We start from the raw sequence: 53,805 nt of genomic DNA on the forward strand, positions 1-53,805 counted from the left end.
CCCGGCCCCTGGCCGATGGACCACCTCCTCGACGCGGCCGCGGGGGCCCTCGTACGCGACCGGCTCACCGCCGCCGGCGTCGAGCTCGTCGCCGGCAGCCCCGCCGCCGCCTACACCCCCGCCACCCCCGACGCCCCGGGCACCCTCGCCCTCGCCGACGGCAGCGCCCTGCCCGCCGACACCCTGCTGCTGTGCACGGGCGTCCTGCCCGAGACCGGGCTGGCCCGCACCGCGGGACTGGCCGTGCGCACCGGCATCCTCGTCGACGACTGCATGCGCACCGACGACCCCGTCATCCACGCCCTCGGCGACTGCGCCGAACACCGCGGCAACCGCGGCGGATCCCTGGCCTCCGGCTGGGCCCAGGCCGAGGCCCTGGCCCGCCACCTCGCCTCCGGAGCCCGCGGCGTGGCCCCCGCCCGCCGCGTCCTGCGCCCCCGCATCGCGGGCCCCGGTCTGGTCGTCCTCGGCATGCCGGGCCGCGCCCCCTGCGAGGAGACGATCACCCTCAACGATCCGGCGAACGGCCGCTACGCGCGCCTTGAGCTGACCGGTGAACGCATCACCGCCGGCGTCCTGCTCGGCTTCGACCGCGCCATCGCCACCACGACCGAGCTGTACGTCCACGACGCGCCCGTCCCGCGCGACCGGCTCAGCCTGCTCCTGGGCCGCGCCCCCCGCCTGGCCAAGGCCGGCTCCGACGAGATCACGCCCGAAACCGTCATCTGCCTGTGCAACAACGTCACCCATCAGGACCTGACCCGGGCCTGGCACGCCGGGGCGCAAGGGCTCGCCGAGCTCGCCGAAGCCACCCGCGCGACCACCGGCTGCGGTGGCTGCGCCCGCCAGGTGGAGTCCGTCTGCACCGCCCTGGCCTCCACCACCGCTGCCACGACCGGCAGTTGACCCGGCGCGGAGGCCCTCACCCCGCAAAGGAAACCCGTATGACCACCCGCACCCTCGTCGTCATCGGACACGGAATGACCGGCCACCGCCTCGTCGAGGAGCTCCGCTCCCGCGACCGGCACGGAACCTGGCGGGTGGTGGTCCTCGGACAGGAGAGACACCCCGCCTACGACCGGGTCAGGCTCTCGTCCGCCCTCGACGGCAAGACCCCGGCCGAGCTGAGCCTGGTGAAGCCGGCCCTGTTCGACGACGCCCTGGTGGAGCTCCACACCTCCACCAGGGCCGTCGGCATTGACCGCGAGCACCGCACCGTCACCCTCGAGGACGGCGCCCCCGTCCCCTACGACGCACTCGTCCTGGCCACCGGATCCGTGCCCTTCGTCCCGCCCGTCCCCGGCCGCGAGCTGCCCGGCGCCTGCGTCTACCGCACCCTCGACGACCTCGACGCCATCCGTGAGGCCGCCGCCCGCACCACCACCGGAGTGGTGATCGGCGGCGGCCTCCTCGGGCTGGAGGCCGCCAACGGCCTGCGGCTGCTGGGGCTTTCCCCGCACGTCGTGGAGATGGCCCCGCGGCTGATGCCCGTCCAGGTCGACGAGGGCGGCGGACGGGTCCTGGACCGGCTCGTCACCGGGCTCGGCGTCACCACCCATCTGGGCGTGGCGACCAGCCACATCGAGGCGGGCGCCGACGGACGCGTGTCCCGCCTGGTCTTCGCGGACGGCACGGCCATCGAGACGGGTCTCGTGGTCTTCTCCGCCGGGGTGCGGCCCCAGGACTCCCTGGCCGGTCCGGCCGGCCTGCCGCGCGGCGAGCGGGGCGGCTTCCTCGTCGACGACCACTGCCGCACCCCGGACCCGTACGTCTGGGCCGTCGGCGAGTGCGCGGCCGTCGAGGGCCGCTGCTACGGCCTGGTGGCCCCCGGCTACCGGATGGCGGAGGCCGTCGTCTCCCAGCTGCTCGACGAGGGCCCGGCCCGCTTCCCGGGCGCCGACATGTCCACGAAGCTCAAGCTGATGGGCGTGGACGTCGCCTCCTTCGGCGACGCCCACGCGCAGACCCCGGGCGCGCTGGAATTCGTACGGGAATCCGCGGGCGGGGAGGTGTACGCCAAGCTCGTCCTCGACTCGGCGGGCGACAGCCTGCTCGGAGGGATCCTCGCCGGTGACGCGGCCGCCTACCCGCGGCTGCGGTCCCTGCTCGGCCGTGAACTGCCCGACTCCGCAGAGGCCTTGCTGGCGAGCGGGTAGCCGCCGTCCGGCCCCGGACCGCTGGGGGGTGTCCCGACCGGGGGACACCCCCCCAGCGGCTTTTCCGGCCACGCCACGGCGGGACGGCGGCACGGCGCGCCACGGTGGAAGGGCGGCACGGCGGGCAACGGCGAAGGCCCCTACCCGGCGGGGTAGGGGCCTTCGCCGTGCGCTGCGTGGAGCTGCCGGATCAGACTCCGGCGGTCTGTGACTCGCGCTCGGCGGCGGGCGCGGTCTGCGCCTTCTGCTCGGGCTTCTTCAGGCCCAGGGCGATCAGGCCGGTGATCACGATGCCGGCGGCGGCGATGAAGACCGCCTTCTGGATGCCGTCGGTGGTGGCGCTGCGCAGCGCCTCACCGGTCTGGCCCTCCAGGCCGGAGTTGGCGATGGCGACCAGGACGGCGAGGCCGACGGCGCCACCGATCTGCTGGGTGGTGGAGGCGACACCGGAGGCGATGCCCTGGTCCTCGGGGGCGACGCCGATGGCGGCGGCACCGAACATCAGGGTGTAGCCGGCGCCCTGGCCGAGGCCCATGATGATCAGGCCGGGGACGAGGGCCCAGTACGAGGCGTCGGTGGCCATGGTGATGCCGACGATCGCGGTGCCGATGACACCGATGACCATGGCGCCGACCATGATGGCGCGGATGCCGTGCTTGGTGGCGAGGCCACCGGCCGTCTGGGCGCCGATGGCGATGGCGACCATCGGGACGAGGAAGGCGACGCCGGTCTCCAGCGGGCTGTAGCCGTGGACGCCCTGGAAGTAGACGGTGAGGAAGTACAGCAGGGTGCCGAAGGTGGCCATGTAGAAGAAGGTCACGCCCACGGCGGTGGTGAGGTTGCGGTTCTTGAAGAGCGTCAGCGGCAGCAGCGGGTCCGAGGACTTCTTCTCGATGACGAAGAAGGCGATGAGCAGGACCACGCCGAGGGCGAGGGCGCTCAGGACCTCGGAGGAGGCCCAGCCGGACTCGGGACCCTGGACCAGGGCGAAGACGATCGCGGTGATGCCGACCGTGGAGGTCAGGGCGCCCAGCAGGTCGAAGCTGCGGCTGGTGTTGCGGGCGGCGTCCGGCTTGATCAGCGGGAAGGCGAGCAGTGCGGCGATGCCGGCCAGCGGCACGTTGACGTAGAAGACGGACTCCCAGCCGAGGGACTGGGTGAGCACGCCGCCGAGCAGCGAGCCGACGATCATGCCGCTACCACCGGCGGTGCCCCAGACGGCGAAGGCGCGGTTGCGCTCCTTGCCCTCGGCGAAGCTGGTGGAGACCAGGGTGAGGGTGGCCGGGAAGAGGAAGGCGCCGCCGATGCCCTGGATCGCGCGGGCGGCGATCAGCACCTCGGGGCTGCCGGCGAGGCCGCCGAGCAGGGAGGAGCCGGCGTAGAGGGCGAGGCCCAGGACGAACATGCGGCGCGGGCCGAACAGGTCGCAGGCACGGCCGCCGAGGAGCAGGAACCCGCCGAAGGCGACGGCGTAGGCGCTGACGACCCACTGCAGGGTCTGGGCGGAGAAGCCGAGTCCGCTGCCGATGTCGGGCAGGGCCACGTAGACGATGTTGTAGTCGATGGAGATGATCAGCTGGGCGAAGGCGAGCAGCGCCAGGGTGAGGCCGAGGTGCTTGCGCCGGCCTTCCTGGTTCTGGGTCGTTGACATGGTGTACAGCTCCCGGGGTCGGGTCGGGGGTCGATGTGTGGTGCCGGATGTGCGGTGCGGTGCGGTGGAGTGCGGTGGAGTCGGGTGCGCGTCCGCTCAGGAGGCCAGGTCGTGGGTCACCTGGTCGGCGAGCCGGCGGGCCAGTTCGAGGCGCTTGATCTTGGCGGTGGCCGTGCGCGGCAGCTCGCCGAGCTTCATCTGGATGGGGTCGGCCATCGTGGACTGGTCGGCGATGGCGCGCTTCCAGCGGCCCAGGTCCAGCGGCGCGTCGTCCTTGGTGCAGACGACCGGCACCGGCTCCTTCTCGGGGCCGGGCACGATGATGAGCTCGGTCAGCTCGGGCAGCCGGTGCAGGACGGTGTCCTCGACCTCCAGGGTGGAGTGGATGGTCGGGATCTGGTCGACCTCGCGGTCCAGCAGGTGCAGGCAGCCCCACTTGGTGCGGTAGCCGATGTCGCCGCCGCGCCACCACTCGCCGTCGAGCTGCTTCTCGAAGCGCTCGGCCTCGCCGTAGTAGGTCAGGGCGCGGCCCGCGGTCTGCACGTCGATGTAGCCGGGGTTGTCGTGGGAGACCGGCTTGCCGTTGCGGGACACCAGGCGGTACTTGGTGATGCCCGGCGTGGAGTAGCCCTGGCAGCGGCCGTCGGCCTTCATGACGGTCTTGCGGGTGTACGGGCGGCCGACCAGCGGGCCGCACTCGCTCTGGCCGTAGACCTGGAGGAAGACGGGGTTCTTGCGCTCCGAGGCCCGCAGGAACTTGTCCATCGTGCCCGGGTGGATGGCGTCGAAGGTCGAGTTGTAGAAGCGGACCGTCTTGAAGGGCTTGCGCGGGTCGTCGAGGATCGACTCGCACTCCAGGAAGGAGTTCGGGTGCGTCTCGAAGACGCCCGGACGGTACTTGACCATCGCGTCCGCGACCTTCGCCGGCTCGGCGTCGTCCAGGAAGACCATCGGCTTGTTGTTCAGCATCATGGACGCGATGCCCGGGTACATGCGCGAGTGGACGTAGGAGACGTGCATCAAGATGGGCTCGCGCTGCCGCAGCAGGCTGACGGGGATGTTCTGCCAGCGGTAGCGGGCACCGATCGAACGGGCCGAGTGCACCACGAGCTTGGGGATGCCGGTGGTGCCCGAGGTGTGGGTCATGATCGCGTGCGAGTCGGGGTGCAGCGTCACCGCCGTGCGCTCGGGGGCGCCGGCCAGGTCGGAGAGCGAGATCGCGCCCTCGACCGGCTCGGTGACCGAGATGACCCGCGCGGTGAGCTCGGCGAGCGGCGAGGCGGCCAGCGAGCCCGTGAGCTTCGCGGCGTCCGTCAGCAGCGTCGGGGAAGGCAGCCGCTGCAGCAGCGCGTTGATGGTCTCTCCGTCGAGGTGCGCGGAGAGCATCACCGGGACGGCGCCGATGCGGGCCGCGGCGCACGCGAAGAGGGTGATGTCGAAGTTGTTGGTCTTGTGGATGACGACGTGTTCGCTGGGCCGGATACCACTGGCCCACAGGCGGTTTGCCATCTCGGCGATCAGGTCGGCGAATTGGGCGACCGTCAGGACCTGGCCGACCTCGGGGAGGGCGTCCATGGTGCGGTCGAGCGTGATGGTGTTGGCGCCGAACTGGGCGGCAGCCTCCTCGGCCACCAGGCCGAGGTAGAGCGGCGTCTTGTTCTTGGGAATCCGGAGCATGTGTTCAAGTTCTCACCAAGAATGCCCCGGCCCAATGGCGGTTGTTTGACTGTGTCAGCTCGACGGAATCGAGCCATCCAAATGGCGTGAATCAACTGTGGTGTGTGCGAAAAAAGACCCGTAGCGGATGCTCCCGCTACGGGCCTTTCCGGTGCCGGTGCGTTGCTGTTCCTGCCGGTTGCAGAGGGTGTTGTTACTTGAGCCCCTGCTTGAGGGCCTCGGCGACCTGGAGGGTGCGGACGGTCTGGTAGCCGACCGCCTTGAGGTTGTCCTCGGTCACGTTCTGGGCGAGCAGCCCGGGGACCGCCTGGAGCCCGGACGTGGCGCTCACGCCGTACGGGTTTCCGTTGCTCGGCGCCACCATGATCGGGTCGGTGACGCCCGGGGGCACGATGATCGCGCCCCAGTGGTAGAAGACGTTCGACAGCGACAGGACGGTCGACTCCTGGCCGCCGTGCTGGGTGCCCGTGGACGTGAACGAGGACATGGCCTTGTTCTTCAGCCCGCCGCGGGCGTGCAGCTCGAAGGTCTGGTCGATGAAGTGCTTGAGCGGGCCGGCCATGGCGCCGTAGCGGCCCGGGGTGCCCCAGATGACCGCGTCGGCCCAGTCGAGGTCGTCCTGCGTGGCGACCTCGACCTCGCGGCTGCTGCCGCCGACGTGCTCCTGGAAGGCCTCGGTCCACTCGGTGAAGTTGGGTGCGATGGTGGCTTCCTGGATCTCGGCGACCCGGCGCAGACGGACCTGCGCGCCGGCCTTCTCCGCGGCCTCGGCGGCGGCCACCGCGAGCTTGTGGATGTTTCCGGTGGCCGAGTAGTAGACGATCGCGACGTTGGTCATCGGCTCTTCAATCTCTCTTGTCTTGTGGGATTCAGGGCTTCGCGCTTTCGCGGTCGGTTCCCGGCGGGTTGTCAATGGCATAACGCCAGGAACCGTCCGCGCCGCGGCGCACCACATCCGTGGCCGTGCCTTCGTGGAGAACGGAAGTTCCGTCCGGCTTGACGCCCTTGATCAGATAGTCACACAGCAGCAGCGCCAAGTCGTCGTATTCGTAGCAGTGGCGCACCGTCAATTTCATCGGAATGCCGAGGGACATGAAGCTGCGGGTCGCATCGCGCCTGCCCTCGCCCGTGACGACTTCGCCGGGGGTGAGAACGCGTACTGCCCCGGGCTCGAAGAGGCGGTCGATCGCCTCCAGGTCGCGGGCGTTGAAAGCGCGCAGGAACGCATTGGGAAGTTCGGCCGGTGCCGTGACGGGTGTGGTCATGGTGACTCCTGGGGAGGGGGGAAGGAGGTACCTGGCGGAGGCGGTGGAAGTGGAGCGCACACCGTGGGGGGAGTGGGGGGATCCGGCGGTGCGGGTGGAGGAGACGGCGCGCGGGTGGGGGCCCGCGGCTACTCGACGGCGATGCCGGTCGAGCCCTCGGGGCGTACCGGCTCGTCGGGCAGCCGGTCCAGCGTCATTCCGAAGTGCTTGTGGTAGGCCTCGAACACCTCGGTGTCGTCGGCCAGGTGCTCCACGGTGAACTCGCCGTGGACCCGCTTGGTCAGCGTGTGGCCCTTCAGCGTGATCCGGCCCTCGACCGTCGGCAGCGAGCAGAACACGTCCTGCATGAACGGCGAGTCCGGGCAGGTGCGGAACCACCACAGCGAAGGCCGGAACTCGCCCAGCTCACGCGCCCGGCCGTCGACCCGGTACATCGGCTCGCCGTCCAGGAACAGGTCGAACTCGCCCTGCTGCTCCGCTCCGAAGGCGAAGGCGCCCTGCGGGTCGTACTGCACCTCCTCGGTGCCCAGCAGCAGCGGCCGGCGCGCGTTGCGCCGGAAGCCCACGTCCACCAGGTACGCCGACCCCTCGACGGTCACGCGCAGCATCAGGTGGCCCAGTGGAGCGCCGAGGCCGCCCGGCCGGTGGACCCGCGCCGAGAGGATCTCCACCTGGAAGCCGAGCGCCTCCAGCAGCATCCCGAAGGCCGGGTTCACCTCGTAGCAGGCACCGCCGCGGCCCTGGTGCACGATCTTGTCGACGACCCGCTCGTCCAGGTGGATCTCCTGGCCGAGGTGGTAGTCGAGGTTCTCGAACGGCACGGTCAGCACGTGGCGTTCGGTCAGCTCGGCCAGCGTCGCCAGGTCGGCCTTCGCGGGGCGGGAGGCGCCGATCCGGGCCAGATAGGCCGTGGCGAGCCCGTTGTCGATCACCGGGCGTCCAGGGTCTTGACCACGGAGGCGACCTCGAGCGTACGGCGCGCCTGGAAGGCCGCGGCCTCAAGGTTCTCCTCCGGGACCTGGCCCGGGTTGCCGCCGACCACGGCGGAGGCGCCGTACGGGTTGCCGTTCTTCGGCTTGTACAGCACCGGGTCGGTCGAACCGGTGGAGACGATGAGCGAACCCCAGTGGGTGATCGCGTTGTGCAGCGCGAGGATCGCGGAGACCTGGCCGCCGTGGGCCGCCGAGCCGGACGCGAAGGCGGACACCGCCTTGTTCAGCAGCTTCCCCTCGATCGACAGCTTCGACGTGGAGTTGATGAAGTGCATCAGCTGCGGGGCGGCGAGACCGAAGTGCACCGGGGTGCCGATCAGGATGCCGTCCGCCCACTCCAGGTCCGCGAGGGTCACCACGGGGACGTCCTTGGTGGCGTTCTGGAAGTCCGAGGCGCCGTCGCGGCGCGCGGCCTCGCCGTTCGGGTCGATCTCGGCGACCCGCAGCAGGCGGACCTCCGCGCCCTCCTTCTCGGCCGCCGCGGCGGCGGCCTCGGCGAGCTTGTAGGTGGAGCCGGTGGACGAGTAGTAGATGACAGCGATGTTCGTCATGACGAGATGCACTCCCTTTCGACCGCCCCCGCTCGTTTCCGGTTTCGACTGCCGGGGCCTTTGAGTTGATCCTGTTCCGTGCCCGGCGCCCCATCGAGGGCGCCGGTCCTAGTCCGTCACGTACGCGGCACGTCGCCGGCGGCGGCCGGTCGACACCAGCAGCACCACGCAGCCGCCCAGCAGCGCGGACATGAACAGCCCCACGCCCCTGACCTCGCCGAACGCGAGCGGGATCTGTGCTCCCACCCCGCCGCCGATGTTGAGCGTGAACCCGTACAGGGCCGTCGCCATGACCCCGTGGGCCGTGCCCGAGATCGCGCCGATCTCCTGCACCACGGCAGGACCGATCGCCGCCAGGCCCAGCATGAACACGAACAGCGCCCCGGCCAGCCCGGCGGCCGTGCCGCCGAACAGCCCGGCGCCGCAGATCCCCGCCGCCGCCACGGCGAACGCCCCGGCCCCGCGCGGCCGCGCCGGGATCCGGCCCAGCAGCGGCGACAGCAGGACGCCCAGCACCAGCGCGGGAATCGCCGTGGCCCGCAGCGTCAGCATCGCCTGGCCGTCACCGACCAGCGAGGCCGGCCCGTAGAGCTGCACGCTCGTGTAGATGGCCGTCATGGTGCTGGAGCAGGTGATCCCGACGACGTACAGGGGCAGCAGCCGCAACCACATCCGCCGGGTGTCGCCGCGAGCCGCCCGCGAGGCGGCGCCCCCGGCGGACGCGCCGTCCGCGCCGCCCCTGGCCCAGGCGGGATCCACCGGCGCCAGCACCCGGCGCAACACCTGCGCACCCGCCAGCAGCAGCGGCGCGGTCACCCAGAACGTGCCCCGCCATCCGACGACGGCGGCCAGCAGCTGCGACTCCACCTGACCGGCGACGATGGTCCCCGCCATGCAGGCGGAGACGATCGTCAGCGCCGTCGGCAGCTTCGAGGCCGGCACGTGCGTGTTCAGGTACGCGTACACCAGCGGGACGTACACGCCGGCGAACAATCCCTGCCCGGCCCGCAGCGCCAGCCCCACACCGAACGAGTCCGCCAGCGGCACGCAGGCGGTCACCACCGCCAGCGCGCTCACCCCGGCCACCAGCACCGCCCGGGTGCCGAACCGCCGGGCCAGCGCCCCGCTGAACAGCGAGATGATCGCGTACGTCACCGCGTACGCGGAGGTGGCCCAGGTGGCCGAGGCCTGGTCCACCCCCCAGGCCCGCCCGATGTCGGGCAGCAGCGGGATCGCCACGTACAGCTGGCCCACCACCAGCATCCCGAGCAGGGAGATGGCCGCCACCACGCGCGCGACGGACCGCCCCGCCTCGGGTGAGGCGGGGCGGTCCGCGCCGCCGCGCAGGACGGCCCGCTGTGAAGAGGTGGGCTGGGGAGAGGTCGTGCGCAGGCTCATCGTTCCTCCAGGGCTGCGGTGCACCCCGGGAGGGTGGGCCGGTCCGGGCGAGGTGGCGGGTCGGCGATCAGCTGCCGTACGGCTGCTGGGCCTTCTTGTCCTTGAGCGCGGTGCCCCACCACTCCAGCGAGTCCAGGAGGGTCTTGGCCGCGGCCTCCGCCTCGGTCGGGTCGATGAGGTTGCCCTGCTCGTCGAACTGGCCCCAGGGACCGTGGAATCCGACGGTGTCGCGGACCGTCACCGAGTGGGTCTCGGCGAAGATCTGGCGCAGGTGCTCGACGGCGCGCATACCGCCGGCGAGGCCGCCGTAGCCCACGAAGCCGACCGGCTTGGCGTGCCACTCGGTGGTGTGCCAGTCGATCAGCGACTTGAGCGAGGCCGGGTAGGAGTGGTTGTACTCGGGGGTGACGACGACGAACGCGTCGGCGGCGGCCAGCCGCGGGGAAACCGCGGAGAGCTGCGCCTGGACCTCCAGGTCCGGCGACTGCGACAGACGGTTCGGCAGGTCGTGGTCGATCAGGTCGATCACGTCGATGTCCAGGTTCTGCCGCTCACGGGCGACACCGGTGAACCAGTTCGCGATGACCGGGCCGAACCGGCCGTCACGGACACTTGCGACGATGACTGCGACGCGGAGCGGCTCAGACATTGAAAAATACCTCCGGATGAGTGCGAGCTAGCGGTGCCCACTTTTTGCGCCGCGAGCCGCGCGGACAACGCCGCAGGGGCGAGTACGTCAACTCCCGGGGCCGGCCGCCCACAGGTGCGCGTTGGCCTTCCGGGCCTCCCCGGCCAGCCGCTCCAGCTCCACGACCTCGACCCCGGCCGCGCGCAGCTCGGCCACGCCCGTGCACGCCGCGACGAACAGCGCCGGCTCCCGCCACGCGATGACCACCCGGCGCACCCCGGCCCCGATCACCAGACGGGCACACGGATCCGGCCGGGAGCGCCGCTGCGAGCACGGCTCCAGCGTCGAGTAGAGCGTCGCCGCAGCCAGCCGGTCATCACCCGGCACGAGCTTGGCCAGCGCCGACTCCTCCGCGTGCACGGTCGGGTCGCCCTCGCGGCTGTACCCGTACGACAGCTCCATCCCGGCGGCGTCCACGAGCACCGCACCCACCGAGTACGCGCCCGGGCTGGGCGGACACAGCCGCGACAGGCCGATCGCCCGGCGCATCCACTCCTCGTCCGACAGGTACAGCGGGGTCACAGGGCACGCTCCTTCGGCGCGTAGCGCAGTACGACGGCGTCGCCCGCCACCCGCGCGTCCAGCAGTCTCATCCGGGCGGCCGGCCCGCCCGGGAACTCGGCCCCGCCCACCAGCCGCGGTGCGCCCTCCTGGCCCACCAGCAGCGGGGCCACGGCCACCTGGAGCTCGTCCGCCAGGTCCAGGGCGAGCAGCTGCGTGTGCACGGACGTGCCGCCCTCCACCATCAGCCGCCGGACACCGCGCCGCCCGAGCACGTCGAGCACGCACGCCCAGTCCAGCTCCGGCCCGGTGCTCACCACCTCGGCGAGAGTGCCGAGAGCCGCGCGCAGCGGTCCGGCGCTCGCGTCCACCGTGAACACCAGCTTCTCGCCACCGCAGTGCCAAAAGCGCAGTCCCGGGTCGAGCCGGGGCGAGGCGGTGACGGTGACCTTCAGCGGATCCGCGGGCTCGCCGCGCTCGACCCGGGCGGCCCGCCGCCGCGGATCGCCCACCAGCAGCCGTGGATTGTCCTTCCGTACGGTGCTCGCGCCCACCAACAGCGCGTCACAGGAGGCGCGTACGGCGTCCACCCGGTCGAAGTCCTCCGGCGAGGACAGCAGCAGCCGGGCGGGGCTCGCGTCGTCGAGCCGCCCGTCCACGCTCATCGCGGCGGACAGCAGGACGTACGGCCTGCGCGCACTGCCCATGCGGACGTCACCCCTCCCTGTGGCCCTGCTCGGCGGTCGGGGCGTCACCGTAGGCGGTGCCCCCCGGCCAACCTGCGGGCCGCCGGCCGAGTCCGTCAGCTCGGCGCCGGCCCACCGCCGGGTACTGACGGATTCCGGATAGGTGTGGCGGGAACCCTGCGTTCCTGACCGAGGCTGCACGCACTCGACCGAAAGCCTTGTCCTGGGTGCCAGGACTGAACGGAGTGTGGTTCACGTGCTCAGCAGACGCTCGCTCATACGCGCCGGTGCCAGCGTCGGGGCGGCCGCCGCACTGACCGCCGGAACCGGTGGCCTGATGCTGGCGCAGGCGGCCGGCGCCACCCCGTGGAAGACCTTGCAGGGCCGGCTGTCCGGCCGCCTCGTCCTGCCCGGCGACGCGACGTACGACACGGCCAAGCAGCTGCAGCTGGCCCAGTTCGACGCGATCCACCCGCAGGCCATCGCCTACTGCACCAACGAGGCCGACGTGGCCGCGTGCATCCGCTTCGCCCAGGACTACGGACTCGCCCCCGCGGTGCGCAGCGGCGGCCACAGCCAGGCCGGCTACTCCACCACCCCGGGCCTGGTCATCGACGTCTCGAAGCTGAACCACGTCCGCCCCGGCGACACCGTCCACCTGGGCCCGGGCAGCCAGGGCGTCGACGTCCTCAACTCCCTCGCCCCGTACAACATCCAGGTGGCGGCCGGCACCTGTCCCACCGTCGCGGTCGGCGGCTGGCTCCAGGGCGGCGGCCTCGGCTACGCCACCCGCAAGTTCGGCATGGGCGCCGACCGGCTGGTCTCGGCCCGGGTCGTCCTGGCCAACGGGCGCACCGTCCGGGCCTCGGAGAACGAGAACCCGGACCTGTACTGGGCCCTGCGCGGCGGTGGCGGCGGCAACTTCGGCGTCGTGACCGACTTCGAGGTGCAGCCGGTCCAGATCCCCTCGCTCACCACGTACAACCTCAACTTCGCCTGGTCGGACGCCGTCCAGGTGATCCTGGCCTGGCAGGACTGGATCGCCACCGCACCCCGCGAGCTCTCCTCGGAGCTCTTGTTCCTGCTCTCCACCGACGCCCCGCAGGGCACCGAGCCGTACGTCGTCCTCACCGGCGGCTACGCCGGCCCGAAGGCCGACGCCGACCGGGTCCTCGACCAGCTCGTCGCGGCCGCCGGCCGGCCCACCACCTCGCGCACGGTCAGCGAACTGCCGTACCGGGACGCGATGATGAACGTCTTCGGCTGCGGGACCAAGACGGTGAACGAGTGCCACCGGATCGGCTACTCGCCCGAGGCCCAGCTGTCGCGCGACAACTACTCCCTCGGCCGGAACAACTTCTTCGCCCGCGGCTGGAGCCGCGCCAACGCCGAGGCGGCGGTGGCGGCCTTCACGGCAGACTTCCGTCCGGGACAGTTCCGCTTCCTGGGCCTCTTCGCCTACGCGGGCAAGGTCAACGACATCGCCCCGACGGCCACGGCCTTCGTGCACCGCGACTCGCTCTTCAACGCCGGCTACTCGGTGGGCCTGACCAACCCGAACCTCACGCAGGAGGACAAGGACCGGGGCCAGGCCTGGGTGGACAACGGCTTCAACACCGTGGAGCCCTTCTCGGCCTCGCTGCACCAGTCGTACCAGAACTACATGGACCCGGCGCTGACGAACTGGCGCGAGGCCTACTACGGCCGGAACTACACCCGCCTCCGGTCGGTCAAGCGCACCTACGACCCGAACCGCTTCTTCCGCTTCGCGCAGGGCATCGACTGACGCAGCGACGGTGCGGGGCGTCGCCGCCCCGCACCCCGGCCGGATCAGCGCAGCGGCCAGACGCGCGCCGACCCGGCCGGTGGCCCGGCCCGCCAGACCCGTGCCCAGACCCGCCACCACCTCGGTTTCCCGTTGCTACCCATGCCGGGGAGCGTAGGCAGGGGCGGGGCGGGGGTTCACGGAACGGGAGAGGAATCTGTCACTCCGCGGGCTGGCCGACCCGTCGCCGCAGCCGGTACCGGTGGAGCCGGAAGGCGGCGTACGCCACGAACGGCACCGCGACCCCGGGCACGACCCACCAGGGCAGCCCGATCAGCAGGGCAGGCACCGCCACGGCGAGGCAGGTGAGCGCCGAGCCGATGAGCAGGGGCATCCCCAGCGAGCGCCAGGTCCACGGCTCCCGCCCGCCGAGCCCGGCGAGCAGCGCGACCGCGAAACCGAGCCCGAGGGCCGCGAGCAGGCCCGCGAAGGTGGCGAGGCCGGCGGTCATCTGGGCCTCGTCGCGGGGCTCGTCGGCGGAGCTCTGCCGGACGTCCTCCTTGGCGACGGTCATGACCCGGCCGCGCCACACGGTGGCGGTCACCCGATCACCGGGCTCCAGCCGCGCGAGCACCGGCCCGGGGTCACCGAAGAGCACGACGAGCTTCCGGCTGTCCTGGTCGGAGAGCGTCGCCTCGAACTTGCCGCTGCGGCCCTTCTTGACCACGGTGTGGTCGACGGTGAGGGGGAGTTCGCGGACGCAGTCGTCGGCGCTGTAGCCACACGGCGGGGCGGCGGCGTAGTCCTCGTACCGCCGGATGTCGTCGGGCAGCGCCCCGGTGAAGAGGGACCAGCTGATCAACGCCGGTATCACCGACAGGACGGCCAATGATGCACCCGTCCACCGCCCCGGCCCGCTTCGGTATGCGGTCACCACAATCCCCCCGTACGTATGTTTGCTCCCCACAGCCTCCACGGCTGCGGACGTGCGGGCAAACGGCTTGATCGGCGCGGCCGGTCTGTTGGGCGGGGTCGGCTGGGCGGGGGCTCCGGCCGGGCGGGGTCGGGAGTGGTGCGGGGGTTTCCCGACAGTCCACTGTCCTTCCGTGTCGGTCCGGTCCGTCAAGGGCGCTCCCTGCGGTCGCGTCGCTTCGCGATGGCCTTCGGCCACCCTTGACTGCCCGGCCCGCCCCGGAATGCCATAAGACTGTCGGGAAGCCCCCGAAGGACGGTCAGGGGGGACGGTCAGGCCCAGAGGTGCGTCAGGGATGCGGACCGCACCACCCGGTTCAGCCACATCCCCCTCACCAGGGCAACCATCCCCGGCCATGACCGGGGGCGCCCCCAGATCGCTGCGCGCTCCACTCGGCCCAGCGTCCGACGACCGTCTTGGGCTGGACACAAGCCGCCCACGACCGGCCGACATGTCCCCCGGAGCGCGACAGCGGGTCGGCTCAGACGCACTCGGTCTTCGGGTTCACCGGAGTGAAGTCCGACGCGCCCATGGCGTTGACCGCCTGTACCTGGAAGCACTGCTTGCCCAGCGGCAGCCCGGTCCAGACGAACGACGTGGCGTCCTTCGGAGCGCCCTTGGCCTGCCGGAGGGTGCTGTTGAAGATCGCATAGTGCGTCTCGTCGGTCGCCTGGTCGGACCACTCCAGGTTCACGCGGGTCGGGTCGGCGGGGTCCCTCGTGGCGACGACGTTCGACGGCTCGGCAGGCCTGCCGATGCCGATTCCCTTGCCGCCCACGTGCTTCAGGTCGAAGTTCACCCGCGCGTAGTCGTCGGAACCGGCCTCGCCGTTCTCCACGTTCATCTGAAAGCCGACCAGGCTCTTGCCCGGCATGAGCCCTTGCTGGATCAACCGGACCGTCCCGTCGAGGTCGTTGGAGAGGCAGTCAGACCCTTCGAAGATCTTCAGCGTCGGATTGACCACGACCAACTCGTCGGACCTGAGGTTCACCGCGACGCTCACCTCGCCCCGGGTCTCACCACCCACGCACGCCGATGCCGTCAACGTGTCGCTCGGCTTGTCGTGACTCAGCTTGACCACCCTGGTGAACGGGGTGCTCCTCGTGGTCCTGCCCGACCCGAGACTGGGCGCGTCCGAAACGGTCAGTGTCCCGGTCATGGTGATCGTGTGCGTACTGGCCGCAGCAGCGGGCGGAGCCGTCCACACACACAACACGGTGACCGGCGCGATCGCCGCCAATGCCGCAGCACGTCGCATCCTCATCACCACACCTCGCAATCGCCGCATAGGGCTCGTGGGGGATGGCTTCATCGTCCCGCCACCCCACCACCCCGGCCACCGGGGCCGTCGACCAGCCCAAGGCGGTCGTCGGACGCTGAGACGTGAGGAGCGCGTAGCGATCTGGCGCGCCCCCCTGGTCATGGCCGGGGATGGTGGTTCCGGGAGGGAGGTGTCCGGTCGCCGGGGCTTGGCCGCGTATCGGTGAGGGCCCGTCCTTGAACATGTTCCTCCCGGCCATTCCTTCGGGGGCTTCCCGGCAGTCTTATGGCGTTCCGGGGCGGGGCGGTCAGTCAAGGGTGGCCGAAGGCCATCGCGAAGCGACGCGACCGCAGGGAGCGCCCTTGACGGACCGACCCGACACGGAAGGACAGTGGACTGACGGGACGCCCCCGGACACCCTCCCGACCCCGACCGGCCGGGACCCCGCCCTCCCGGAGCCTCCGCTCGCGTTCCCACCACCCCGGGCGCACCCTGGAGACAGGGTGACCCCCTGGAGGTGATGCACCATGCCCACACTCGTCGGGTGGCACGTGGAGCTCGAATTCACCGAGGAAGGCCACCGCACCAGCGCGGCGGCCATGGTCAGGCTCGGTGACGGCTCCGAGATGAGGGCGCACGGCTACGCCATGCGCCACCCCTCCGACCCGGAGCAGCTGCGGGTCGGGGAAGAGATCGCCGGCGCTCGCGCGCTGATGGATCTCGCGTCCCAGATGTTGCAGAAGGCCCACTCAGAGATCGACGAGGCGACGGGCCGACATTCCTACCCGCTCAGCCACTGATCCACTGAGCGAGGTGGGACCACGCGCTGGGAGTGAGAGCCAGAGAGGGGCCGTGAGGGACTTTCGAGTCCCTCACGTGCACCTTGTCGGGGCAGGTGGCGACCTCGACGCACGCGCCGCCTTCGCTGCCGCTGTAGCTCGACTTCCGCCAGGCGACGGCGACCTCCAGGCACTGGCCGCCTTCATCGCCGCTGTAGCTGGACTTGAACCACGTGAGTGTGGTGCTCATCGTTCTCCTAAGAGCCGATCCAACAGGCCCTTCGTCTCCGCGAAGTTGAGGGCCTGGGATCGCAGCATCGCATACTTCCGAGTGAGGATGCTGAGCTCGCCGGGGTCCTGTCCGAGAAGGCTTCCGCGCTGGGTCTCCGCGTAAGAAAAGTGCTGGTGTTCGGGTGTTTCCAGGAGCGTGAACGGCCCGTTGAGACCCGCGTGCCCCGCGATGCCCAGGGGCAGGATCTGGAGCGAGATGCCCGGCCCGTCCGCGCACGCGCGCAGGTGCCGGAGTTGCTCCCGGTGGACCTCGTCGCCACCGATCCGGTCGCAGAGGGCCGCCTCCCAGATGATGAAGCTGAGGGTCGGAGGGAGCGGGCGCGCCAGGATCTCCTGGCGCTGCATGCGGCGGGTGATCTGGAGTTCGATCTCTTCTTCCCCCATGTACGGGACGCGCAAGGCGAACACCGCACGGGCATAGGACTCGGTCTGGAGCAGGCCCGGTACGACATGCATGTCGAACCACGAGATGGCGACCGCCTCCCGCTCCCGGTCCATGTACTCCTCCGCCCACGGCGGTGTCACGTCCACCGCCGGCATCTGTTCCGCGGCCACGGCCAGGACGCCCGGCAGGCCGAGGATCCGGTCCATCAGCTCGGCCACGTCGGGCATCAGGGCGCGCCTGCCCTGCTCGATCGAGGCGATGGTCTGTTCCTCCAGCCCCACCAACTCCCCGAGTTGCTTCTGAGTCAGGTTCTTCGCGACGCGGCTGACGGCGACCATCGCGCCGACCATCTTCATGGTCGTCGCGTTGGGCCGTGGGCGCTTCCTCGGTGGCATGACAGCGAACTCCCCGTCCGTGCACGGGCAATACCCGTGACAACCCGTACTCATCAATGAGTACGGGTTGGCGCTCGGGTACAAGCCAGTCACTCCCCGCGACGATCGCCTCGTGAATCTCGACATCCAACCGGAGCTCCTGCGGCAGCAGTTCTACCCCCGTTCTCCCCGGAACGTCAGTGCTGCAAGGGGTTTCACACGTGACACCCTCCACGCCTGGGGTGTCACGTCGCGTGAGGACGACATGTTGCTCTGCGTGAGCGAGCTCGCGACCAACGCCCTCCTCCACGGCGTCCCGCCCGGCCGCGGCTACCTCCTGCGCCTCCTCCGCACGGAGCGCCTCGTGCGGATCGAGGTCCACGACAGCGGCGGCGGCCGGCCGGCCGTCCCCGGGTCGGTCCGGGACGGCGGGCGGGGCCTGCTCATCGTCGACACGCTCGCCGATCTCTGGGGCGCAAGTGACCGCCGTCCTGGCAAGGTGGTGTGGTGCGAGTTTCGAACAAGCCTTGCTGACATGCACAGTTGGGGGAGACGTGCTCACGTACCAGGAAGTGATGACCACGAACTTCGGCCTCCTCGCGACCGCGGCGACCGCGTGGGACGCGATGGCCGGTGAGCTGAAGAAGGTCGAGGACCGGTACGCCGCGAGCGTCCAGAAGGTCACCATGGGTCCGTCCGTCGGACAGAACTGGCTCGGTCTCAGCGCCGGGGCCGCGCAGAGCGGCTTCGCCACCACCCGGCGCGAGTACGCCGCCGCCCAGACCGAGGCGAAGGCGGTCGCCGCGCTCCTGCGCGACGCCCACGCGGGCTTCGTGGACCTGAAGAAGAAGGTCGAGTCGGCCCGCAAGGACGCCGTGGACGCCGGCATGGCGGTGTCCACGGCCGGCAGGGCCACCTTCGACTTCACCCGCGTCGAGGACCCCGCCCAGGCCCGCATCCTGCGCCGCGACCCCGGGATGCGGGAGGCGGAGGACTCCTGGACCGCGCACATCGCGGAGGCGGTGCGCGCGGTGGACGAGTTCGACAAGGCCATCCGGCAGGCGCTGCAGGCCGTGGTGGTGGACTCCAACCCCTTCGACGGCACCATGGGCGGCTTCAACGCCACCGCCAAGCCGGTGATCCCGCCGACCGGGTCGGCGCGCAGCGAGCAGAAGTTCACCGAGGCCGAGAAGTGGATCTACGACGAGATGAAGCGGAACGTGGACTCCGACACCGTCCACCAGCTGCAGGCCCTGCTGCGCGAACCGCAGTGGTACGACTTCGGCCGCAACTACGGCAACGACATCAACGCGGCGCTCGTGATGTGGGGCCTGAAGGTCGCCCCCGGCCAGGACTGGGACCACAAGCCCCAGCTCCAGCAGCACTTCGACCTCCAGACGAAGAACGACTACTTCTTCAAGCAGCCGGGCCAGAATCGGGAGGTGTTCTACGACATCTACTCCAACATCCACTACGGGTACATCGGCCGGGCCGCCGGATTCGACCCGGACACCCTCATCAAGGGCGCCTCGCTCGGGGAGACCCTGCTGACGGGCGACGACGACCAGGGCGACCAGATCACCATGAGGATCGGAATGGACCTGTACGACAAGTACGGCAAGAACATGACGGAAGACCAGCTCAAGCAGGGGATCGAGGACGCCATGGACCGGATGGAGCAGGCGAAGCGGGAGGGCAAGGACGTCCCGCAGATCAGGAGCACCCCGTGACGCGCGGACAGTTGGGCTGTGTCGTCGCCCCGCTCGCCGGAGTGGGCACGGGCGTGCTCGGCGCGGTGCTGCTGGGCGCCGCCTGGCGGGCCTGCGACGTCGGGGTGAACGGGGCCGCCAACGGCCTCGCCCTGCTCTTCTACGGAGCCCTCCTCGCCCTCCTGGCGACGGCCTGGTGGGGCGTGCTCGTCGCCTACGTCGGCCGCTGGAACCTGGCGGCCGCCCTCTTCGGAGGCCTGGCCGGCGCCGCGGTCATGGTCTGGGTGTTCGTGGCCCTCCTCCAGGTCCCCGACGGCTACCGCTGCTAGAACTTGATCGAGGACACGGCGCCGGTCGGATCGATCCAGAGCAGTGCGACCACGACCGCGAGGTCCAGCGCCGTGCCCACGTAGACGAGCACGCTCGACGGCCCGCGGAACAGGAACAGGCCGCGGACGAAGCCGAAGAGGGCCATGAGCAGCGAGGCGATCCACATCAGGCCGCCGATGGAGTTGAGGGAGCTGCCGCCCATGGCGAACGTGAGCCCGTTCAAGAGCCAGACGGCGAGGGCGAAGAACGCGAACTGCGGCAGCCCGAGCAGGAACACCAGCCACCCGCTCGACCGGTACGGCCGGTAGCCGGGCATCGGCGGGATCACCACGACCTGGGGCGCCACCGGCGGCACGGCCGCCGGTGCCCCGGGGGCCTGGGGCGGCTGGAACGGGATCTGGTGCGCCGAGACCGAGCCCAGGCCGATCGACCCCAGCGCGGAGGTGGAGCCCGTCGCGGACGCGGACCCCGGCGCGCCCCCGCCGGGCGGCACACCGTACGCCGCCACGGCCGCCGCCCCGCCCAGGAGCTGCTCCAACAGGTCGTTCAGGGCGTCTCCGAACACCGGGTCGCGGGAGATCTCGTCGGCCACCACCGGCACGGCGATGGCGGTGGACGCGTCACCCGGCTCGTCCCGCAGCTTCGTCAGCACCGCGGTGCCCAGCGCGCCGCTGCGCAGCCTGTCCTCCACGTGCACCCGTATCCGCGCCTGGAGGGCGGACTGCGCCGGCGTGCCGCCACCGGCGCCGGTCAGTACTCTCAGCGCCGCGCGCGCCAGCGATAAGCCGTGCACACCCTGTGGACCGTTCACGATCGGCCTCCCCTGCCGTCAGTACGGGAAGGCCGATCGTACGGAGCGGTGCGCCCCGCGAACAGGGTCAGAGACGCTCGGGCGTGCGGATGCCCAGGAGGGACATGCCCTTCGTGAGCGTGCGGGCGGTCAGGTCGCACAGGAACAGGCGGTTCTCGACCTGCTCCGGGGTGTCGGCCTTGAGGACCGGGCACTCCGCGTAGAAGGTCGTGTAGAGCGACGCCAGCTGGTAGAGGTACGCCGCCACCTTGTGCGGGGCGTACTCCTGCGCCGCCTCGGCGAGCAGTTCGCCGAAGTGGTCCAGGTGCAGGCCCAGCGCCCGCTCCGACGGCGTGAGGGCCAGCTCCGCGTGGGCGGCGGGCCGTGCGTCCCCGGCCTTGCGGAGGATCGACTGGATGCGGGCGTACGCGTACTGGAGGTACACGGACGTGTCACCGGTCAGCGACACCATCTGGTCCAGGTCGAACTTGTAGTCACGGGCCGCCGAGGTCGACAGGTCCGCGTACTTCACCGCGCCGATGCCGACCTGCGCCGCACGCTCGGCGATCTCGGCCTCGGTCAGGTCCTGCGCCTTCTCGCGCACGACCGACGCGGCCCGCTCCACCGCCTCGTCCAGCAGGTCCACCAGCCGGACCGTCTCGCCCTCACGGGTCTTGAACGGCTTGCCGTCCTTGCCGAGGACCGTGCCGAAGGCCAGCTGTACGGCCTTGACCCCGTCGTTCAGCCAGCCCGCGCGGCGGGCCGTCTCGAAGACCATCTTGAAGTGGAGCGACTGGCGGGCGTCGACCACGTAGATGAGGGTGTCGGCCTTCAGGTTGCCCACGCGGTCCCGGATCGCCGACAGGTCGGTCGCGGCGTAGCCGAAACCGCCGTCCGACTTCTGGACGATCAGCGGGGTCGGGTTGCCGTCCGGGCCCTTGTACTCGTCGAAGAACACGCACAGCGCGCCGTTGGAGCGGACGGCGACGCCCGACTCCTCCAGCAGCTTGCACGTCTCGACCAGCATGTCGTTGTAGCCGGACTCGCCGACGACGTCCGGGTCCTGGATGTCCATGTCCAGCTTGTCGAAGACGGAGTAGAAGTAGATCTTCGACTCGTCGACGAACCGCTGCCACATCGCGAGGGTCTGCTCGTCGCCCGCCTGCAGGTCGACCACCCGGGCCCGGGCCCGCGTCTTGAACTCCTCGTCGGAGTCGAAGAGCGCGCGCGAGGCCTTGTAGAGGCGGTTCAGGTTGGACATGGCCTCCTCGCCGGAGACCTCCGCGTCGCCCTCGGTCTTGTGGTCCAGCTCGTGCGGGTGCTCGATCAGGTACTGGATGAGCATGCCGAACTGGGTGCCCCAGTCGCCGATGTGGTGGCGCCGGACCACCTTCTCGCCCGTGAACTCCAGGATCTCGACCATCGCGGCGCCGATCACCGCGGACCGCAGGTGGCCGACGTGCATCTCTTTCGCGACGTTCGGCTGCGCGTAGTCGATGACCGTCGTGCCCGCGTTCGCGGCGTACGGGACACCGAGGCGGTCGTCGCCGGCGCGGGCGGCGAGGGTCTCGATGATCGCCCGGTCGGAGACGGTGATGTTGAGGAAGCCGGGGCCCGAGACCTCGATGTCCTTGATCAGGTCACCGGTCGGGATGGACCCGACCACGGTCGTCGCCAGCTCACGCGGATTGGCCTTGGCCTTCTTCGCGAGCGCCAGGATCCCGTTGGCCTGGAAGTCGGCCCGGTCGCTTCGTCGCAGCAGCGGGTCGGCGCCACCGGCCTCCGGCAGGGCCGAGGCGAGGGCGTCCGCGACGCGCTGATTGACGGAAGAAGCGAGGGAAGGGACCGAGGCCATGAGCTGCCGTTCCTGTGAGGTCGTGCCTGAAGGTGCACTTGGTTGTTCCGACAAGTCCCGAGTATCCCACGGAGGGGCCGTCCGGATTCCGGGATTTCCCCGCCACCGGAGCTCGTGCGGGCGCGGCGGCGGGCGGATCCCGCTCGGCACCGGCCGACGGGCTCGCCACGTCCCGACAGGCAACCTCGGAGGGGCTGGTTCCGTCTGGGAGAATGGCTGACAGCCAGCATTCGAGATAGAAGGACGTGTCGTGGCTCAGAGCGCCCAGAGCAGCACCGAGACCGACTGGGTCTCCCGTTTCGCGGACGAGGTCATCGCCGAGGCGGAGCGCCGAGCCCCGGGCAAAGCCGTCGTCGTCGCGTCCGGACTCTCCCCCTCCGGCCCGATCCACCTGGGCAACCTGCGCGAGGTCATGACCCCGCACCTGGTCGCGGACGAGATCCGCCGCCGGGGCCACGAGGTCCGCCACCTCATCTCCTGGGACGACTACGACCGGTACCGCAAGGTGCCCAAGGGCATCCCCGGCGTCACCGAGGAATCGCACGCCCGGCACATCGGCCGCCCGCTGACCGCCGTGCCCGCCCCCGAGGGCTCCTCGTACCCGAACTGGGCCGAGCACTTCAAGGCCGCCATGGTCGAGGCGCTGGCCGAGCTGGGCGTCGAGTACGACCCGATCAGCCAGACCGAGCAGTACACCGCCGGTACGTACCGCGAGCAGGTGCTGTTCGCGATGAAGCACCGCGGCGACATCGACGCGATCCTCGACCAGTACCGCACCAAGCAGAAGCCGGGCGGCAAGAAGCCCCAGCAGAAGCAGGTGGACGAGGCCGAGCTGGAGGCCGCCGAGGGCTCGGGCGCGGCCGCCGAGGACGACGGCAGCGTCGGCGAGGCCGGGTACTTCCCGTACAAGCCGTACTGCGGCCAGTGCGGCAAGGACTTCACCAAGGTCACCTCGTACGACGACGAGACGACCGAGATGACCTACGTCTGCACCGAGGACGAGTTCACCGAGACGGTCAAGCTCAGCGAGTTCAACCGCGGCAAGCTGGTCTGGAAGGTCGACTGGCCGATGCGCTGGGCCTACGAGGGCGTGATCTTCGAGCCCTCGGGCGTCGACCACTCCTCGCCCGGCTCCTCGTTCCAGGTCGGCGGGCAGATCGTGGGCATCTTCGGCGGCGAGCAGCCGATCGGACCGATGTACGCGTTCGTCGGCATCAGCGGCATGGCCAAGATGTCCTCGTCGAAGGGCGGGGTCCCGACCCCGGCCGACGCGCTGAAGATCATGGAGCCGCAGCTGCTGCGCTGGCTTTACGCGCGCCGCAAGCCGAACCAGTCCTTCAAGATCGCCTTCGACCAGGAGATCCAGCGGCTCTACGACGAGTGGGACAAGCTGGAGTCCAAGGTCGCCGACGGCACGGTGCTGCCGGCCGACGCCGCCGCGCACACCCGTGCCGTACGGGTCGCCTCGCACGAGCTGCCGCGCACCCCGCGGCCGCTGCCGTACCGCACGCTCGCGTCAGTCGTGGACATCACCGCCGGGCACGACGAGCAGACCCTGCGCATCCTCGCCGACCTGGACCCGTCGCAGCCGCTGACCTCGCTGGACGAGGTACGGCCGCGGCTGGACCGCGCCGAGAACTGGATCACCACCCAGGTCCCGGCCGACCAGCGGACGCTGGTGCGGGAGGACGCCGACACCGAGCTGCTGTCGTCGCTGGACGACGAGGGGCGCGAGTCGCTGCGCCTGCTGCTGGAGGGCCTCGACTCGCACTGGTCGCTGGACGGGCTCACCACCCTCGTCTACGGCGTGCCCAAGGTGATGGCGGGTCTGGAGCCGGACGCGAAGCCGACGCCGGAGCTCAAGGTCGCACAGCGCACGTTCTTCGCCCTGCTGTACCGCCTGCTCGTGACCCGGGAGACCGGCCCGCGCCTGCCCACCCTGCTCCTCGCCGTGGGCGCGGACCGGGTCCGCAAGCTGCTGGCCGCCTGAGCCGGCCCCGGGCCCCACGCATACGGAAGGGCCCGCACCCCGAGGGGTGCGGGCCCTTCCGCGTTGCCGGAGCGGATGCGTCCGGCGCGGTCTGCGTGACGCGGTCCACCGGACGCGGTCTACGGGACGCGGTCTACGGGATGTGCTCGTTCTCCAGGTCGCGCTGGTAGCGCTGCTTCAGCTCGGGCATCAGCCGGCTGATCGTCCTGAAGGCCAGCGGGTGATTGATCCCGTGGCGGTCCGAGAGGTATATGTCGACCTGCTCGGGGCTCGGCACCTTGCCGTTCTCCTCGATGTAGGTCCGGAAGACCTCGTACGCGGCCTCCGCGAACTTCGCCTCGTCGATGTCGGAGACGGCGCCTGCGGCCTCCGGCCGCGCCTCGCGGCGGGGAGCCGGCAGCTGCTCCTGGACGGGCTGCTGCTCGCGGACCTGCCCCAGGTCCTGCTCCTGCTCTTGGTCCGGGCCGGCCGGGGGCATGACCGGGGTCGGCTCCAGCCCCTCCACGTACTGCGGGTTGTAGCCGCCCTCGTACGCCGCCTGCGGGGCCAGCGGCGCCGCGAACCAGGCGCTGTCGTGCGCCGCGGGCATCGCCGTCGGCTCCACCGCGAAGGGCGGCGGGGCGTGCGTCACCGGGGGCGCCGCCACCGGAGCGGGGGCGGACCGCGGATCCGGGCCCTGCTGCGCGGCCGCCGTCTCCAGTGCCGGAGCCGCGGCCTGGACCTGGGCGGCCTGGGCGGCCTGGGCCGGTGACGCCGGGGCCGGTGCCGCGCCCGACGCGATGGCCGCCGCCGCCGGAGGCAGCAGCAGCGGGTCGATCCCGGCCGCGGCCAGGCCCTCCGGAGCCGTCTGGGCGAGCGGGACGCCGATGCGGGCCAGGCGGAGCGGCATCAGGGCCTCCACCGGCGCCTTGCGGCGCCACGCGCGGCCGTAGCGTGCCTGCAGCCGCGCCTGGTAGATCAGCCGGTCCTGCTCCATGCCGACGGCCTGCTCGTAGGAGCGCAGCTCCCACAGCTTCATCCGGCGCCACAGCTTGAACGTCGGGACCGGGGAGAGGAGCCAGCGCGTGATGCGCACGCCCTCCATGTGCCGGTCCGCCGTGATGTCCGCGATCCGGCCCACCGCGTGCCGGGCCGCCTCCACCGTGACCACGAACAGGATCGGGATCACGGCGTGCATGCCCACGCCCAGCGGGTCCGGCCAGGCCGCCGCGCCGTTGAACGCGATCGTCGCCGCGGTCAGCAGCCACGCCGTCTGGCGCAGCAGCGGGAACGGGATCCGGATCCAGGTCAGGAGCAGGTCCAGCGCCAGCAGCACGCAGATGCCCGCGTCGATGCCGATCGGGAACACCAGCGAGAAGCTCCCGAACCCCTTCTGCAGGGCGAGCGCGCGGACCGCGGCGTACGAACCGGCGAAACCGATCCCCGCGATGACCACGGCTCCCGCGACAACGACGCCGATGAGTATCCGGTGCGTACGAGTCAGCTGCATCGCGGCCACCCGCGATCCCCTCCCCTTGTCGAGCTACGGCAGGCACAGCGTACGGGTGACCGCACGGGTGACTGAATGTCAGCCTCCCGTTAAGCCCCCGCCCAGGCGCCCGCCGCGCCGCCCGGACCCGCCACCGGCTACTGCGCGGAGGGAGAAGCCTGCTGCTCAGGCTGCTGCTGAGGCGTCTGCTGCTGCTGGTTGGCGGCGGCGACCGAAGCCACCGCCTCCTTCGCCGCGGCGATCGCGTTCTCGAGCAGCTTGGCCTGATCCGGAGCGCCGGCACCCTCGTACGCCGCACCGTTGTAGTCCAGCGTGATCACGACGTTCTGCGTGCGCGCCACGATCGTCGTGTTGAAGAAGTCCACGTCCTTCTTCACGCCGTACACGATCGACGACGCCTGGTCGCCGATCCCGCCCGCCTGCTCGACCTTCACGTTGGTCGCGCCCTCGGTCGCCTTCGCCGTCTCGACCTGCTTGTTCAGCTGGTCCTCGGCGCGCTTGTTCGCGCCGCCGAGCGAGGAGTGCGACTCGTAGCGGACCAGGGAGATCGACAGCCAGCGGTACTGCGAGCCCTTGAGGCCGTCCTCGTCCAGACCGTTCCACGAGCAGCTGGCGCGGGAGGCCAGGTCGTTCGACTTGGTCGCGGTGCCGTTCTTGTCCTTCGCCTCCGGGACGAGGGTCTCGACCGTCTTCGTCTGGATCGTCTTGCACGGGTCGGGCAGCGTCGCGAACGCCGCCTTCTCCAGCGCGGCCGAAGCCTTGCCGCTCGGCTTGGCGGAGGAGGACGCGCCGGGCTTCTTGTCGGAGCCGGAACCGGAGTCCTTGCCCGAGTCGGACGAACAGCCGGCGACGGTGAGGATCACCGGGACGGCTGCGCAGGCGAGAACGCGAGTGAGGCGCGAGGCAGATCGGTGCATGGTTCCTTCAGTCAGTACGTGGTGGGGCGCGTTCCGTGGACGCGGTGCGGGCTCGGAGCGGGCTCGGATCGGACTCGGTTCGGACTCGGCGGGCGGGCGCGGGACCCGAACAAAGGTAGCCCGACCCGGCGCGCACCTGCTGTGCGCGCCGTCACGCCGAGCCCCGCGCGCCCCCGCTCACTCGTTGAAACGCTCGACGAGCGCCTGCGCCAACTGCCTTGCCTTGTCCTGGGTTTCGGGGCTCGACGGCACCGTACCGGGCAGTGCGGGCTGCACGCTGTACTCGACCGTGACGATGACATTCGAGGTGCGGAACACAATCCGCACGGTCCGCGCCTGCGCCGCGCTCGCGCCGGCGGCGCTCAGCTTGTCCTCGATGTACGCCTCGGTCCCGAGCCCTTCGAGCACCCGGGAGCCGAGCTCGGGCGGCGGCACGGAAGCGGAAGGGCTGGCGGTCCCGGGGGCCGGAGGCTGCCCGCCGGCCGACGGGGGAGTGCTGGCGGCCGGCGGGGCGCCGGAGCTCGCAACCGCACTCGCGGTGGGGCTCGTGGTGGGACCCGGGAAGGGCAGGTGGGCGTCCGTCAGCCGGCGCACGTACACCTGCCGCGCCTTGTCGTCGTCGCTCATGAGGGTCCGGTCGTACGAGACCACGCGCTCGAAGCCGACCGACAGCAGCCGGGTCTCCTCGGGCGACTGCGCCGTCCAGCGGCAGCCGACGTGCCGGTCTCCGTCGTACGAGGTGTCCGCGACCCCGGCGTACAGCTGGGCGCGCTGCTGCTCGGTGAGGCTGTCCCCGACCGGCAGCATCGCCTTGAGGCGCTTGCCGTCGGCGGCCTTGCAGGGCGCGGGCAGGCTGCGGTACTTGCCGGCCGGCGCGGGCGCGGGGCTGCTGTCGCCCGCCTTGGAGTCGGTGTCGGAGCCGACGCCGCTGCCGCTGGTGCACCCGGTGAGGCCGGCCGCGCCGGCCACGAGTGCGGTGAGCATCGCGATGCCCGGCAGGACTCGACGTCGTTGCCGTACCGCCTTGCGCTGCACGTCCACTGGCTCCCTTCGACCGGCCGGCGGCCCGGCGGTCAGGAAAATGCGTTGCCGCGCTTTGGACGCGGATGAACACAATGTCTATCGCACACGCTGGTGCTGGCGCCGGTCCCCTGTCTGATTTGGGGCTAAGAGCGAGGCTTTTGCGTATTCCGAATTTTCTGTGGTTCTCGGGGGATTGAAGCGTTATGTCGTATGTAGAGGTGCCGGGGGCGAAGGTCCCGATCCGGATGTGGACCGACCCCGCGTCGGTCGAGGCGAGCGCGATGCGACAGCTGCACAACGTCGCCGGCCTGCCGTGGATCAAGGGCCTGGCGGTCATGCCGGACGTCCACTACGGCAAGGGCGCCACGGTCGGCTCGGTGATCGCCATGAAGGACGCGGTCTGCCCGGCGGCGGTGGGGGTGGACATCGGCTGCGGCATGTCGGCGGTGAAGACGTCCCTCACGGCGAACGACCTCCCGGGCGACCTGTCCCCCCTCCGCTCGAAGATCGAGCGCGCCATCCCGGTGGGCGCGGGCATGCACCGCGACCCGGTGGACCCGGACCGCCTGTACGGCTTCCCGGTGGAGGGGTACGCGGGGCTGTGGGAGCGGTTCGACTACCTGGCCGATTCGGTCAAATTCCGTCGCGAACGTGCCGCCAAGCAGATCGGGACGCTCGGAACGGGCAACCACTTCATCGAATTCTGTCTTGATCAGTCCGGTTCGGTCTGGCTGATGCTGCACTCCGGCTCCCGGAACATCGGCAACGAGCTCGCCGAGCACCACATCGGCGTGGCCCGCGGCCTGGACCACAACCAGGGCCTGGTCGACCGGGACCTGGCGGTGTTCCTCGCGGCCACCCCGGAGATGGAGGCCTACCGCAACGACCTCTTCTGGGCCCAGGAGTACGCCAAGTACAACCGGGCCGTGATGATGAGCCTGTTCAAGGAGGTCATCCGCCGCGAGTTCCGCAAGGCGAAGGTCTCCTTCGACCGGGAGATCAGCTGCCACCACAACTACGTGGCGGAGGAGCGGTACGACGGCATGGACCTGCTGGTCACCCGCAAGGGCGCGATCCGCGCCGGCAGTGGTGACTACGGGATCATCCCCGGCTCCATGGGGACGGGCTCGTACATCGTGAAGGGCCTCGGCAACGAGAAGTCGTTCAACTCGGCCTCGCACGGCGCGGGTCGGAAGATGAGCCGGACGGCCGCGAAGAAGCGGTTCTCGGCGCGCGACCTGGCGGATCAGACCAAGGGGGTCGAGTGCCGCAAGGACTCGGGCGTGGTCGACGAGATCCCGGGCGCGTACAAGTCGATCGAGCAGGTCATCGACCAGCAGACGGACCTCGTCCAGGTCGTGGCCAAGCTCAAGCAGGTCATCTGCATCAAGGGCTGAGCCCTGGGTGCGGTTGTCGGGGGAGTGGAAGGGCCCGGACCGGTCTCGGTCCGGGCCCTTCCGCGTGGTCCCGGCGGTCACCCCGCCGGGGGTTTCCCGGGGACAGGGGTGCTGGTCCGGCGTACGCTCGTCGGGAGAGGGCGGGGAACCGGCGGGTACGCGGGAGGTTCCATGACCGCGCTCGGTGAGCTGATCGGGATCGACGAGCGGACCGTGCTGGTCCTCGGGCAGGGGCTGGACGTCGAGAACGGCCGGCCGGACGTCGGGAACGCCCTGGTGCACCGGGCCGGCGAGACCCTCGTGGTCGTCGACACCGGGGTCACGGCCGCCTTCCGCGCGGCCCTGCGGGAGGCGGCGGACGGGGTCGGTCCCTGGTCCCGGGCGCTGTTCCTGACCACGCACGGGCATCCCGACCACGTCGGCAACAACGACCTGGCCGACGAGCTGGGCGTGCCGGCCGAGCACTGGGTGCCCGCCCCCGACCTGGACCAGATCCGGGACCCGGCCGGGTACTGGGTGCGGTCCCTCGAGCGCATCGCCGGGTTGGCGCCCATGCCGGCTCCCGCGGTGGCCGGCCCCCGGCTGGTGTCGCTGTTCGAGCCGTACCGGCCCTTCGGCGCCACCACCCGCACCTACGAGGAGCGGCCGCTGGAGCGGATCCGGATCGGCCCGGCGCGCTTCACCGGCTGGACCTTCGCGGACGGCGCGGTCCGCGTGCTGCGCAGCCAGGGCCACTGCGCCGGGCACGTGGTCGTGCACCTGCGGGAGTGCGGCGTCCTCCACCTGTCCGACGAGGGCAACGGGGCCTGCGGCGCGATGGCCGACGCCGACCAGCTCAAGATCCAGACCGTGCTGGGCGCCGTCGCCCTGCTCTTCGAGGAGGGGGAGGCCGCACTCCTCACCGACGGGCACACCTTCGCCGTGCGGCGCGGCGCCGAGGTCGTGGTGCCGTATCTGGACGGCCTGCTGGAGCAGGCCGTCGCCCTGCAGTCGGCGGCTCTGGAGCTGGTCGGCGGGGACGGCCCGGTCCGTCCGGGCGAGTTCACCGCGCGCTACGCGGAAGCCGTCGCCGGGCTGGGCGTCGGCGGGGCCAATCCGAACGCGATGTTCACCGCGATGATGGCGGTCAACCAGCTCGGCGAGCTCGGACTGCGGCCGGAGTCCGCGGACGCCGGCGCCCCCTGGTCCCGCCCCGGGCTCCAACCGGGGTATTGACGCCGGGAGTTGGTCTAGACCAGGGTGGGGGTCATGTGGAGATCCCGTGTGGTGTTCGGCGTGGTTGCTGCCGTGAGTCTGGGGCTGGGGGTGGTCGGGAGCGCCGTGGCGCGGCCCGTGGGCCTGCCGCCCGTCCTGTCGCACGTGCCGACCTCCGAGAAGGTCGTCTTCATCACCATCGACGACGGGTGGGTGCACGATCCGGCCGCGGCGCGGACATTGGTCGACAAGCGGGTTCCCGCCGCGTTGTTCCTGCTGCCGGGGGCGACCTCGTACGACACCGGGTACTTCACCCGGCTCCTCGACGAGGGCAGGGCGACGGTGGAGAACCACACCGTGAACCACCCCGATCTGACCACCCTCGACGCCGCCGGGAAGGACGCCGAGGTGTGCGGGGCCGGGGAGCGGCTCGCGGCGGCGTTCGGGCGGGAGCCGAAGCTGTTGCGGCCGCCGTACGGGGCGGTGAACGACGAGGTGCGGGCCGCGGCCAAGGGCTGCGGGGTGAAGGCGCTGGTCACGTGGACGCACGACTTCACGACCTGGACCGATGTGCCGCCGCCGACCCCGCGGCTCCAGGCCGGGGACATCGTCCTGCTGCACTTCACGCCGACGCTGGCCGCGGCTCTGGACCGGGCCCTGGCAGCGGCGAAGGCCGCCGGGCTGAAGCCGGCGGCCCTCATGCCCGCCCTGAAGGCCGCCGGGCTGGTCCCGTAAGGGCTCGGCAGGGGCTTACAGGTCGCGGTGGACCTTCGTGTTCGAGGCCTGGGCGCGGGGGCGGACCACCAGGAGGTCGATGTTGACGTGGCTGGGGCGGGTCACGGCCCAGGTGATGGTGTCGGCCACGTCGTCGGCGGTCAGGGGGGCGGCCACGCCCGCGTAGACCTTCTCGGCCTTCTCGGCGTCGCCGCGGAAGCGGGTCTTCGCGAACTCCTCGGTCTTGACCATGCCCGGGGCGATCTCGATGACGCGGACCGGCTGGCCGACGATCTCCAGGCGCAGGGTCTCGGCCAGGACGCGGGCCCCGTTCTTGGCGGCGACGTAGCCGGCGCCGCCCTCGTAGGTGGCGTGGCCCGCGGTGGAGGACAGGACCACGACCGTGCCGTCGCCGGAGGCGATGAGGGCGGGGAGGAGGGCCTGGGTGAGGTTGAGGGTGCCGATGACGTTGACCTCGTACATCGTGCGCCAGTCGGCGGGGTCGCCGGTGGCGACGGGCTCGGCTCCGATGGCGCCGCCGGCGTTGTTGACGAGTACGTCGCAGCGGTCGAGGGAGGCCGCGAAGGCGTCGACGGCCGCGCGGTCGGTGACGTCGAGGGCGTGGGCGGCGGCCGAGTGGCCGGCTGCCGTCAGCTCGGCGGCGAGGGCCTCGATGCGGTCCTTGCGGCGGGCGGTGAGGACGACGTGGTAGCCGGCGCCGGCGAGCTGCCGGGCGGTGGCCGCGCCGATGCCGCTGCTCGCGCCGGTGACTACGGCGGTCCGGTTGGCGGTGGCGCTGGCCGTGCTCATCTGCGGGCTCCTCGGGCGTTCGGTGGTTCGGTCATGCGTACGGGCGATTACCCGCCAGCATAGGCGGGGCTCAGCGACCGCGCGGGGCGTACATGATCACCGCCATGCCGGCGAGGCAGACGAGGGCGCCCGCGACGTCCCAGCGGTCGGGGCGGTAGCCGTCGGCGGCCATGCCCCACACGAGGGAGCCCGCGACGAAGACCCCGCCGTACGCGGCGAGGACGCGGGCGAAGTCGCCCTGGGGCTGGAGGGTGGCGACGAAGCCGTAGAGGCCGAGGGCGATCACCCCGGCGCCGATCCACGCCCAGCCCTTGTGCTCGCGCACGCCCTGCCAGACGAGCCAGGCGCCGCCGATCTCCAGGACGGCGGCGAGGGCGAACAGGGCGGCGGAGCGGGCGATCAGCATGGCTCGAAGCGTACGCAGGGGGCCGCCCTGACCGGGATGGCCGCCGTCGGTCGGTGCCCGCCGGTTGGGCCAGGGGCCCGCCCTCGTTCGTGTGATGGTCCGACCGGGCGGGGGCGGTGGCGGCTAGCCTCCGCGCGTGGAGGTGGTGGCGGTGCGCCGTGGTGCCGTACGGAGTGTGGTGGTGGCGGGCTTGCTGGTGCTCGGGGTGCCCTGGGTGTCCGGGACGGAGGCGGGCGCGGCCGCCCGCAGCGGTCCCGAGGCCGACGTGGCGTACCACGGGCGGGTGTCCCTGTCGCAGGGGCGGCTGAGGGTGTGGGTCGTGCCGCAGAACGAGGGGCCGGCCGCGCTGCCCAACGCGACGCTGCGGGTGCGGCTGTCGGCGGACCTCGCGGACCGGCAGGAGCTGGCGCAGGGCTGTGCGCGGGCGGGGCTGCGCGAGGTGGTGTGCGAGACGGGCGCGCTGCCCCTGCACGGCCGCGGCCGCCACATCGGGCTGCTGCTGGAGCTGAAGCAGCCGGTGCCGGAGGTGGTGGTCCGGATCGACACCTGGTGGAACGGCGGGGCTTCCGACCGCGACCTGTCCAACAACCAGCACGCGGTGCTGGCGCTGGACACGGGCGACTCGTACGCCTTCTGAATCCGGCGCGCCTTCTGAATCCGGCGTGCCTGGCGATCCGGGCCGATCCGAGAGGCCCGGCCTACGGGGTGGCCACTCCGCCGAACTCCTCGACGGCCTCGCTGACGATCCGCTCCAGCCGGGCGTGGTGGGCGCCGCGCCAGTAGACGCGCTCGCACGCCGTGCACTGCGCGAAGACGTCGTACGAGCGCTGCGTCCCGCTCTCGAGCCGGTCGCCCACGCTGTCCTTGTCGGCCTCGCGCAGCGGCCCGTTGCACGCGGTGCAGCGGGTCCACGGCACGAGGGCGGGGGCGAACCGGCCGAGGACGTCCCGCAGTTGCTCGTCGGGGTTGTCGCTGTAGACGTACGCGCCGGCGAACAGCTCGCGGCGGCGCAGCAGTCCGCGGTCCCGGGAGAGCAGGACGCGCTGCTCGGCGGCGGAGCGGGTGGCCAGGGCGGGGTCGCCGATGTCCTCGTTCTCGTACGCGGTGTCCACGCCGAGCAGGCGCATGCGGCGGGCGAGCGTGCCGAGGTGGACGTCGAGCAGGAAGCGCAGCGGGGCGCCCTCGATCCGCTGCGGGCGCTCGACGCCGAGGACCTCCACGTGCTGCCCGGCCTGCGGCACGTACGAGACGGGCACCTCGCGGCCGTCGACGAGGAGCCGGCCGACCTCGGTGAGCGGGACGCCGGCCGACTCGACGACGTGGCCGAGGCTGGAGGCGCCGTCGGTCGTGGTCGGTACGCGCGTGCCGCGCCGGGCGGGTGCGGCGAACACGTGCAGTTCGGGCGCGAGGGTGAGGGTGATGGCTGGTCCGTTCACGGGGCCAGCATGCCACTGCCGGGAGGGACCCCGCGGGGGAATTACGAGCGGTGTCCATACTCGCGGCATGAGCAGATTCGCGGAGGTCATCGTGCTGGCACGGAGCGCGGAGGAGGTGATGGAGCCGCTGACCCGCCCCGACGAGGACCGGGAGTGGCACCAGTGCTTCACCCGGGTCGACGACTGGATGTTCGCGGGGCAGCGCGGTCGGTCCGAGGAGTGCTACGCCTGGGTGATCCAGTTCATCCGTCACAACTGGACGGGGCTGCTGGCCCACCTGGAGTCGCTGCCGTGGCCCGATCCGTGGTCGGTCCAGGTGATGGTGCGCGACGAGGACGACGACTGCTTCGGACTGTGGATGCTCTACGACGGGAAGCTGGCCGAGGTGCCGCTGCCCCGTACCCGGCGGGATCCCTTCTCCGCCAGCCTCAGCGGCGTGCTCACCCGTACGGACCGGCCCCGCGGTTGAGGAGATGCGGCACGCCCGCCTAGGTGGTCGCCGCGGACCTGTCGTGGTGCTCGCGGTGGGCGTTGACCTCGTCGAAGTGGTTCTCGGCCCACTGCTTCACGGAGGTGAGGAGGCAGGCGAGGCTGTTGCCGAGTCCGGTGAGCCCGTAGTCGACGCGGACGGGGACGGTGGGGGTGACGGTGCGGGTGACCAGGCCGTCGCGTTCGAGGGAGCGCAGGGTCTGGGTGAGCATCTTCTGGCTGACGCCGGGGATCTTGCGGCCGAGGTCGCTGTAGCGCATGGACTGGTCCTCGGCCTGGGCGAGCGCGGCGACGATGAGGCCGACCCATTTGTCGCTGATGCGGGCGAGGAGTTGGCTGGTGGGGCACTCCTTGAGGAAGGCGTCGTAGGCGTGGCGGTCCTCTTCGCGGCGGGCCGCGGCGGTACGGGTGGCCATCGGGTGCCCCACTTCCGGGTCGGGTACGCACCTCCAAGTACGTACTTACGAAAGGAGAGTACCTCTCCCTAGGTTAGTGCTCAGCAGGAACGAGCGAACGAGATCGACTGGATCGGGGAGAGACCATGAGCGAGAACGCGCAGACCGTACGGACCATGCAGGCGGCCGTCGTGAACGGCTTCGGCGGGCCGGAGCGGGTGGAGATCGTGCGGGTGCCGGTCCCGCGGCCGGCGCCCGGTCAGGTCCGCGTCCGCGTCGCGGCGGCCGGGGTGAACCCGGTGGACGGCGCGGTCCGCGTCGGCGTCTTCGGCGGCGGCGGGACGCGGCTCGGGCTCGGCTGGGACGTGGCGGGCGAGATCGACGCGGTCGGCGCCGGAGTCACCGGCTGGGCGGTGGGGCAGCGGGTGGTCGGACTGCAGTACGGGCCGGTCAAGCCGCTGGGCACGCACGCCGAGTACGCGGTGCTCGACGCCTCGGCGGTGGCGGCCGCGCCGGCCACCGTGGACGCCGCGGCCGCGGCGGGGCTCCCGCTGAGCGGGCTGACGGCCGCGCGGGCGGTGGGCCTGTTGGGGCTGGCTCCGGGCTCCTCGGTGCTGGTCACCGGGGCGGCGGGCGTGGTCGGCGGGCTCGCGGTGCAGCTCGCGGTGCGGGCGGGGCTGGTGGTGACGGCCCTGGCGGGGGAGTCGGACGAGGAGTTCGTACGGTCCCTGGGCGCGCAGGAGTTCGTCCCGCGCGGATCGGCTCCGGCCGGGCCGGTGGACGGGGTCGTGGACGCGGCCGTACTGGGGGAGCCGGCGCTCGCCTTCGTCCGTGACGGCGGGGTCTACGTGGGTCTGCGGCCGCACGCCGGCCCGGCCGCCGAGCGGGGGATCCGGGTGGTGGAGCAGGAGGTCGCGGCGGACGGCGCGCATCTGGCGGAGCTGGTGGGCCTGGTGGACGAGGGCGCCCTGACCCTGCGGGTCTCGCGGACGATCCCGCTGGCGGACGCGGTGAAGGCCCACGCCCTCCTGGCGGAGCCGGGCACCCGAGGCCGCCTGGTCCTGACGACCGCCTGACCGGGCGGCCCGCCGACCGAGGGGGGGATCGGCGGGCCGCCCGGACCTCAGTGGAACAGGGCGTATCCGGTGGGGTCGCCGGGCATCTGCCAGGCGAAGCCCTGGAGGAAGAAGCAGGCGACCAGGTTGCTCGCGGCGAAGGCGAGCAGCACCGCCGAGGTGACGGCGGAGGCCCGGCGCAGGGCGGGGGAGGTGAGTCCCGCGTCGAGGGGTTCGGAGCGGGGGGTCAGGAACAGCGCGGCTCCGGCGGCGACGGCGGAGGCCAGGAAGGTGATCAGGGCCCAGGTGTAGAGGTGCAGGCCGAACAGGGCGCCGGCGTAACCGGGGTCCGGGGGCACGATGTGCATCAGGACCTGGGTGGCGGAGACGACGCTGCCGGCGAGCGCGGCGACGACGGCCCAGCCCCAGCCGGCGGCCCATTCCCCGGTGGTGACCGCGCCCTTGCGGGCGCGGACGATGATCCAGGCCGGGCCCAGCGCGCTGAGCAGGAAGAACATCCGCTGCAGCAGGCACATGGGGCAGGGGTACTCCCACAGCCCGAACTGGAAGAAGTAGGCGCCGGCCAGGGTGGCGCACAGGCCGACGACGTAGGCGTGGGCGAACCAGAGGCCCAGCCGGTTGGAGGCCGAGGCGCGCCGGGGGTTCGAGGTGGTGTTCACGGACTCTTCTCCTCAGAGGGCGATGTGGAAGGTGTGGTCGAGCACGTGGGGGAGGAACGCGAGCACGCAGGCGATCAGCGTTCCCGTCCACAGCGGCACCCGGACGCTGGCCGGCCAGGGCCGCAGCACCGCCACGACGCACAGGAAGATGAGGAGGAAGAGGAGGGTGTACATGGTGTCCCAGCTTCATCGGGGGGAACTCTTGCTTTCCGGTTCCACCCTCCGCCCGGGGGTTACGCGCCGGTAGCGGGATCGTGTCTATGCACCCATAACCGCGCTTTATGCCCGTCCGGCGACAGCGGCTCAAGCGGCCTCGGCGGCCTCGGCGGGTGCGGTGGGGGCGGCGGGCGCGGCGGCCGGGACGAACGCCCCCGTCGACAGGCCGCGCACGGTCAGGGAGGCCGCGGTGGCCCAGGCCGCCAGCAGGCAGGCGTACAGGAACACGGCGAGCCAGCGGTACGCGTCCAGGCCGGTGTGCCGGGCCAGCCCCTCCGCCCCCGTCACACAGGTGCCCACCGGGAAGGTCAGCGCCCACCAGGTCAGCGAGAACCGCATCCCGCGCCGGCGCGCCCGTACGAGCATCGCGCAGGCGAACGCGAACCAGAGCAGCGCGAACCCCATCACCGGCACCCCGTAGATCACGGCCAGCATCCGGAAGCCCTCGGAGTACGGGGCCTGCACCACACCCGGGGCGGAGTCGGCGAACTTGTTGGCGGCGGTGACCGACTGCCCCAGCGGGCCGAGCACCAGGAAGAGCGTCGGGGTCAGGGCCAGCGGCAGCCGCGGGCCGGTCACCATCCGGCCGAAGACGACGGGCAGCATCACCAGCGTGGCCAGCATGCTCAGCCCGAACATCGTGTAGCAGCCGAGCAGCAGCGCGCTCTGCCACTGGCCCGGCGGCAGGTGCGGGATCAGCAGCGGGCCGAGCGCGGCGGAGACCATCGGGGCGACCAGCGGGAGCAGCCAGACGGGTGAGGCGCTGCCGGGCCGGATCCGGTGGCTCTCGACCATCAGGTACGGGATGGCGACGGCGGCGAGCAGTCCGACGGCCGTGCCGGCGATGAAGAGGACGGAGTCGACGACCACGGCGGCGTGCAGGCCGATGACGTCCTTGCCGATCAGCATCGTGCCGCCGCCGACGGAGAGCAGGGCCATGGACAGGCAGCCGTAGAAGGGGGCGACGGCCGGATCGAGCAGATGCTCCCGGGCCTGGTCGCGGTGGCGGGCCCAGTGCAGGGCGCGGGCGGTGAGCAGGACGGCCAGCATGGCGGCGGACAGGGCCCAGAAGACCAGGCTGAAGGTGTGCAGTCCGCGGACGCGCACGGGCAGAGCGACGCCCGCGTTGGCGACGATGGCGGTCCCCATCACGCTGGCGTACCAGTTGGGGCCGAGGTGCCGGATCAGGCTGGAGCCGGCGGAGGGCGGTGACGGTGGCGGGGGCGCGGCCATGTGCCCACCGTCACCCGGGCCGATCACCTCCGCAACCGGGTGGATCGGTGCTGACCAGGGCAAACGGCGTCGGCTGGCCCGCGTATCCCCGCGGTGGAAGACTCGTCCCATGGGTGCGTCCAGTGCGCCGACACCGACACCGACGCCGATTGCGGCACCGACACCGGCACCGATTGCGGCACCGGTCCGGTTGGACGATGCCGCGTACCACGAGCTGGCGCGCTCCTTCCGGGGCAGCCTGGTGCGGGCGGGGGACGCCCCCTACGAGGAGCGCCGGCGGATCTGGAACGGCGCCATCGACCGGCATCCCGCCCTGATCGCGCCCTGCACCGGTTCCGCCGATGTGGTGGCGGCGCTGCAGTGGGCGGTGGAGACGGGTGCGCCGGTCGCGGTGCGCGGCGGCGGGCACAGTTTCCCCGGGCATTCGGTGTGCGACGGCGGCGTGGTGGTCGACCTGTCGCCCATGAAGGAGATCCGGGTGGACCCCGAGGCCCGTACGGCCCGGGTCCAGGCGGGGGCGCTGCTCGGCGAGCTGGACGCGGCGACGCAGCCGTTCGGGCTGGCGGTGCCGTCGGGGATCGTCACGCACACCGGCGTCGCGGGGCTCACCCTCGGCGGCGGGATCGGCTGGCTGAGCCGCAAGTACGGGCTGAGCGTGGACCAGCTGCTGTCGGTGGACCTGGTCACGGCGGCCGGGGAGCGGCTGACGGCGAGCGCGGCGCACGAGCCGGAGCTGTTCTGGGGGATGCGCGGGGCGGGCGGCAACTTCGGCGTCGTCACGGAGTTCACGTTCCGGCTCAATCCCGTCGGTCCGACCGTGCTCGCCGGGCCGGTGCTGTGGCCGGTGGAGGAATCGCCGCAGGTCATGCGGTTCTACCGGGAGTGGATCGCGGGGGTGCCGGATGAGCTGACGACGATCGTGGTCCACCGCAAGGCCCCGCCCTCGCCGGTGATCCCGCCGGAGCTGCACGGCCGGCCGGTGGTCATGGTGATCGCCTGCTGGGTGGGGGAGCCGGAGGCGGGCGAGGAAGTGATGCGTCCGATGCGGGAGTTCGGGCGGCCGCTGCTCGACCTGTGCCGACCGAAGCCGTACCTGGCGCACCAGGCGATGTTCGACGCCTCCTTCCCGCACGGCTGGCACTACTACTTCCGGGGCTGCGGCATCGACCGGCTCGAGGACGGCGCGCTGGACACGATGGCCCGTTACGCGGGGCGGATCGCCTCGCCGCAGAGCGGCTTCCCGCTGTTCCAGCTGGGCGGCGCGGTCGCGCGGGTCGGCGAGGACGACACGGCGGCCGCGGGCCGCTCCCTGGGCCACATGCTCAACATCAACGGGATCCGGGACACGGCCGAGGGCTTCGCCGAGGAGTGCGGTTGGGTCCGGGAGTTCTGGTCGGCGATGCGGCCGTACCACGCGGGCGTGTACGTGAACTTCCTGATGGACGAGGGAGAGCAGCGCATCCGCCAGGCCTACGGCTCGCGGGAGCGGAAGCTGGACCGGCTGCGCGCCCTGAAGGCCGAGTGGGATCCGGGGAACGTCTTCCGCCTGAACCAGAACATCCCGCCGGAGCCCGAGCAGTAGCTTGCGATCGCCTTCGGCGCGGCTACGGGCACTCGTGCGCAGGCATGGTCACGCTGGGTGGCGGGATCACCATCCACCGAGCCGGAGGCGTAGATGAACCCGATGGACCAGGCCGTACTGCACGACGTGCTGCGCGAGATCGTCGCGGACGGCGCCACTCCGGGCGGCGTCGTCGTCTGCGGTACGGCGGCCGGCGACCGCGCCGTCCTCTCGGCGGGGGTCGTCTCCCCGTTCACCGGCCCCGGCACCCCCGACGAGCACACCGTCTACGACATCGCGTCCCTGACGAAGGTCACCGCCACCTGGCCGCTCGTCGGGCGCGCCGTCGACGAGGGCCTGCTCGACCTCGACGCGCCCGTGCGGGAGTTCCTGCCGCCGATGGACGGTGCGATGCCGAGCGGGGAGGCCACGGTGCGGCAGCTGCTCTCGCACACCTCCGGCCTGCGGGCCGCCACCCGCTTCGACCTCTACGACCTGACCGGGCGCCCGCTGCACGAGCTGATCTGCCACGAGCTCATGGAGAACCTCCCGGGCACCCACCGCTACATCAACCGCGGCTACATCCTGCTCGGCCTGGCCCTCGCCCACGTCCACGGCCGGCCGCTGGACGAGCTCGCCTCCGGGCTGTGGGCCGAGCTGGGCATGGCCGACACCGCGTACGGCCCGGTCAGGCAGGAGCCCAGGGTCGCGCCGACCGAGCGCCAGGACGGCCACGACCGGCTCTGGGGCGCCGTCCACGACGAGAACGCGGCGATCATGGGCGGGGTCGCCGGCCACGCCGGGGTCTTCGCACCGGCCGCCGACCTCGCCACCTACGCCGAGCACCTGCTGGCGGGGCGCGAGACCCCGCTCGGCCAGTGGTTCCGGATGAGCCTCGTTCCCCAGGCGGAGATCGAGCCGGGCCTGCAGCGCGGCCTGGGCTGGATCCTGGGGGCGGGCGGGACGGTGGCCTACCACCACGGATTCACCGGTACGAGTCTCCAGCTCGCCCCCGCCACCGGCCGGTACGTGGTCATCGTCACCAACGCCGTCCACAACGGCGCCGCCGCGCGCATCCGGATCACGCCCCTGCGGGAGCGCGCCCACAAGATCCTCGCCTCCGGCTGACCCGGCGAACGGCTGACCCGGCGAACCGGCTGACCCGGCGAACGGCTGACCCGGCGAACGGCCGATCCGGCGAACCGGCCGATCCGGCGAACCGCGAAACGGTCAGGGCCAGACCAGGCAGTACGGCTGGTGGCCCGCCTCGTGCAGGCGGTGGCTGAAGTCCTGCCACTCGTGCAGCAGCTGGTAGACGTTGAACGCGTCGCGCGGCCCGCCCCGGTCCGGGACGGTGGACCAGATGAACGCCGCCGCGCCGACCGATTCCTCGCCGATGCCGCGCAGCGGGTCGACCACGGTCATCGGGAGCTTGACCACCGCGTAGTCGGGGTGGAGCACGACCAGCTCCAGCGGCGGCACCTTGTGCAGGGGTATGCCCTCGATGCCGGTCAGGACCATCGCGGCCACCGTCTCCGGCTTGATCTTGGTGAAGAGGCCGCCCATGCCGAGCTCGTCGCCGCCGAGCTCCTCCGGACGCATCGTGACCGGGACCCGGGCGGCCGTCGCGCCGTCGGGCGCGCCGAAGTACTTGTACGTCACGCCCATGCCGCGGCCCTTGGGCAGGCCGTCGGGGGACTCCAGCGGACCCGGAACCGGATCGGCCGCGTCCGCGGCCCGGCGCCGGTGCCTGCCTCGGCGGCGGGCTTCACGGGCCTCGCGGGCGCGCTGCGGGTCGAGGCCGTCCGTACCCTCGCCCGGTCCACCACCGCGTTGCATATCTCCACCCGACTGGTCTTGCCTGCCCCGGCCCCGCGGCCCCCGCCACGCAGCCTGATCATCATGGCAGTGACCTCCCCCGGGGCGGCGCGGTGAAACGCCCGTCCGCAAGTCAGTCGCGGCCTGATGAGACCATGGCTGGTGTGAGCTACCCGTACCCGTATGAAGCCAAAGTCTCGCAGACTCTCTTTGACCGCGCGTCCCTCGTGACGCCTGGCGGCGTGAACTCTCCGGTGCGTGCCTTCCGCGCCGTGGGTGGAACGCCCAGGTTCATGGTGTCCGGTACCGGTCCGTACCTGACCGATGCCGACGGTCGCGAGTACGTCGACCTGGTCTGCTCGTGGGGACCGATGATTCTCGGCCACGCCCACCCGGCCGTGGTGGAGGCCATCCAGGCCGCCGTCGCCCGCGGCACCTCCTTCGGCACGCCCGGCGAGGGCGAGGTCGCCCTCGCCGAGGAGATCGTCGACCGCATCGAGCCCGTCGAGCAGGTCCGCCTGGTGTCCTCGGGCACCGAGGCGACCATGTCGGCGATCCGCCTCGCGCGCGGGTTCACGGGCCGGGCCAAGGTCGTGAAGTTCGCCGGCTGCTACCACGGTCACGTGGACGCGCTGCTGGCCGCCGCCGGTTCCGGGCTCGCGACCTTCGCGCTGCCGGACACCCCCGGCGTGACGGGCGCGCAGGCCGGCGACACGATCGTGCTGCCGTACAACGACATCGAAGCGGTACGGGCGGCGTTCGCCGCGCACCCCGGCGAGATCGCCTGCGTGATCACCGAGGCCGCGCCCGGCAACATGGGCGTCGTGACCCCGGCGCCCGGCTTCAACCAGGGGCTCGCGGACCTGTGCCGCGAGAACGGCGCGCTGTACATCTCCGACGAGGTCATGACGGGTTTCCGCACCTCCCGCGCCGGCTGGTACGGCGTCGACGGGGTCAAGCCCGACCTGATGACCTTCGGCAAGGTCATGGGCGGCGGCTTCCCGGCCGCGGCCTTCGGCGGCCGCGCCGACGTCATGGGCCACCTGGCCCCGGTCGGCCCGGTCTACCAGGCGGGCACGCTCTCCGGGAACCCGATCGCCACCGCCGCCGGCCTCGCGCAGCTGCGCCTGCTGGACGCGGCCGCGTACGAGAAGGTCGACGCGGTCTCCGCGCAGATCCAGGGCCTGGTCACGGACGCGCTCGCCAAGGAGGGCGTGGCGCACCGGCTGCAGACCGCGTCCAACATGTTCTCCGTCTTCTTCACCGAGGACGAGGTCAAGAACTACGACGACGCCAAGAAGCAGGAGTCCTTCCGCTTCAACGGCTTCTTCCACTCGATGCTGTCGCAGGGCGTCTACCTGCCGCCTTCGGCCTTCGAGTCGTGGTTCGTCTCCACCGCCCACGACGAGCGGGCGGTCGAGCGGATCGCGGCCGCCCTGCCCGCTGCCGCCCGCGCCGCCGCGCAGGCCACCCCGGAGGCCACCGCATGAGCGAGATCACCGTCGTCCACCTGATGCGCCACGGCGAGGTGCACAACCCGGACGGGGTCCTGTACGGGCGCCGCGCCGGCTACCACCTCTCCGAGCTGGGCCGCGAGATGGCCGAGCGCGTCGCGGACCACCTGCAGAACCGTGACATCACGTACGTGGTCTCCTCCCCGCTGGAGCGGGCGCAGGAGACTGCGGCGCCGGTCGCCAAGAGCCACGGCCTGGTCGTGGCCAGCGACGCGCGGCTGCTGGAGGCGGAGAACGTCTTCGAGGGCAAGACCTTCGGCGTCGGGGACGGCGCGCTGCGCAAGCCGGCCAACTGGAAGCACCTGACGAACCCGTTCAAGCCGTCCTGGGGCGAGCCGTACGTGGAGCAGGTCGTGCGGATGACGAGCGCCATCGAGGCGGCGCGCGACGCGGCGCGCGGCCACGAGGCGGTGGCGGTCAGCCATCAGCTGCCGATCTGGATCGTGCGCAGCTTCGCGGAGAAGCGCCGGCTGTGGCACGACCCGCGGCGCCGGCAGTGCACGCTGGCCTCGCTGACGTCGTTCACGTACGAGGACGACCGGCTGGTGTCGGTGGGCTACAGCGAGCCGGCCCGGGACCTGGTCCCGGCGCACCTGCTCGCGGGCGCGAAGCCGGTGAAGGGCAAGTCCAAGGCGTTCGGCGCCTAAAAACTCGTACAAGTCGTACGGGAATCGCCGCGCCGAGACTCGACTTCGCTGAAAAGTCCGTTTATGTGACTATTCATGAGCGATGCGAGTGGGACGACGCGCGACTTCACCCGAAGGGGACTGCTCGGGCTCGGCGCGGCGGCGGTGGCGGCCGGAGTCGTCGGCTGCGGCGCCGACGACCGCCCGGGCCGCCCCGCCCCCGGCGGCCCCGGCACCTCCCCGTCGGCGGCGGCCGTCCGGCTGATCGGCGACGGCTCCACCGCCGACACCGGCCCGCAGCCACATCAGCCGGCCAAGCCCGTGCCGCTCCAGCCGGGCGAGACGCCGCCGCAGTTCGTGGTGTTCAGCTGGGACGGCGCGGGGGAGATCGGCAACGGCCTCTTCCCGCGCTTCCTCAAGCTCGCCAAGGACCACGGCGTGGCCATGACCTTCTTCCTCTCCGGCCTCTACCTGCTGCCCGAGTCGAAGAGGGACCTCTACAAGCCGCCGAACAACCCGGTCGGGGCCTCCGACATCGGCTACCTCAAGGACGAGAACGTCCGCAACACCCTGGGCTGCGTCCGCCAGGCGTGGCTCGACGGGCACGAGGTGGGCACCCACTTCAACGGCCACTTCTGCGGCGGCTCCGGCTCCGTGGCCCACTGGACCCCGGACGACTGGCAGAGCGAGATCGACCAGGCCGTGTCCTTCGTCACCGGCTGGCGGACCAACACCGGCTTCACCGACGTCGAACCGCTCCCGTTCGACTACCGCAAGGAGCTGGTCGGCGGCCGCACCCCGTGCCTGCTCGGCCAGGACAACCTGCTGCCCGTCGCGCGGAAGCTGGGCTGGCGCTACGACGCCTCCTCGCCCGGCGGCGTCCAGGTCTGGCCGTCGAAGAAGTCGGGCGTCTGGGACCTGCCGCTGCAGTCCATGCCGTTCCCCGGGCACTCCTTCGAGGTGCTGTCGATGGACTACAACATCCTCGCCAACCAGTCGAAGAACACCACCCGGGGCGTGCCCTCCAACTACCCGGCCTGGCGAACCCAGGCCACCGGCTCCTACCTCGGCGGTTTCCGGCGGGCGTACGAGACGAACCGTGCGCCGATGTTCATCGGCAACCACTTCGAGGACTGGAACGGGGGCATCTACATGGATGCCGTCGAGGAGGCCCTCAAGGGCATGTCGGACAAAAAGGACGTGCGACTCGTATCCTTCCGGCAGTTCACCGACTGGATCGACGCACAGGACCCCAAGCTGCTCGCCAAACTCCAGGAGCTGGCCCCGGGTCAGTCGCCGGCCGGCGGCTGGAACGCGTACCTCTCCGCCGTCTGACCAGCGGCTCGGCGCACCCTCGGGGGGCGGGAAAGATCCGCAAATCGCTCATGCGAAACTTTTCACATGAGAATTGGCCGTGCTCTCCTGCTCACCGCGGTGACCCTCGCGGGCGCTCTGACCCTGTCGGCGTGCGATGACGGCGGCAAGCCGAACGGTTCCTCCGGCGGCAACTACGTGACCGGCGCCGGCGGCATCTCCACCGTCGCCAAGGGCTCGCGCACCGACGCCCCGAAGCTGGACGGCGAGACCGTCGACGGCAAGACCCTCGACACCACCACCCTCAAGGGCAAGGTCGTCGTCCTCAACGTGTGGGGCTCCTGGTGCCCGCCGTGCCGCGCCGAGGCCCCGAACTTCGCGAAGGTGTCGAAGGAGCTCGCCGACGCCGGCAAGGACGTCGCCTTCGTCGGCATCAACACCCGCGACACCAGCAAGCAGAACGCGACCTCGTTCGAGGAGAACTTCGGGATCGCCTACCCGAGCCTCTACGACCCGGACGGGAAGCTGCTGCTCCGCTTCCCCGCCGGCACGCTCAACCCGCAGGCCATCCCCTCCACGATCGTCCTCGACAAGCAGGGCAGGATCGCCGCCCGCACGCTCGTCGCGATCAACGAGCAGCAGCTGCGCTCCATGATCGACCCCGTGCTCGCGGAGCAGTGACCGCGTGGTCCCCGAGCTCCTCACCCTGGCCGCCGAGCCCACCGGCCTGAACACCACGGTCCTCGACGGGGCCCTGATGCTGGCACTGCCCATCTCGGTCCTCGCCGGACTCGTCTCGTTCTTCTCGCCCTGCGTGCTCCCGCTGGTCCCCGGCTACCTCTCCTACGTCACCGGCATCAGCGGGGCAGACCTCGCCGAGGCCCGGCGCGGCCGGATGCTGGCCGGGGCGGGCCTGTTCATCCTCGGCTTCACGGCGGTGTTCGTCTCCACCGGCGCGCTCTTCGGCTACTTCGGCGGCACGCTCCAGGCGAACCGGGACATCATCTCCCGGATCCTCGGCGGCCTGGTGATCGTCCTCGGGCTCTTCTTCATGGGCCTGATCCCGGGGCTGACGATGCGGGAGTTCCGCTTCCACAAGAAGCCGACCGCGGGGCTGATCGGCGCGCCGCTGCTCGGCGTGCTCTTCGGAGTCGGCTGGACCCCCTGCATGGGCCCGACCCTCGCCGCCGTCAGCACGCTCTCCCTCGACCAGGCCAGTGCCGGCCGGGGCGCGCTGCTGACCGTCGCCTACTGTCTCGGACTGGGCCTGCCCTTCATCCTCGCCGCGATCGCCTTCCGCAAGGCGCTCGGCGCTTTCGGCTGGGTGAAGCAGCACTATGCGTGGGTGATGCGGATCGGGGGCGGCATGCTGGTCCTGACCGGGCTGCTGCTCGTCACGGGATTGTGGGCCGGCATCGTCGACGACATGCGCATCTGGACCCAAGGCTTCACGGTGGGGATCTGAGGACTACACGGACATGAGTACGACAGACAAGGCGTCCACCGAGGCGCCGAACCCGTCCGAGGAAGCAGCGGACGCCGCCGCCGGCGCGCAGCTCTCCACCGCCCCCGCCGAGGACACCGGCGGTCCCGTCGGCATCGGGGTGATCGGCTGGGTCCGCTGGTTCTGGCGGCAGCTCACCTCCATGCGGGTGGCGCTGATCCTCCTCTTCCTGCTCTCCCTGGGCTCCATCCCCGGCTCGCTCGTCCCGCAGAACCAGGTCGACGCGATGAAGGTGGCCCAGTGGAAGGACGACCACTCCTTCTGGGTCCCGCTCGCCGAGAAGCTCCAGCTCTTCGACGTCTACAGCTCGGTGTGGTTCTCCGCGATCTACCTGCTGCTGTTCATCTCGCTGATCGGCTGCATCGTCCCGCGCAGCTGGCAGTTCGTCGGCCAGCTCACCGGCCGCCCGCCCGGCGCCCCGAGGCGCCTGGACCGGCTGCCGGCGTACGCGACGTGGCGTACGGAGAAGTCCCCCGAGGAGGTCCTCGCGCAGGCGAAGACGATCCTCGGCGGGCGCCGGTTCCGCACCGAGGCCGGCGGGTCCGCCGTCGCCGCCGAGAAGGGCTACCTGCGCGAGGCGGGGAACCTGCTCTTCCACGTCGCCCTGATCGTGATGCTGATCGCCTTCGCCTGGGGCCAGCTGTTCAAGTCCGAGGGCGGCAAGCTCGTCCTGCGCGGCAAGGGCTTCGCGAACACGCTGACCCAGTACGACGACTTCAAGTACGGCAGCTGGTTCGACCCCGACGACCTGTCGCCCTTCTCCTTCACGCTCGACAAGTTCGACGCCACGTACGAGGAGAGCGGCCCGCAGAAGGGCACCGCGCGCGACTTCAAGGCGTACGTGACCTTCAGCGACGGCGCGCACGGCGCCCCGCAGAAGCGCGAGATCCAGGTCAACAAGCCGATGGAAGTCGACGGGTCCAAGGTCTACCTGCTCGGCCACGGCTACGCGCCGGTCATCTCGGTGACCGACCCGACCGGCAAGGTGATCTACAAGGACGCCGTGCCGATGCTCCCCTTCGACTCGAACCTCAGCTCCTCGGGCGCGGTCAAGGTGCCCGACGGCTACCGCGACAAGGACGGCAAGAAGGAGCAGCTCGGCTTCAACGCCATGTTCGTGCCGACCTTCGCCGGCGAGGGCAAGGGCACGATGCTCTCCCAGTTCCCGGACCTGAAGTTCCCGGTCCTCGCCCTCAGCGCCTACCACGGCAGCCTCGGCGTGGACTCGGGCCTGCCGCAGAACGTGTACCAGCTGAACACCTCCAAGATGCAGGAGTACAAGGACGCCGACGGGCAGCTCTTCAAGAAGAGGCTGCTGCCCGGCGAGACCATGGAGCTCCCGAACGGCGCGGGCACCGTGAAGTTCGAGGGCATCGAGCGCTGGGCCACCTTCTCGATCACCCGCCAGCCCGGCAGCGGCCTCGCCCTCGGGGGCGCGATCGCCGCGATCGGCGGCCTGGCCGCGTCGCTGTTCATCCAGCGCCGCCGGGTCTGGGTCCGCGCGGTGGCCGGCGAGGACGGCGTGACCGTCGTCGAGATGGCGGGCCTCGGCCGCAGCGAGTCGGCCAAGCTCCCCGAGGAGCTGGGGCAGCTCGCCGCCGCCCTCCACCAGCAGGCGCCCACGGCGCCCGACCAACCTGTCAAGGACACTGTCGAAGGGGAGCGCGGATGACGCCGCTCGCAGCCGAAGTCAACGAGAATTTGGCGCAGATCAGCAACTACCTGGTCTATTCGTCGATGGCGGTCTACATGCTCGCCTTCTTCGCCCACATCGCCGAGTGGACCTTCGGCAGCCGCAGCAAGGTCGGCCGTACGGCCGCCGCGCTGACCGGCGCCAAGACCGCGGCGGCCGCGGCCCCCGCCGTCCAGGTGCGCGGCAAGGGGGGCACGGCCGTCCTCGACAAGCCGAAGGTCGTCACCCGCTCCGCCGCCGGCACCCGCGACGTCCCGGACGGCCCCGGCGCGGCCGGCGGCACCGAGAACGGCGACCTGTACGGCCGGATCGCGGTCTCGCTGACCACCCTGGCCTTCGTCATCGAGGCGGGCGGCGTCGTGACCCGCGCGATGTCCGTGCAGCGGGCCCCCTGGGGCAACATGTACGAGTTCTCGGTGACCTTCTCCACGGTCGCCGTCGGCGCGTACCTGGCGCTCCTGGCGCTGAAGAAGAACGTCCGCTGGCTCGGCCTGATCCTGGTCACCACGGTCCTGCTGGACCTCGGCATCGCCACCACCTGGCTCTACACCGCCAGCGACCAGCTGGTCCCGGCCCTGCACTCGTACTGGCTGTGGATCCACGTCTCCACCGCGATCTTCTGCGGCGCGGTCTTCTACATCGGCGCGGCCGGCGCGGTGCTCTACCTCTTCCGCGACGCGTACGAGGCCAAGCTGGCGGGCGGCGGCAAGCCGGGCCGCTTCGCCACCTCGGTGCTGGAGCGGCTGCCCTCGGCGGCCTCGCTCGACAAGTTCTCGTACCGGATCAACGCGGCCGTGTTCCCGCTGTGGACCTTCACCATCGTCGCGGGAGCGATCTGGGCGGGCGACGCCTGGGGCCGCTACTGGGGCTGGGACCCCAAGGAGGTCTGGTCCTTCGTGACCTGGGTGGCGTACGCCTGCTACCTGCACGCCCGTGCCACCGCCGGCTGGAAGGGCCGCAAGGCCGCGTACCTCGCGCTCTTCGCCTTCGCCTGCTGGATCTGGAACTACTACGGCGTGAACATCCTGCTCAGCGGCAAGCACTCGTACGCGGGCGTCTGACGCGCAGGAGTGGGACGCTGGTGGCATGACGCCGACACCGGTGAGTCATGCCACCAGTGAGAGCCGCGGCGAGGGCCGCTGGCTGCTGCGCTTCGAGGTGCACGTGCCGAGCGCGTACGAGGCCGTGTGGCCCGCGCTGACCACGGCGGAGGGGCTGCGCGGCTGGCTGGCCGCGGCGGAGGTCCTGGAGCGCAGGCTCGGCGGGGCCGTCACCCTGCACTGGTTGAACGGCGGGACGACCGTCTCCGGCCACGTCACGGCGTGGGACGTCGAGCGGGTCGTCGAGTACACGGTCGGCGAGCACGGCCGGATCCGCTTCCACCTGGAGGCGGTCGGCACGGACTCGACCGTGATCCGCTTCCTGAACGAGCGGGCCGGGACGGACGAGGACCGCCTCGACTGCCTGGCCGGCTGGCACCATCACTTCGAGCTGCTGGAATCCGCCCTGCAGGGCCATCCGACCGACTGGTCCCGGTGGACCGACGCCCGCTGGGCCGAGCTGCGCGCGTCCTACGGGTCCTTCTCCAGGACGTAGGCGCTGCGCGCGTCCGGATCGCCGTAGAAGAAGTAGAGCTCCAGCGTCTGCCGGTCGTCGCGGCGCAGCTCGAAGGTCCACTTGTAGAGGTCGGGCAGGCGCAGCCGGACGTGCTGCCCGTAGTTCCAGCCCGCGGGCTCCCGGCTGATGAGCTTCCAGGTGCCGGTGCCGGAGAGCCGCCAGCCGTGGTCGTAGTCCCGCTCCTGCCCGTTGAGCAGGGTGACGGAGGCGGTCCCGTCGGCCCGGAAGACGACCTCGGTGCCCTCGACGCAGCGCCAGGTGCCGACGATCTCGTCGGTGCGCGCGTCGTAGACGGCGGGGGTGGAGCGGTGGGTGTGCGGATTGCCTCCGGCCATGGTGAGCAGGGCGGCGACGGCGATCCCGTACGCGAGCAGATTGCGCAGGATCGTGTCGACGACCCGCGGACCCCCGCTGTTCCTCGGCATCCGCCCATTCTTGCAGCCGCCTTGAACGCGTTCAATGCCAGACGGGCCGCAGTGGCGGGAGCTCTCCGCCCCCTTGGAGGGTGCGCAGCAGGCCGGTGAGCTCCCGGCGCAGGGTGGGGAGGTCCACGCGGGTGCCGAGCTCGGCCTCCAGCTCGTGCAGGATCCGTCCGGCGACGGCGAGGTGCTCCTCCGCGGCCGGGGTCAGGACCACCAGCTTGCGCCGGCCGCCCCCGGGGTGCGGCTCGCGCCGTACGTAGCCCCGTTTCTCCAGGTCGTCCACGAGCTGCCCGGCGGCCTGCTTGGTCACGCCGAGCCGCTCGCCGAGCTCGGTGCCGGTGGCCCCGCCCCCCTTGAGCGCCTGGAAGGCCATGCCGTGCGCGGGTCGCAGATCGCCGCACCCGGCGGCGTCGAGCCGCCGGGTGAACTCGCCGATCAGCAGCTGGAAGCCGAGCCCGAGCAGGAAGCCGAGCTCGAGGCCGGTGTCGTCGCCGTTCACGGAGAAGGTCGCGGCGGGCGAGACCCTGGTCCTCCCGCCGCACGTACTGCGCCGCGTCCACGCCCCGGAGGCGGCCGAGGCGTACGTGGCGATGCGCTCGGACGCCCTGGTCACGGTCCCGGGGGAAGCGGAGCCCCGCGTCCTGCCCTGGGCCCGGTGACGGGGACCGTCAGTCCTTGTCCTTGTCGCGGTCCTTGTCGCGGTCCTCGCCCAGGGAGCGGAGGAACTCCGGGTTGTCGTCGGGGGCGACCCACTGGGTGCGGCGCGCGCGGCCGCCGCCGACCGCGGAGCGCTGCCGGCCCGCGAACAGCCACACCACCGGGCCCACGATCGAGAACAGCAGGATGATGATCACCCAGACCACCTTGGGGAGGTGCTTGACCTCTTCCTCTGGCGTGTTCAGGCAGTCGATGAAGGCGTAGATGGTCAGCGCGATGATCAGCAGGAACGGCAGATAGCGCAGCACGGTGTGGGACCGACTCCCCAGCAGTGACGGGGGACCCGCCTCGGGCCCCGGTGACACTCCCAGGCTAGCCGGTGACGGATACTGGCCCCTATGGCTTACGACGATCTCCGCTCGCTGCTCCGGGCTCTGGAGCGGGAGGGCGACCTCAAGCGCATCAAGGCCGAAGTCGACCCCTACCTCGAGGTCGGGGAGATCGTCGACAGAGTGAACAAGGCGGGAGGCCCCGCCCTCCTCTTCGAGAACGTCAAGGGCTCGGCGATGCCGCTGGCCATGAACGTCTTCGGGACCGACCGCCGCCTCCTGAAGGCCCTCGGCCTCAAGTCGTACGGCGAGATCAGCGAGAAGATCGGCGGCCTGCTCAAGCCGGAGCTCCCGCAGGGGTTCATCGGCGTCCGCGAGGCCTTCGGCAAGCTCGGCTCGATGGTCCACGTACCGCCGAAGAAGGTGAAGGGGGAGTCCGCCCCCGTCCAGGAGGTCGTCCTCACCGGCGACGACGTGGACCTGGACCGGCTCCCGGCCCTCTTCACCTGGCCCAAGGACGGCGGGTCGTTCTTCAACCTCGGCCTCACCCACACCAAGCACCCCGAGACGGGCGTGCGCAACCTCGGCCTCTACCGCCTCCAGCGCCACGACAAGCGCACCATCGGCATGCACTGGCAGATCCACAAGGACAGCCGCAACCACTACGCCGTCGCCGCCAAGCGCGGTGAGCGCCTCCCGGTCGCGATCGCCTTCGGCTGCCCGCCGGCCGTGACGTACGCGTCGACCGCGCCGCTGCCCGGCGACATCGACGAGTACCTCTTCGCCGGGTTCGTCGCGGGCAAGCGCATCGAGATGGTCGACTGCAAGACCGTCCCGCTCCAGGTCCCGGCCAACGCCGAGGTGGTCGTCGAGGGGTGGCTGGAACCGGGCGAGATGCTCCCGGAGGGTCCCTTCGGCGACCACACCGGCTTCTACACCCCGCAGGAGCCGTTCCCGGCCCTGAAGATCGACTGCGTGACGATGCGCAAGCGCCCGCTCCTCCAGTCGATCGTCGTCGGCCGCCCGCCGACGGAGGACGGCCCGCTCGGCCGCGCGACGGAGCGCTTCTTCCTCCCGCTCCTCAAGATCATCGTGCCGGACATCGTGGACTACCACCTGCCCGAGTCGGGCGGCTTCCACAACTGCGCGATCGTCTCGATCGACAAGAAGTACCCGAAGCACGCCCAGAAGGTCATGCACGCCATCTGGGGCGCCCACATGATGTCGCTGACCAAGCTGATCATCGTCGTGGACTCCGACTGCGACGTCCACGACCTGCACGAGGTGTCCTGGCGGGCGCTCGGCAACACGGACTACTCCCGCGACCTCACGGTCGTCGAAGGCCCCGTGGACCACCTCGACCACGCCTCGTACCAGCAGTTCTGGGGCGGCAAGGCGGGCATCGACGCGACCAAGAAGCTCCCCGAGGAGGGCTACACCCGCGACGGCGGCTGGCCCGACATGGTGGAGTCCGACCCCGCGACGGCGGCCCTGGTGGACCGCCGCTGGAAGGAGTACGGCCTGTGAGCCCGATTGTCGTGGGGGGTCCCGAGCTCTTCCTCGGCGCCGGCGAGGTCTACGTGGCCCTGCTGCGCCCGGAGATCGACCCGGCGGACCCGGGTGTCCGGCTGGCCGCCGAGCAGGCGGGCGTCACGCCCGAGGAGTTCGCCGGATCCGGCGACGTCTGGACGCTGATGTACGAGGACGGCCCCGGCCACGGCGAGTTCGAACTCCCCGGGGCACGGGACGTCGAGGCGGACGGCTTCGCGGAGCAGCTCCAGGCCGCCCTGGCCTCGGGCGAGCCGTTCACCGTCGAGGCCGGGGACTTCCTGCGCATCGACGCCCGCCCCGCGGCCGACGCCTGGCGGCTGACCGCTCGGGTCACCCCGCCCGAGGACGAGGAGGACGGCGCCGCCGCCCCCCGGACCGTGGAACTCGGCGCACTCCCGGCGGCGCAGCTCCTGGCCGACCTCGAAGACTTCCGGAGAGCACTCGCATGATGACGACCGCCGACGGGGTGCTCGGGTCCGGCCCGGCTCCGCAGCCGACCGGCAAGGTCAAGGCGTTCCTGCGGCTCGTGATGATCGAGCACTCGGTCTTCGCGCTGCCCTTCGCGTACATCGCGGCGCTGACGGCCATGTTCCGGCTCGACCGCACCATGCACTGGCCCGAGCTGCTGCTCGTCACCGTCTGCATGGTGGGCCTGCGCACCTTCGCGATGGCCGCGAACCGGATCATCGACCGTGAGATCGACGCCCGGAACCCGCGGACCGCGGGGCGCGAGCTCGTCACGGGCGCCGTGTCCGTGCGGTCGGCCTGGACCGGGGCCGGGATCGCGCTCGCCGTGTTCCTCGGCTCGGCGGCGCTGCTGAACCCGCTGTGCCTGGCGCTGGCGCCGATCGCGGTGATCCCGATGGTGGTCTACCCGTACGGCAAGCGGTTCACGAACTTCCCCCACGCGATCCTGGGCCTGGCCCAGGCGATGGGACCGGTCGGCGCGTGGCTGGCGGTGACGGGCGAGTGGTCCTGGGACGCGGTGATCCTGGGCCTGGCGGTGGGCGTCTGGATCGGCGGCTTCGACCTGATCTTCGCCTGCCAGGACGTGGCCGCGGACCGCGCGGACGGCGTCAAGTCGGTCCCGGCCCGCTTCGGCGTCCCGGCGGCCCTGTGGGGCGCGCGCGGCGCGCACGTCGTGACCACGGCCCTGCTGGCCTGGTACGCGCTGGCGACGGACGCGGGCCCCTTCTTCTGGTTCGGCCTGCTGGTCGTCGTCGGCGCCTTCCTCTACGAGCACACGATCGTGAAGCCGCACGACCTGTCGCGCCTGAACCGCGCCTTCTTCACGGTGAACGGCTTCATCGGCATGGCCCTCTTCGTCTGCGCCCTGGCCGACCTGGTGGCCCGCGGCCTCACCCTGTAGCGGGGGTCCGGGCCCCGGGCCGTGCCCGGACCGCCCGCGGCGGGAAGAGGAACGCGGCGGCCACGCCCGTCAGCAGGCCGAAGAGGTGGCCCTGCCAACTGACGGTCGTGTTCGTCGGCAGGATGCCCGTCAGGATCCCCGTCCCCCAGTACGCGGCGATCGCGACACCGACCAGCACGCCCAGCGGCCGCCGCTCGACGAAGCCGCGGGCCAGCAGGTAGCCGAAGAGGGAGAAGACCAGCCCCGAGGCGCCGGCCGTCACCGTGTTCGACCCGGAGACCAGCCACACCCCGAGTCCGTCCACCACCA

59 protein-coding genes (2 of these 59 cut by a window edge) are annotated in these 53,805 nt (G+C 71.5%); 28 read left to right on the forward strand and 31 right to left on the reverse strand.

Annotated elements, in window-relative coordinates; genetic code table 11:
* Together ACFYZS_RS15530 and ACFYZS_RS15535 are read left to right on the forward strand one after the other, a co-directional pair.
* Positions 1–906, forward strand: partial view of an FAD-dependent oxidoreductase gene (locus tag ACFYZS_RS15530; protein ID WP_389011811.1) — the 3' portion only. 543 nt of this gene lie to the left of the window's left edge; only the last 906 of its 1,449 coding nucleotides appear in the window; its start codon lies beyond the left edge, outside the window; it ends in the stop codon at positions 904–906.
* Positions 907–944: 38 nt separating this feature from the next.
* The gene (locus tag ACFYZS_RS15535) at positions 945–2,156 is read left to right on the forward strand and encodes an NAD(P)/FAD-dependent oxidoreductase (protein WP_389011814.1); all 1,212 of its coding nucleotides are present in this window, start codon (positions 945–947) and stop codon (positions 2,154–2,156) included.
* A 190-nt stretch (positions 2,157–2,346) separates the two neighbouring features.
* On the opposite strand, the gene ACFYZS_RS15540 is transcribed toward ACFYZS_RS15535, so the two are convergent.
* The 10 genes from ACFYZS_RS15540 to ACFYZS_RS15585 form a co-directional block, all read right to left on the reverse strand.
* Positions 2,347–3,807, reverse strand: coding sequence for an MFS transporter (locus tag ACFYZS_RS15540; RefSeq protein WP_389011817.1), 1,461 nt, complete (start codon positions 3,805–3,807; stop codon positions 2,347–2,349).
* A 96-nt stretch (positions 3,808–3,903) separates the two neighbouring features.
* Positions 3,904–5,484: a class I adenylate-forming enzyme family protein gene (locus ACFYZS_RS15545; RefSeq protein WP_389011820.1), complete on the reverse strand. Its 1,581-nt coding sequence runs from the start codon at positions 5,482–5,484 to the stop codon at positions 3,904–3,906.
* 193 nt (positions 5,485–5,677) lie between these two features.
* On the reverse strand, positions 5,678–6,322 hold the full coding sequence (locus ACFYZS_RS15550) for an NAD(P)H-dependent oxidoreductase (RefSeq protein WP_389011822.1): 645 nt from the start codon (positions 6,320–6,322) through the stop codon (positions 5,678–5,680).
* 31 nt (positions 6,323–6,353) lie between these two features.
* On the reverse strand, positions 6,354–6,749 hold the full coding sequence (locus ACFYZS_RS15555; protein WP_389011824.1) for a YybH family protein: 396 nt from the start codon (positions 6,747–6,749) through the stop codon (positions 6,354–6,356).
* A 128-nt stretch (positions 6,750–6,877) separates the two neighbouring features.
* Positions 6,878–7,681: an arylamine N-acetyltransferase gene (locus ACFYZS_RS15560; RefSeq protein WP_389011827.1), complete on the reverse strand. Its 804-nt coding sequence runs from the start codon at positions 7,679–7,681 to the stop codon at positions 6,878–6,880.
* The gene (locus ACFYZS_RS15565) at positions 7,678–8,292 is read right to left on the reverse strand and encodes an NAD(P)H-dependent oxidoreductase (RefSeq protein WP_389011829.1); all 615 of its coding nucleotides are present in this window, start codon (positions 8,290–8,292) and stop codon (positions 7,678–7,680) included. The genes ACFYZS_RS15560 and ACFYZS_RS15565 overlap by 4 nt, the downstream gene beginning before the upstream one ends.
* Before the next feature lie 108 nt (positions 8,293–8,400).
* Positions 8,401–9,690, reverse strand: coding sequence for an MFS transporter (locus tag ACFYZS_RS15570; RefSeq protein WP_389011832.1), 1,290 nt, complete (start codon positions 9,688–9,690; stop codon positions 8,401–8,403).
* 67 nt (positions 9,691–9,757) lie between these two features.
* Positions 9,758–10,339, reverse strand: coding sequence for an NADPH-dependent FMN reductase (locus tag ACFYZS_RS15575; RefSeq protein WP_389011835.1), 582 nt, complete (start codon positions 10,337–10,339; stop codon positions 9,758–9,760).
* A gap of 87 nt (positions 10,340–10,426) precedes the next feature.
* Complete coding sequence (locus tag ACFYZS_RS15580; protein WP_389011838.1) at positions 10,427–10,900, reverse strand: deaminase; 474 nt, start codon at positions 10,898–10,900, stop codon at positions 10,427–10,429.
* Positions 10,897–11,586: a RibD family protein gene (locus ACFYZS_RS15585; protein WP_389011840.1), complete on the reverse strand. Its 690-nt coding sequence runs from the start codon at positions 11,584–11,586 to the stop codon at positions 10,897–10,899. The genes ACFYZS_RS15580 and ACFYZS_RS15585 overlap by 4 nt, the downstream gene beginning before the upstream one ends.
* 235 nt (positions 11,587–11,821) lie before the next feature.
* Between ACFYZS_RS15585 and ACFYZS_RS15590 the strand changes: the two genes are divergently transcribed.
* Complete coding sequence (locus ACFYZS_RS15590; protein WP_389011842.1) at positions 11,822–13,351, forward strand: FAD-binding oxidoreductase; 1,530 nt, start codon at positions 11,822–11,824, stop codon at positions 13,349–13,351.
* Positions 13,352–13,550: 199 nt separating this feature from the next.
* On the opposite strand, the gene ACFYZS_RS15595 is transcribed toward ACFYZS_RS15590, so the two are convergent.
* On the reverse strand, positions 13,551–14,192 hold the full coding sequence (locus ACFYZS_RS15595; protein ID WP_389011845.1) for a hypothetical protein: 642 nt from the start codon (positions 14,190–14,192) through the stop codon (positions 13,551–13,553).
* Between the two features lie 592 nt (positions 14,193–14,784).
* Positions 14,785–15,543, reverse strand: coding sequence for a fibronectin type III domain-containing protein (locus tag ACFYZS_RS15600; RefSeq protein WP_389011848.1), 759 nt, complete (start codon positions 15,541–15,543; stop codon positions 14,785–14,787).
* A 548-nt stretch (positions 15,544–16,091) separates the two neighbouring features.
* Here ACFYZS_RS15600 and ACFYZS_RS15605 point away from each other — a divergent pair.
* Complete coding sequence (locus tag ACFYZS_RS15605; protein ID WP_351779019.1) at positions 16,092–16,364, forward strand: DUF1876 domain-containing protein; 273 nt, start codon at positions 16,092–16,094, stop codon at positions 16,362–16,364.
* Here the strand turns inward: ACFYZS_RS15605 and ACFYZS_RS15610 are convergent.
* Complete coding sequence (locus tag ACFYZS_RS15610) at positions 16,354–16,593, reverse strand: DUF397 domain-containing protein (protein WP_389011851.1); 240 nt, start codon at positions 16,591–16,593, stop codon at positions 16,354–16,356. The two genes, ACFYZS_RS15605 and ACFYZS_RS15610, sit on opposite strands and share 11 nt — an antisense overlap.
* Positions 16,590–17,414 (reverse strand): Scr1 family TA system antitoxin-like transcriptional regulator, encoded by an 825-nt coding sequence (locus ACFYZS_RS15615; RefSeq protein ID WP_389011854.1) that lies wholly within the window; start codon positions 17,412–17,414, stop codon positions 16,590–16,592. Before ACFYZS_RS15615 ends, ACFYZS_RS15610 begins: the two co-directional genes overlap by 4 nt.
* 112 nt (positions 17,415–17,526) lie before the next feature.
* Here ACFYZS_RS15615 and ACFYZS_RS15620 point away from each other — a divergent pair, with 112 nt between their 5' ends.
* Genes ACFYZS_RS15620 through ACFYZS_RS15630 form a run of 3 tightly spaced genes read left to right on the forward strand, consistent with a single transcriptional unit; the run spans position 17,527 to position 19,431 of the window.
* Positions 17,527–18,030, forward strand: a complete 504-nt coding sequence (locus tag ACFYZS_RS15620) for an ATP-binding protein (protein ID WP_389011857.1) — start codon at positions 17,527–17,529, stop codon at positions 18,028–18,030.
* Positions 17,969–19,123, forward strand: coding sequence for a polymorphic toxin type 44 domain-containing protein (locus tag ACFYZS_RS15625; protein ID WP_389011860.1), 1,155 nt, complete (start codon positions 17,969–17,971; stop codon positions 19,121–19,123). The genes ACFYZS_RS15620 and ACFYZS_RS15625 overlap by 62 nt, the downstream gene beginning before the upstream one ends.
* Positions 19,120–19,431 (forward strand): hypothetical protein, encoded by a 312-nt coding sequence (locus tag ACFYZS_RS15630; protein WP_389011863.1) that lies wholly within the window; start codon positions 19,120–19,122, stop codon positions 19,429–19,431. Before ACFYZS_RS15625 ends, ACFYZS_RS15630 begins: the two co-directional genes overlap by 4 nt.
* Here the strand turns inward: ACFYZS_RS15630 and ACFYZS_RS15635 are convergent.
* Together ACFYZS_RS15635 and argS are read right to left on the reverse strand one after the other, a co-directional pair.
* Complete coding sequence (locus ACFYZS_RS15635; protein WP_389011865.1) at positions 19,428–20,243, reverse strand: hypothetical protein; 816 nt, start codon at positions 20,241–20,243, stop codon at positions 19,428–19,430. The two genes, ACFYZS_RS15630 and ACFYZS_RS15635, sit on opposite strands and share 4 nt — an antisense overlap.
* A gap of 67 nt (positions 20,244–20,310) precedes the next feature.
* On the reverse strand, positions 20,311–22,077 hold the full coding sequence (argS, locus tag ACFYZS_RS15640) for an arginine--tRNA ligase (protein ID WP_389011868.1): 1,767 nt from the start codon (positions 22,075–22,077) through the stop codon (positions 20,311–20,313).
* 250 nt (positions 22,078–22,327) lie between these two features.
* Here argS and lysS point away from each other — a divergent pair, with 250 nt between their 5' ends.
* Positions 22,328–24,067: a lysine--tRNA ligase gene (lysS, locus tag ACFYZS_RS15645; protein WP_389011871.1), complete on the forward strand. Its 1,740-nt coding sequence runs from the start codon at positions 22,328–22,330 to the stop codon at positions 24,065–24,067.
* Between the two features lie 133 nt (positions 24,068–24,200).
* Here the strand turns inward: lysS and ACFYZS_RS15650 are convergent, their stop codons facing one another.
* The 3 genes from ACFYZS_RS15650 to ACFYZS_RS15660 form a co-directional block, all read right to left on the reverse strand.
* Positions 24,201–25,565 (reverse strand): DUF2637 domain-containing protein, encoded by a 1,365-nt coding sequence (locus ACFYZS_RS15650; RefSeq protein ID WP_389011874.1) that lies wholly within the window; start codon positions 25,563–25,565, stop codon positions 24,201–24,203.
* Positions 25,566–25,693: 128 nt separating this feature from the next.
* Positions 25,694–26,473, reverse strand: coding sequence for a DUF3558 family protein (locus tag ACFYZS_RS15655; protein WP_389011876.1), 780 nt, complete (start codon positions 26,471–26,473; stop codon positions 25,694–25,696).
* A gap of 177 nt (positions 26,474–26,650) precedes the next feature.
* Positions 26,651–27,508 (reverse strand): DUF3558 domain-containing protein, encoded by an 858-nt coding sequence (locus ACFYZS_RS15660; protein WP_389011879.1) that lies wholly within the window; start codon positions 27,506–27,508, stop codon positions 26,651–26,653.
* A gap of 191 nt (positions 27,509–27,699) precedes the next feature.
* Here ACFYZS_RS15660 and ACFYZS_RS15665 point away from each other — a divergent pair, with 191 nt between their 5' ends.
* The 3 genes from ACFYZS_RS15665 to ACFYZS_RS15675 all read left to right on the forward strand — a co-directional run bounded on the left by ACFYZS_RS15665 (position 27,700) and on the right by ACFYZS_RS15675 (position 30,822).
* Complete coding sequence (locus tag ACFYZS_RS15665; RefSeq protein ID WP_389011881.1) at positions 27,700–28,893, forward strand: RtcB family protein; 1,194 nt, start codon at positions 27,700–27,702, stop codon at positions 28,891–28,893.
* 171 nt (positions 28,894–29,064) lie between these two features.
* Entirely contained in the window at positions 29,065–30,108 is a 1,044-nt protein-coding gene (locus tag ACFYZS_RS15670; protein ID WP_389011884.1) for an MBL fold metallo-hydrolase, read from the forward strand.
* 33 nt (positions 30,109–30,141) lie between these two features.
* Positions 30,142–30,822 (forward strand): polysaccharide deacetylase family protein, encoded by a 681-nt coding sequence (locus ACFYZS_RS15675; protein ID WP_389011887.1) that lies wholly within the window; start codon positions 30,142–30,144, stop codon positions 30,820–30,822.
* 15 nt (positions 30,823–30,837) lie between these two features.
* Here the strand turns inward: ACFYZS_RS15675 and ACFYZS_RS15680 are convergent, their stop codons facing one another.
* A complete protein-coding gene (locus ACFYZS_RS15680; RefSeq protein WP_389011890.1) occupies positions 30,838–31,611 on the reverse strand; it encodes an SDR family NAD(P)-dependent oxidoreductase in 774 nt (257 codons plus the stop codon).
* A 70-nt stretch (positions 31,612–31,681) separates the two neighbouring features.
* Complete coding sequence (locus tag ACFYZS_RS15685) at positions 31,682–32,017, reverse strand: YnfA family protein (RefSeq protein ID WP_030864514.1); 336 nt, start codon at positions 32,015–32,017, stop codon at positions 31,682–31,684.
* Positions 32,018–32,153: 136 nt separating this feature from the next.
* Here ACFYZS_RS15685 and ACFYZS_RS15690 point away from each other — a divergent pair, with 136 nt between their 5' ends.
* Entirely contained in the window at positions 32,154–32,654 is a 501-nt protein-coding gene (locus tag ACFYZS_RS15690) for a hypothetical protein (protein ID WP_389011894.1), read from the forward strand.
* A gap of 61 nt (positions 32,655–32,715) precedes the next feature.
* Here ACFYZS_RS15690 and ACFYZS_RS15695 read toward each other — a convergent pair whose 3' ends face one another.
* Entirely contained in the window at positions 32,716–33,453 is a 738-nt protein-coding gene (locus tag ACFYZS_RS15695; protein WP_389011897.1) for a Mut7-C RNAse domain-containing protein, read from the reverse strand.
* A gap of 67 nt (positions 33,454–33,520) precedes the next feature.
* On the opposite strand from ACFYZS_RS15695, the gene ACFYZS_RS15700 reads away from it, so the two are divergent.
* Positions 33,521–33,922: a hypothetical protein gene (locus tag ACFYZS_RS15700; protein ID WP_389011900.1), complete on the forward strand. Its 402-nt coding sequence runs from the start codon at positions 33,521–33,523 to the stop codon at positions 33,920–33,922.
* A 19-nt stretch (positions 33,923–33,941) separates the two neighbouring features.
* On the opposite strand, the gene ACFYZS_RS15705 is transcribed toward ACFYZS_RS15700, so the two are convergent.
* Entirely contained in the window at positions 33,942–34,358 is a 417-nt protein-coding gene (locus ACFYZS_RS15705) for a winged helix-turn-helix transcriptional regulator (RefSeq protein ID WP_389011902.1), read from the reverse strand.
* A gap of 155 nt (positions 34,359–34,513) precedes the next feature.
* Here ACFYZS_RS15705 and ACFYZS_RS15710 point away from each other — a divergent pair, with 155 nt between their 5' ends.
* Entirely contained in the window at positions 34,514–35,413 is a 900-nt protein-coding gene (locus ACFYZS_RS15710) for an NADP-dependent oxidoreductase (RefSeq protein WP_389012661.1), read from the forward strand.
* Positions 35,414–35,460: 47 nt separating this feature from the next.
* Here the strand turns inward: ACFYZS_RS15710 and ACFYZS_RS15715 are convergent, their stop codons facing one another.
* The 3 genes from ACFYZS_RS15715 to ACFYZS_RS15725 form a co-directional block, all read right to left on the reverse strand.
* A complete protein-coding gene (locus tag ACFYZS_RS15715; protein WP_389011905.1) occupies positions 35,461–36,072 on the reverse strand; it encodes a disulfide bond formation protein B in 612 nt (203 codons plus the stop codon).
* A 12-nt stretch (positions 36,073–36,084) separates the two neighbouring features.
* Entirely contained in the window at positions 36,085–36,246 is a 162-nt protein-coding gene (locus tag ACFYZS_RS15720; protein WP_389011907.1) for a hypothetical protein, read from the reverse strand.
* A 129-nt stretch (positions 36,247–36,375) separates the two neighbouring features.
* A complete protein-coding gene (locus ACFYZS_RS15725) occupies positions 36,376–37,521 on the reverse strand; it encodes a TDT family transporter (RefSeq protein WP_389011910.1) in 1,146 nt (381 codons plus the stop codon).
* A 190-nt stretch (positions 37,522–37,711) separates the two neighbouring features.
* On the opposite strand from ACFYZS_RS15725, the gene ACFYZS_RS15730 reads away from it, so the two are divergent.
* Entirely contained in the window at positions 37,712–39,103 is a 1,392-nt protein-coding gene (locus ACFYZS_RS15730) for an FAD-binding oxidoreductase (protein WP_389011913.1), read from the forward strand.
* 93 nt (positions 39,104–39,196) lie between these two features.
* A complete protein-coding gene (locus tag ACFYZS_RS15735; protein ID WP_389011916.1) occupies positions 39,197–40,210 on the forward strand; it encodes a serine hydrolase domain-containing protein in 1,014 nt (337 codons plus the stop codon).
* A 102-nt stretch (positions 40,211–40,312) separates the two neighbouring features.
* Here ACFYZS_RS15735 and ACFYZS_RS15740 read toward each other — a convergent pair whose 3' ends face one another.
* A complete protein-coding gene (locus tag ACFYZS_RS15740) occupies positions 40,313–40,750 on the reverse strand; it encodes a hypothetical protein (RefSeq protein WP_030161262.1) in 438 nt (145 codons plus the stop codon).
* A 305-nt stretch (positions 40,751–41,055) separates the two neighbouring features.
* On the opposite strand from ACFYZS_RS15740, the gene hemL reads away from it, so the two are divergent.
* The 8 genes from hemL (at position 41,056) to ACFYZS_RS15780 (ending at position 49,147) form a co-directional block, all read left to right on the forward strand.
* Complete coding sequence (gene hemL, locus ACFYZS_RS15745; protein ID WP_389011919.1) at positions 41,056–42,390, forward strand: glutamate-1-semialdehyde 2,1-aminomutase; 1,335 nt, start codon at positions 41,056–41,058, stop codon at positions 42,388–42,390.
* Positions 42,387–43,061: a histidine phosphatase family protein gene (locus ACFYZS_RS15750; RefSeq protein WP_099890064.1), complete on the forward strand. Its 675-nt coding sequence runs from the start codon at positions 42,387–42,389 to the stop codon at positions 43,059–43,061. Before hemL ends, ACFYZS_RS15750 begins: the two co-directional genes overlap by 4 nt.
* A 75-nt stretch (positions 43,062–43,136) precedes the next feature.
* Positions 43,137–44,375, forward strand: coding sequence for a hypothetical protein (locus ACFYZS_RS15755; protein WP_389011922.1), 1,239 nt, complete (start codon positions 43,137–43,139; stop codon positions 44,373–44,375).
* Positions 44,376–44,441: 66 nt separating this feature from the next.
* Complete coding sequence (locus ACFYZS_RS15760) at positions 44,442–45,035, forward strand: TlpA family protein disulfide reductase (protein WP_389011925.1); 594 nt, start codon at positions 44,442–44,444, stop codon at positions 45,033–45,035.
* 4 nt (positions 45,036–45,039) lie between these two features.
* Entirely contained in the window at positions 45,040–45,819 is a 780-nt protein-coding gene (locus ACFYZS_RS15765) for a cytochrome c biogenesis CcdA family protein (RefSeq protein WP_389011928.1), read from the forward strand.
* Between the two features lie 13 nt (positions 45,820–45,832).
* Entirely contained in the window at positions 45,833–47,530 is a 1,698-nt protein-coding gene (locus ACFYZS_RS15770; RefSeq protein ID WP_389011930.1) for a cytochrome c biogenesis protein ResB, read from the forward strand.
* Positions 47,527–48,612 carry a c-type cytochrome biogenesis protein CcsB gene (ccsB, locus tag ACFYZS_RS15775; RefSeq protein ID WP_389011933.1) on the forward strand — a complete coding sequence of 362 codons (1,086 nt, stop codon included), beginning with the start codon at positions 47,527–47,529 and terminating at the stop codon, positions 48,610–48,612. Before ACFYZS_RS15770 ends, ccsB begins: the two co-directional genes overlap by 4 nt.
* Before the next feature lie 25 nt (positions 48,613–48,637).
* Positions 48,638–49,147, forward strand: coding sequence for an SRPBCC domain-containing protein (locus tag ACFYZS_RS15780; protein WP_389011936.1), 510 nt, complete (start codon positions 48,638–48,640; stop codon positions 49,145–49,147).
* Here the strand turns inward: ACFYZS_RS15780 and ACFYZS_RS15785 are convergent.
* Together ACFYZS_RS15785 and ACFYZS_RS15790 are read right to left on the reverse strand one after the other, a co-directional pair.
* Positions 49,123–49,593 carry a hypothetical protein gene (locus tag ACFYZS_RS15785; protein WP_389011938.1) on the reverse strand — a complete coding sequence of 157 codons (471 nt, stop codon included), beginning with the start codon at positions 49,591–49,593 and terminating at the stop codon, positions 49,123–49,125. The two genes, ACFYZS_RS15780 and ACFYZS_RS15785, sit on opposite strands and share 25 nt — an antisense overlap.
* Before the next feature lie 31 nt (positions 49,594–49,624).
* The gene (locus ACFYZS_RS15790) at positions 49,625–50,089 is read right to left on the reverse strand and encodes a MarR family winged helix-turn-helix transcriptional regulator (RefSeq protein WP_389011941.1); all 465 of its coding nucleotides are present in this window, start codon (positions 50,087–50,089) and stop codon (positions 49,625–49,627) included.
* Between ACFYZS_RS15790 and ACFYZS_RS15795 the strand changes: the two genes are divergently transcribed.
* Positions 50,073–50,249 carry a hypothetical protein gene (locus tag ACFYZS_RS15795; protein WP_389011944.1) on the forward strand — a complete coding sequence of 59 codons (177 nt, stop codon included), beginning with the start codon at positions 50,073–50,075 and terminating at the stop codon, positions 50,247–50,249. The genes ACFYZS_RS15790 and ACFYZS_RS15795 overlap by 17 nt on opposite strands.
* A gap of 9 nt (positions 50,250–50,258) precedes the next feature.
* Here ACFYZS_RS15795 and ACFYZS_RS15800 read toward each other — a convergent pair whose 3' ends face one another.
* Positions 50,259–50,555, reverse strand: coding sequence for a PLD nuclease N-terminal domain-containing protein (locus tag ACFYZS_RS15800; RefSeq protein ID WP_099890054.1), 297 nt, complete (start codon positions 50,553–50,555; stop codon positions 50,259–50,261).
* 90 nt (positions 50,556–50,645) lie between these two features.
* Between ACFYZS_RS15800 and ACFYZS_RS15805 the strand changes: the two genes are divergently transcribed.
* Genes ACFYZS_RS15805 through mqnP form a run of 3 tightly spaced genes read left to right on the forward strand, consistent with a single transcriptional unit; the run spans position 50,646 to position 53,496 of the window.
* Complete coding sequence (locus ACFYZS_RS15805; RefSeq protein ID WP_389011947.1) at positions 50,646–52,103, forward strand: menaquinone biosynthesis decarboxylase; 1,458 nt, start codon at positions 50,646–50,648, stop codon at positions 52,101–52,103.
* Complete coding sequence (locus ACFYZS_RS15810) at positions 52,100–52,576, forward strand: hypothetical protein (protein ID WP_389011950.1); 477 nt, start codon at positions 52,100–52,102, stop codon at positions 52,574–52,576. The genes ACFYZS_RS15805 and ACFYZS_RS15810 overlap by 4 nt, the downstream gene beginning before the upstream one ends.
* Positions 52,573–53,496: a menaquinone biosynthesis prenyltransferase MqnP gene (gene mqnP / locus ACFYZS_RS15815; protein ID WP_389011953.1), complete on the forward strand. Its 924-nt coding sequence runs from the start codon at positions 52,573–52,575 to the stop codon at positions 53,494–53,496. Before ACFYZS_RS15810 ends, mqnP begins: the two co-directional genes overlap by 4 nt.
* Here mqnP and ACFYZS_RS15820 read toward each other — a convergent pair.
* Positions 53,486–53,805: the 3' portion of a rhomboid family intramembrane serine protease gene (locus tag ACFYZS_RS15820; RefSeq protein ID WP_389011956.1), read on the reverse strand. 316 nt of this gene lie beyond the right edge of the window; 320 of the gene's 636 nt are visible here — the last part of the coding sequence; its start codon lies beyond the right edge, outside the window — the gene reads right to left on this strand; the stop codon is at positions 53,486–53,488. The two genes, mqnP and ACFYZS_RS15820, sit on opposite strands and share 11 nt — an antisense overlap.

Origin of the sequence: Streptomyces sp. NPDC001903, from assembly GCF_042891345.1 — a bacterium.
In the GTDB taxonomy this organism is placed as follows: domain Bacteria; phylum Actinomycetota; class Actinomycetes; order Streptomycetales; family Streptomycetaceae; genus Streptomyces.

Excerpts from the sequence above, each read along its gene's own strand:
- ACFYZS_RS15535 (WP_389011814.1), top strand. The coding sequence starts at position 945 with ATGACCACCCGCACCCTCGTCGTCATCGGACACGGAATGACCGGCCAC.
- ACFYZS_RS15540 (WP_389011817.1), bottom strand. The coding sequence starts at position 3,807 with ATGTCAACGACCCAGAACCAGGAAGGCCGGCGCAAGCACCTCGGCCTC.
- ACFYZS_RS15545 (WP_389011820.1), bottom strand. The coding sequence starts at position 5,484 with ATGCTCCGGATTCCCAAGAACAAGACGCCGCTCTACCTCGGCCTGGTG.
- ACFYZS_RS15550 (WP_389011822.1), bottom strand. The coding sequence starts at position 6,322 with ATGACCAACGTCGCGATCGTCTACTACTCGGCCACCGGAAACATCCAC.
- ACFYZS_RS15555 (WP_389011824.1), bottom strand. The coding sequence starts at position 6,749 with ATGACCACACCCGTCACGGCACCGGCCGAACTTCCCAATGCGTTCCTG.
- ACFYZS_RS15565 (WP_389011829.1), bottom strand. The coding sequence starts at position 8,292 with ATGACGAACATCGCTGTCATCTACTACTCGTCCACCGGCTCCACCTAC.
- ACFYZS_RS15570 (WP_389011832.1), bottom strand. The coding sequence starts at position 9,690 with ATGAGCCTGCGCACGACCTCTCCCCAGCCCACCTCTTCACAGCGGGCC.
- ACFYZS_RS15575 (WP_389011835.1), bottom strand. The coding sequence starts at position 10,339 with ATGTCTGAGCCGCTCCGCGTCGCAGTCATCGTCGCAAGTGTCCGTGAC.
- ACFYZS_RS15585 (WP_389011840.1), bottom strand. The coding sequence starts at position 11,586 with ATGGGCAGTGCGCGCAGGCCGTACGTCCTGCTGTCCGCCGCGATGAGC.
- ACFYZS_RS15605 (WP_351779019.1), top strand. The coding sequence starts at position 16,092 with ATGCCCACACTCGTCGGGTGGCACGTGGAGCTCGAATTCACCGAGGAA.
- ACFYZS_RS15610 (WP_389011851.1), bottom strand. The coding sequence starts at position 16,593 with ATGAGCACCACACTCACGTGGTTCAAGTCCAGCTACAGCGGCGATGAA.
- ACFYZS_RS15615 (WP_389011854.1), bottom strand. The coding sequence starts at position 17,414 with ATGCCACCGAGGAAGCGCCCACGGCCCAACGCGACGACCATGAAGATG.
- ACFYZS_RS15625 (WP_389011860.1), top strand. The coding sequence starts at position 17,969 with ATGACCACGAACTTCGGCCTCCTCGCGACCGCGGCGACCGCGTGGGAC.
- argS (WP_389011868.1), bottom strand. The coding sequence starts at position 22,077 with ATGGCCTCGGTCCCTTCCCTCGCTTCTTCCGTCAATCAGCGCGTCGCG.
- ACFYZS_RS15655 (WP_389011876.1), bottom strand. The coding sequence starts at position 26,473 with ATGCACCGATCTGCCTCGCGCCTCACTCGCGTTCTCGCCTGCGCAGCC.
- ACFYZS_RS15665 (WP_389011881.1), top strand. The coding sequence starts at position 27,700 with ATGTCGTATGTAGAGGTGCCGGGGGCGAAGGTCCCGATCCGGATGTGG.
- ACFYZS_RS15670 (WP_389011884.1), top strand. The coding sequence starts at position 29,065 with ATGACCGCGCTCGGTGAGCTGATCGGGATCGACGAGCGGACCGTGCTG.
- ACFYZS_RS15675 (WP_389011887.1), top strand. The coding sequence starts at position 30,142 with ATGTGGAGATCCCGTGTGGTGTTCGGCGTGGTTGCTGCCGTGAGTCTG.
- ACFYZS_RS15680 (WP_389011890.1), bottom strand. The coding sequence starts at position 31,611 with ATGAGCACGGCCAGCGCCACCGCCAACCGGACCGCCGTAGTCACCGGC.
- ACFYZS_RS15685 (WP_030864514.1), bottom strand. The coding sequence starts at position 32,017 with ATGCTGATCGCCCGCTCCGCCGCCCTGTTCGCCCTCGCCGCCGTCCTG.
- ACFYZS_RS15700 (WP_389011900.1), top strand. The coding sequence starts at position 33,521 with ATGAGCAGATTCGCGGAGGTCATCGTGCTGGCACGGAGCGCGGAGGAG.
- ACFYZS_RS15705 (WP_389011902.1), bottom strand. The coding sequence starts at position 34,358 with ATGGCCACCCGTACCGCCGCGGCCCGCCGCGAAGAGGACCGCCACGCC.
- ACFYZS_RS15710 (WP_389012661.1), top strand. The coding sequence starts at position 34,514 with ATGCAGGCGGCCGTCGTGAACGGCTTCGGCGGGCCGGAGCGGGTGGAG.
- ACFYZS_RS15720 (WP_389011907.1), bottom strand. The coding sequence starts at position 36,246 with ATGTACACCCTCCTCTTCCTCCTCATCTTCCTGTGCGTCGTGGCGGTG.
- ACFYZS_RS15725 (WP_389011910.1), bottom strand. The coding sequence starts at position 37,521 with ATGGCCGCGCCCCCGCCACCGTCACCGCCCTCCGCCGGCTCCAGCCTG.
- ACFYZS_RS15735 (WP_389011916.1), top strand. The coding sequence starts at position 39,197 with ATGAACCCGATGGACCAGGCCGTACTGCACGACGTGCTGCGCGAGATC.
- ACFYZS_RS15740 (WP_030161262.1), bottom strand. The coding sequence starts at position 40,750 with ATGGGCGTGACGTACAAGTACTTCGGCGCGCCCGACGGCGCGACGGCC.
- hemL (WP_389011919.1), top strand. The coding sequence starts at position 41,056 with ATGGCTGGTGTGAGCTACCCGTACCCGTATGAAGCCAAAGTCTCGCAG.
- ACFYZS_RS15750 (WP_099890064.1), top strand. The coding sequence starts at position 42,387 with ATGAGCGAGATCACCGTCGTCCACCTGATGCGCCACGGCGAGGTGCAC.
- ACFYZS_RS15755 (WP_389011922.1), top strand. The coding sequence starts at position 43,137 with ATGAGCGATGCGAGTGGGACGACGCGCGACTTCACCCGAAGGGGACTG.
- ACFYZS_RS15760 (WP_389011925.1), top strand. The coding sequence starts at position 44,442 with ATGAGAATTGGCCGTGCTCTCCTGCTCACCGCGGTGACCCTCGCGGGC.
- ACFYZS_RS15770 (WP_389011930.1), top strand. The coding sequence starts at position 45,833 with ATGAGTACGACAGACAAGGCGTCCACCGAGGCGCCGAACCCGTCCGAG.
- ccsB (WP_389011933.1), top strand. The coding sequence starts at position 47,527 with ATGACGCCGCTCGCAGCCGAAGTCAACGAGAATTTGGCGCAGATCAGC.
- ACFYZS_RS15780 (WP_389011936.1), top strand. The coding sequence starts at position 48,638 with ATGACGCCGACACCGGTGAGTCATGCCACCAGTGAGAGCCGCGGCGAG.
- ACFYZS_RS15785 (WP_389011938.1), bottom strand. The coding sequence starts at position 49,593 with ATGCCGAGGAACAGCGGGGGTCCGCGGGTCGTCGACACGATCCTGCGC.
- ACFYZS_RS15805 (WP_389011947.1), top strand. The coding sequence starts at position 50,646 with ATGGCTTACGACGATCTCCGCTCGCTGCTCCGGGCTCTGGAGCGGGAG.
- mqnP (WP_389011953.1), top strand. The coding sequence starts at position 52,573 with ATGATGACGACCGCCGACGGGGTGCTCGGGTCCGGCCCGGCTCCGCAG.